Below are 57017 nucleotides of genomic sequence, written 5' to 3'. Positions count from 1 at the left end.
CGAGACGGAGATGTACGCCGTCGAACCGTTCTGGCTCACGGCCTGTGCCTCGAACGGGTCGTCGACCTTGGCGATCTGCTGGGAGCCGGACCGCAGCTCCTTGACGATGCCGGTGATCTCGCGCTTGTTCTCGGCGTCGGTCACCTTCTCGCCCTCGGGGGCTTTGAAGACGACCCGGGCGGTCGCGCCGTCGGCGCTGCTTCCGGGGTTGCGCTCTTCCAGCAGGTCGAAGGCGCGCTGCGCCTCCGTACCGGGGATCGAGAAGGAACTGGAGGTGGCGGTGGACGCGGTGGCCGCACCGAGGATGCCGACCGCCAGCAACGCCACCCAGATCAGGGCGACGAAGCCGCGGCGGCGGAAGGTGAGCCGTCCGAGCTTGTAGAGGAAAGTGGCCACGGGGGCGTACTCCCGGTCAGGTCGTATGAGTGGAACGTGGGCGTGAGGAACCAGCCCGACGACGAGAGCGGCGTGTCAGGTGGAGCTTCGGGGAGAGGGCCGTGCGGGTGGGACGTGCCGTACGCGGGGACCAAGCCGTACGGGCAGTGGTGCGGGGACGTCAGACGCCGAGAGCGGGGAGAATCACGGCATCCACGTAATCCATGAGGAACGCCTGGTCGAGCGGGCGGTCCTCGATCAGCTGCCGGGCGGCCAGCGCGCCGACCAGCATGTGCGGGATGTACTTCAGCGCCGGGTTGTCCGGACGCAGCTCGCCCCGGTCCACCGCCCGTTGCAGCAGCTGGTCGAGACCGGTCATCTCCGGTTCGATCAGCAGCTCGCGCAGGGCCTGGAGCAGCTCGGGGTTCTCGTGGACGGCATGGCTCAGACCCCGCATCAGCGCGGCGTCCTTCTCCATCTGGCAGTCGTCGGTCCGGCTCAGCGCGGCATGGAAGTCACCGCGCAGCGAACCGGTGTCGATGTCCGTGAGGCTCACCGGCTTGCCGTGCCGCAGCGCCTTCACGACCAGCTCGGGCTTGGAGCCCCACTGGCGGTAGAGAGTGGCCTTGCTCGAACGGGTGCGGGCGGCGACGGCGTCCATGGTCAGGGCGTCGTAACCGACCTCGCGGAGCAGGTCGAGGACGGCCTCGTAGAGCTCGCCCTCACGCTCGGGGGTCAGCCTGGTGCGTGCCATGTGCCGACCTCCTTCGCGTTCGCTTCACCTGCCGACGGCCTCGCTCGGCATCGAACGAAACCGTTTCGTACACCTGAACCGTACCCCCGCCCGCCAGCGAAACGAAACCGTTTCGCTTGTGTCCTGCACCACAAGTTGCCCCGGGCCCCGCGCACCGAAAACATTGGGGGGTGAGTGACGACGTCGCGTATCTCCGTTTCCCGCACCTCCACCAGGACTTGCTGTGCTTCGCGGCCGAGGACGACCTCTGGGTCGCCCCTCTCGCCGCCGCGGGGCACCGGCCCGGACGCGCCTGGCGGGTGACCGTCGACCGGACCCGGGTCAGCCATCCGCGCTTCTCGCCCGACGGCACCACCATCGCCTACACGACCTGGCGCACCCTGGACCCCGAGATCCACCTCGCCCCGGTGGACGGCGGCCCGGCGCGCCGGCTCACCTACTGGGGCTCGACGGACGCCCGGGTCTGCGGCTGGAGCCCCGATCCGGGCGAGGCCTGCCAGATCCTCGCCGTCTCCTCGCACAACCAGCCGTTCTCGTACTTCTCCTGGGCCTACAGCGTCCCCACCGACGGCAGCCCCGGCGGCAGGCTCCCCTGGGGCCCGGTCTCCGACATCGCGGTCGCCGACATCGACGGCGAGCGCCGCACCCTGCTGCTCACCGGCACGCCCCCGCACGAACCGGCCGCCTGGAAGCGTTACCGGGGCGGGGCCATGGGCCGCCTGTGGCTGCACGGCGAGCGGCTGCTCCCGGACATCGACGGGCACCTCGCCAACCCGATGTTCGTCGGCCGCCGCATCGCGTTCCTCTCCGACCACGAGGGCGTCGGCAACCTCTACTCCTGCCGGACGGACGGCACCGACCTGCGCCGCCACACCGACCACGACGCCTTCTACGCCCGCAACGCCTCCAGCGACGGGCACCGGGTGATCTACCAGTGCGCGGGCGAGCTGTGGCTGGCCGAGGACCTGGAGTCGCCCGACGCCACCCCGCGCAAGCTGGAGGTACGCCTCGGCGGCCCGCGCACCGGCCGGCGTGTCCACCAGGTGCCCGCCGCCAGCAACGTCGACTCGCTCTCCGTCGACGAGACGGGCCGGGCCAGCGCCGTCACCGTGCGCGGCAGTCTCTACTGGCTCACCCACCGCGACGGCCCCGCCCGCACCATCGCCGACACCCCGGGCGTACGCGTGCGGCTGCCGGAGATGCTCGGCAGCGGCGGGCAGGTCGCGTACGTCACCGACACGGACGGCCCGGACGCGGTCGAGATCGCCTATCTGCCGCGCGCCAGCGGCGACCGGCCGCCGCGCAGGCTGGCCACCGGGCTGCTGGGCCGGGTCCAGGAGATGATCTCCGACCCGGACGGGAAGCGCCTGGCCATCGCCTCCAACGACGGCCGGCTGCTGCTCCTGGACACGGGAGAGGCGGAGGCAGGGGCGGAGCCCCTGGAGACCGTGGAGCCCGTGGAGAAGGCCCCCAGCGGCTCGACCCGCGCCGACCTCCACGCGGCCACCGGCGCGGCGACCCCGGCCGGCGCCGTGCCGGTCGACGAGCACCCCGGGCTCACCGAGCTGATCCGCTCGGTCAACGGCCCGGTCCGCGATCTGGCCTTCTCCCCCGACGGCGACTGGCTGACCTGGTCGCACCCGGGCGTCGGCCGCTCGCTGCGGCAGATCAAGCTGGCCCGGATCTCCGGCCCCGGCGCGCCGGTCATCGTGGACGTCACCAACGGCCGCTTCGAGGACGAGAACCCGGTCTTCACGGAGGACGGCCGCTATCTGGCGTTCCTGTCCTGGCGCGGCTTCGACCCGGTGTACGACGTCCACACCGGCGACCTGTCCTTCCCGCTCGGCTGCCGCCCCTACCTGGTGCCGCTCTCCTCGGCGACCCCGTCCCCCTTCGCGCTCTCGCCCGACGGACGCCCGGCGGCGGGCGGCCTCGACCCGGTGGACGTGCCGGACGGCGGTACGTCGGAGGGGTCGACGGTGATGGTGGAGTTCGAGGGGCTGGAGAGCCGGGTGACGCCGTTCCCGGTCTCCGCCTCCAAGTACTCGGCGCTCGCCCCGGTGAGCGGCGGCGGCCTGGTCTGGCTGCGCTGGCCGATCTCGGGGGCGCTGGGCGAGACGTTCGCCAACCCGGCCGACATGTCGGGGCGGCCCACCCTGGAGCACTTCAACATCGCGAAGGCCCGCAGGACCGAACTGGTCGACCACCTCGACTGGTTCGCGGTCAGCGGCGACTCCTCACGGCTCGTCGTGATGGACGACGGCGAGCTGCGCGCGGTCCCCGCCACCGAACCCGGCGACGGCGACACCACGGTCTACCTGGACCTGCGCCGGATCCTGCACGAGGTCGATCCGGGCGCGGAGTGGCGGCAGGCGTACGGGGAAGCGGGCCGGATCATCCGGGACTACTTCTGGGAACCTGACATGTGCGGCATCGACTGGGACGGGGTGCTGGACCAGTACCGCCCGCTGGTCGAACGGGTCGCGTCGCCCGACGAGTTCGCGGATCTGCTGCGCGAGGTGCTGGGCGAGCTGGGCACCTCCCACGCGTACGTCTCCCCCGCCCGCCGCAACGAGGGCCCGCCGCACTACCAGCGGGCGATCGGCCTGCTGGGCGCCAACCTGGTCTGCCGGGACGGCGCGTGGACGATCCAGCGCATCCTGCCCGGCGACTCCTCGGACTCCAAGGCACGTTCTCCGCTGGCCGGTACGGGGATCAGGGAGGGCGCGGTCCTCACCCACGTCGACGGCCGGCCGGTGGACCCGGTGGCGGGCCCGTACCCGCTGCTGACGGCGGCGGGCGGCACCACGGTGGAGCTGACCTTCACCCCGGCGGGCGGCGGCCCCTCCCGCCGGGTGGCGATCATGCCGCTGGTCGACGAACGCCCGTTGCGCTATCAGGACTGGGTGGCCAAACGCCGTGACGTCGTACGGGAGTTGAGCGGCGGCAAGTGCGGCTATCTGCACATCCCGGATCTGGGCGGCTCCGGCTGGGCCCAGTTCAACCGGGACCTGCGCCTGGAGGTGGCGCGGCCCGCGCTCATCGTGGACGTACGGGGCAACGCGGGCGGCCACATCAGCGAGCTGGTCGTGGAGAAGCTCACCCGCACGATCCTCGGCTGGGACCTGACCCGTAACGCGCAGGCGGTCAGCTACGCCTCCAACGCGCCGCGCGGCCCGGTGGTCGCCCTGGCCGACGAGGCGACCTCCTCGGACGGCGACATGATCACCGCCGCGTTCCGGCTGCTGAAGATGGGGCCGGTGGTGGGCCAGCGCACGTGGGGCGGGGTGGTCGGCATGACCGGCCGCCACCGGCTCGGCGACGGCACGTCGATCACGGTGCCGATGAACGCGGCCTGGTTCGACACGTACGGCTGGTCGGTGGAGAACCACGGTGTGGAGCCGGACGTGGAGGCCCTGCGCACCCCGCTGGACTGGGCGGAGGGGCGGTACGCGGTCCTGGACGACGCGGTCCGCCTGGCGCTGGACCTGCTGGCGGCCCACCCGGCGGCGACGCCCCCGTCGTACGACACGGCGCCGAACCTGCGGAGGCCGCCGCTGCCGCCGAGGTGACGGGCGGTCAACCGGCTCCCGATCCCCCGTGCGTGCGTAGTGAGCACCCGTCCGGGCGTGCCGGGCGGGCGCTCGTGTGCCGGCGGCGGACACGATGGAAGGGGCTGCCCACGTACGAGGGAGAAGCATGAGGGAGAACCGCTCGGACCGGATCGCACGCGGCCGGCCCGGGGACGATCCCGGCCCCGCCCCCGCCCCGCCCGACCTGCGGCGGATCGGGGCCGGCCCGGACTTCTGGTACCCGGTCGCCCTCTCCCGGAGCGTACGGAAGGAAGGGGTGGCCGCGGCCGTCTTCGCCGGGGAGCGCATCGCGCTCTACCGCGCCCGGAGCGGTGCCGTCCACGCGCTGGAGGACCGGTGCGCCCACCGCCAGGTGCCGCTGAGCATGGGCGTCGTGGACGGCGAGACGCTCCGCTGCTGCTATCACGCCTGGGCCTACCGGGGCGACGGCCGCATCTCGCAGATCCCCTACCTCGCCAAGGGGGACGCCCGGCCGCCGCGCGGCGTGCGCGCCTATCCGGTGCGCGAGGCGTACGGCCTGGTGTTCGTCTTCCCGGGCGACCCGGAGAGGGCGACGGTCACCCCCCTGCCGGACATTCCCGCCTTCGCCTCGCCGCGGTACAGGACGATGACGTTCTCCCGGACCGTGCGCTGCCACTACTCGTTCCTGCACGAGAACCTGCTCGACATGAACCACCAGTTCCTCCACCGGGGCGTGGTCGGCAAGCTCCAGCCCAAGCTGCTGGGGTACGAGAGCGGCCCGGCCTCGGTGGAGGCCCGCTATCTGTTCACCCACACCGGCGGCAAGCGCAACCGCAGCGCGAGCCTGCTCGCCGCCGAGGGCCTGGGCGGCCGGCCCTCCAGCGACGTCATGACCATCCGGACCGAGTACCCCTACCAGACGCTGGACCTGGTCCCGGAGAAGGCCGACCACCCGGCACTGCGTCTCTGGGCGGTGTACGTCCCCGAGGACGCGGAGCAGCGCGTCTGCCACGCGTACGGGCTGCTCATGATCGAGAAGCCGAGGATTCCGGCGGCGTTGAGCGTGGCCTGGCCGTTCATCCGGCATTTCACCGAACGGGTCTTCGCGGAGGACCGCAGGGCCGTCGAGGCCGAGCAGCGGGCGTGGGACGAACAGGGCGAGGACCGCAACCACGAGGTGTTCTCGCTGATCCTGGACGTCCGCGACGTCCTGCGCGCCAACGGCGTGCCGCTGTGAGTCCGTACGGCCGCCGCACAAGGAGGAGGCGCACCCGGCAAGCCCGGGTGCGCCTCCTGACGCGACGCGTACGCACGCGCTGACCGCAGCACGTACGCGTCACACCTCAGCGACCGTCAACGGTCAAAACGCTCGCGCGCCTGGTCCGCGGCGTCCTGGGCACGGTCCTGCATGCCCGAGGAGGAGTCCGACCGCTGGTCGCGGTCCTGCCGGCCGCGCTCCTCGGCCTGGTCCTTGGCCTGACCGGCCTTCTGCTTGCCCTGGTCGGCGAGCTCCTGCGCCTTGTCCTTGAACTGGTCTGCGATACCCATGCTGTTCACTCCTGTGGGATGCGTGGGAACGGATGTGGGGGTGGCCCCAGCGGGGCCGTGCTCAGCGTTGCACGACCCGACATCCCGCGCATTTCGGACCGCTACCCACCGTGAGGAGGTGCCGGTCCGCCCCGTTACGTACGCTCCGCGCGCGCCTCCTGGTCCGCCGCTCCCCCGGCTCCCACCAAGCCCTTCGACACGGTGTGGAGACGTGGTTCGAAGCGCCGCATCTCGCGCGGTCCGCCGATCGCGATGACCGAGGGCAGATAGCCCCGGACCGACTGCATCCCGCGCAGCCACCACTGGGCGTAGACGTGCGGGGAGCGCCGCGCGATGCCGTCCACGATCCGGTCGACGGCCGGGCCGAGCGGGTAGGTGCGGTTCATCGGCCACGGCAGCCGCTGCCGCAGCTCGCGCATGACGTCGTCCTGGTCCGCGCCGCGCACCATGTCGGTGTCGGTCCAGGAGAGATAGCCGACGCCGACCTTGACGCCCTTGTGGCCGACCTCGGCGCGCAGGCTGTGCGCGAAGGCCTCGACGCCCGACTTGGACGCGCAGTACGCGGTCATCATCGGGGCCGGGGTGATCGCGGCCAGCGACGCTATCTGCAGGAAGTAGCCCCGGCTCTCCGTGAGCACCGGCAGGAAGGCGCGTCCGGTGACCGCGCCGCCGATGAGGTTGACCTCGATGACCCGCCGCCAGGCGGCCGGGTCGGAGTCGGCGAACGGACCGCCCGCGGCGACGCCCGCGTTGGCGACGACCACGTCGACCTTGCCGAAACGTTCCTTGACCTCACGCGCCACCTGGGCCATCGCCTCGTGGTCGGTGACGTCGGCGAACCAGTGGTCGCTCTCGCCGTGCAGCCGGTCGGAGACCTGCTTCAGCTCGTCCGGCTCCAGGCCGACGAGCGCGAGGGTCGCCCCGCGTGCGGACAGCTTGCGGGCGAGCAGTTCGCCCACCCCTCGGGCCGCGCCGGTGACGACGACGACCTGCCCCTCCAGATTCCGCTTGCCGCTCATGCGACATCCTCCTTCTCCGCCGTGGCGCCCGCGCCCGTGGCGGCGTACCGGGTGACCAGCTCCCTGATTTTCGCCGAAACGGCCTCCGGGGCCTCGACCGGCGTCATGTGTCCCATGCCCGTCAGCTCGGTCAGGCCGAGGCCGACCGGCAGGGCGTCCGCGATGGCCCGGGCGTGGGCCGGTGGGGTCAGCCGGTCGTCCGTGCCGGCGATCACCGCCGTCGGCACCCGCAACGCCCGTACGCCCGCGGCGAGATCGAGCTCGGCGAGCACATGGCCCCACGCCACCCGGGCGCGGCGCGGGCAGGCGTGCACGATCCGGGCGCAGGCGTCGACCCGGTCGGGGGCCGAACCTCGCCCCATCGTCGCGTACTTGAGGATCTTCCTGGAGACCGGGGTCACCGGCCCGAGGGGCGCTTTCGCGCCGAGGACGGCGGTGGTGAGCCGGGTCCGCAGCGCACCCGCGCGCAGCGGCAGGACCAGGGCCTCGGCGGTCAGCCGCGTGGCTCCGGTGGAGCAGAGCAGCACGGCGGCGGCATGTTCGCGCAGTCCGGGCCGGCCGGCCGCCGCCATCACCGTCATCCCGCCCATGGAGTGCCCGGCGAGCACCGCCTTGCGGCCCGGGGCGAGCGTCGCGGCGAGGACCGCTTCGAGGTCGTCGGCCAGGGCGTCGGTGCTGTAGCCGCCGGGGCCGGGCTCGGGGGAGAGCCCGTGGCCGCGCTGGTCGTAGGCGATGACGCGGTGGTCGGCGGCCAGGTCGCGGATCTGGGCGTCCCAGAAGCGGGTGTTGCAGGTCCAGCCGTGGGCGAGGACGACGGCGGGCGCGTCCTCGGGGCCGTGCAGTTCGACGTGGATCCGCGCACCGTCGGCGGAGCGCGCGGTCAGCTCGGCGGCGGGCACGGGCGGGACGGTGCCGCGGTGGGGGAGCCGGCTCATCGCGTGGCCTCCTCGGCGACGGGTCCGGCTTCCGCGGCGGCGGTGACGGTCTCACGGTCGGTGCGGCCGGGCTGCTCGGGGACGCGGCCGGCCCCGCCGGCTCGCCGCTCACCGCCCGCGCCGCCGGCCCGGACGACGTCGTACTCCGCGAGGTCCACCGACCGGGTCTGCCGCCGGAACTCACCCGTCGTGCCCGGCCAGACGGTGGTGTTGCGGCCCGCCTCGTCCAGGTACCAGCTGGTGCAGCCGCCGGTGTTCCACACCGTGCGCTTCATCCGCTGCTGGACCTTGTCGTTCCACGCGGTGACGGAGCCGGACCGGGCGTCGAGCGCGGCGCGTCCGCCGAGCACGTTCAACTGGCGGAGGTAGTCGGCCATGTAGTTCAGCTGGGACTCGATCATCAGGATCATCGAGGAGTTCCCGAGTCCCGTGTTGGGGCCGATGATCGTCATCCAGTTGGGGAACCCGGCGGCGGTCGCGCCGCGCAGCGAGTTCATCCCGTCCTTCCAGGTCTCGGCGAGGGTGATGCCCTCCGCTCCGACGACCCGCTCGGCGATCGGCATGTCCGTCACATGGAAGCCGGTACCGAAGATGATGGCGTCGACCTCGGCCTCGGTGCCGTCGGCGGCGATCACGGTGGAGCCGCGTATCTCGCTGAGCCCGGAGGCGACCACGTCCACATTGGGCTGGGCGAGCGCCGGGTAGTAGGTGCTGGAGAGCAGGATCCGCTTGCAGCCGATGCGGTAGTCGGGGGTCAGCTTGGCCCGCAGGGCCGGGTCCTTGATGGCCCGCGCCATGTTGGACTTGGCTATCGTCTCCACCAGGCCCAGCTGGTCGGGGTGCTTGGTGAAGGCGCTGACCTGCAACTCCCGTATGCCCCACAGCAGTCCGCGGCGCGCGGTGCCGGTGGCGGGTATCGCGCGGTGGAGGGCGCGCTCGGCCTTGCTGATGGTGCGGTCCATGCGCGGCATGACCCAGGGCGGGGTGCGCTGGAAGAGCGTGAGCTTCGCGGTCTTCGGCTGTATCGCGGGGACGATCTGGATCGCGGAGGCGCCGGTGCCGACCATCGCGACGCGCTTGCCGGCCAGGTCGTAGTCGTGGTCCCAGCGCGCGGAGTGGAAGACCTTGCCGGGGAAGGAGTCGAGCCCGGGTATGTCGGGCATCTTGGGGTCGGAGAGCGGACCGGTGGCGGAGACGACGACATCGGCGTGGAGCGTGGTGCCGTTGGCCGACTCGATCACCCAGTACAGATGCTCCCTGTCCCAGCTCATCAGCTTCACCTCGTGGTTCAGCCGGATGTGCGGGCGCAGCCCGAAGGTGTCGGCGACGCGCTCCAGGTAGGCCCGGATGTGCTCCTGGCCGGAGAAGGTGCGCGGCCAGTCCGGGTTGGGCGCGAAGGAGAAGGAGTAGAGGTGGGACGGTACGTCGCAGGCGCAGCCGGGATAGCTGTTGTCGCGCCAGGTGCCGCCCACCGATCCGGCCCGCTCCAGGACGACGAAATCGGTGATGCCTTCGCGGCGCAGCCGGACGGCGGCCCCCAGGCCCCCGAATCCGGTACCGATCACCGCCACACGTACGTGCTCCTGCTGGGCCATGCTGCCGCCTCCCGCGGTACGTCACGCGACTTTGCCAGCAATCACTGGCATGGTTCGGAGAGTAGAGCAGGTCCGTACTGATGGGTAGGGGGCGGACCAAGGAAAGTTACCGGCGGTACAACATAGGGTGCCCCTGTGGCTGAAGGACGCGAGCACCGCGAATACCGCATGGAGGAGCTGGCCAAGGAGGCCGGCATCACCGTGCGGACCCTGCGCTTCTACCGGGAGCGCGGACTGATCCCGCCGCCGCGCCGCGAGGGCCGGATCGCCTGGTACGACGACCACCACCTGGCCCGGCTGCGCACGATCGCGGGCCTGCTGGAGCGCGGCCACACGCTCAACGGCATCGCCGACCTGGCGGCGACCTTCGAGAGCGGCCGCGATGTCGCCGAGGTGCTGGGCCTGGGCGAACCGACCGAGGAGACCCCGGTCCGGCTCACCCCGGAGCAGCTCGCGGACTACTTCGAGGGCGAGGTCACGCCGGAGAACCTCGCCGCCGCGCTGGATCTCGGCTATCTCGCCACCGACGGGGACGAGATCGTGCACATCAGCCGCCGCCTCCTGGAGGTGTCGGCCGAGCTCGTACGGGAAGGGGTGCCGCTCGCCACGGTGCTCTCCTCGGGCCGCCGCGTCCGCGAGCACGCGGAGGCGCTCGCGGAAATCTTCGTACGGGTACTGCATGCCCACACGAAGGAGACCGAACCCGCCCAACTCCGACCGCTGGCGCGCGCGGTGGTGGACGCGGAGCTGTCGATGGCGCTGGACCGGAGGCTGCGCCGCGAGGACGGCACACAGCCCCCGAAGGCGTGACCGCACCCGGGGAGCCGCGGTACGGCCCCGCGCCGCAGGGGCCGCGCGACGGCCCCCGACGGCACTACCGCTCGTAGACGACCGTGACGGGCGCGTGGTCGCTCCAGCGCTCGCCGTGCGTGGCCGCCCGCTCGACCCAGGCCTTCACCGCACGCCCGGCCAGCCCCGGGGTGGCCATCTGGTAGTCGATGCGCCAGCCGGCGTCGTTGTCGAAGGCCCGGCCCCGGTAGGACCACCAGCTGTACGGCCCCTCGACATCCGGGTGCAGCGACCGCACGACGTCGACGTACGCGGCCTCCTCCAGGACCCGGGTCAGCCAGGCGCGCTCCTCGGGGAGGAAGCCGGAGCTCTTGCGGTTGGCCTTCCAGTTCTTCAGGTCGGCCTCCTGGTGCGCGATGTTCCAGTCGCCGCAGACCACGACCTCGCGTCCGTCCGCCGCCGCCCGCGCCTTCAGACCCTGGAGGTAGGGCAGGAAGGCCGCCATGAAGCGCTCCTTCTCGTCCTGGCGCTCGGTGCCGACCTCACCGGAGGGCAGATACAGGCTCGCGACCGTGACCCCGGGGAGGTCGATCTCCACGTACCGGCCGCTCGTGTCGAACTCCTCCGCCCCGGGGGCCCCGTGGCCGCCGAAGCCGATCTGGATCCGCTCAGGGGCGTGCCGCGAATAGAGCGAGACGCCCGCGCGGCCCTTGGCGGCGGCGGGCGCGTGGACGGTGTGCCACCCCTCGGGAGAGCCCACCCCTTCGGGCAGCTGAGCCGACTCGGCCCGCACTTCCTGGAGGCAGACCACATCGGCGTCGGTCGCCGCCAGCCACTCGACGAAGCCCTTCTTGGCGGCGGCCCGGAGCCCATTAACATTCACACTGGTAACGGTCAGCATCCCCGAACAGTACCTACTCCACCCCAGCGCACAGATATACGATACTCAGCATGCTTATTCAATCTCGGCCCTTCGACCACCCCGACGCCGTCAAACTCAACGACCAGGTGCAACTCGAATACGCCGAGCGCTACGGCGACGAGGGCGATGTCACACCGCTCGACCCGTCGATGTTCGTGCCGCCGCACGGTCTGTATCTGCTCGCCTACGACGAGCAGGTCCGCCCGGTGGCGACCGGCGGCTGGCGGACCCAGAACCGCAACGCCGACGGCTACGAGGACGGCGACGCCGAGATCAAGCGGATGTTCGTGATCCCCGAGGGCCGGGGCCGGGGCCTGGCCCGGCGGATGCTCGCCGCCCTGGAGGAGGACGCCCGGGCCGCGGGCCGGACCAGGATGGTCCTGGAGACCGGCGACCAGCAGCCCGAGGCCGTCGCGCTGTACACCTCGTGCGGTTACACCGTCTGCGACGTGAAGTTCGGCCACTACCGGACGTACGACAGCAGCATCTGCATGGCCAAGCCGCTGCGGCAGCCGTAGCGGCCACGGGGACCGCGCGGCCGGGCACGCGCCCCCGCCGCGTCACGGGGCCCGGCGGCCGGTCACACACCCCCGCCGAGCACCAGGACCACGTGCTCGTCCTCCCCGTGCCGCACCGTGCCGGTCACCGTGAACCCGCACTTCTCCAGCAGGCGTACGGAGCCGGTGTTGCCCGAGACGGGGTCCGCGTACAGCGGGCGGGCCGTCTCCCGCTCCAGGAACGCGGTCAACGCCTCGGTGCCGATGCCCCGGCCCCAGTACGGACGGCCGAGCCAGTAGCCGAGGAAGCGCCGGTCCTCCTCCCACCAGGCCACGATGTTCCCCGCGGTCTCCCCGTCCACGACGACCGTCTGCACGAAGTTGGCGGGGTCCCCCAGCACCCGCGTCTTCCAGTGCGCCATGAACGCGTCCCTCTCCCGGGGAGTGAAACGCGACCGCCGGACCGCCTCGGGATCGTGCTCGTACGCGAGGAACACCTCCAGGTCCTCGGGCACGACATTCCTGAGCTGCACGCTGCTCTCCACGCTCTCCATGCCGGCCGAGTCTGGCACCCGCCACTGACCATCGGCCCGGCCGCTCACCTCGGGGTGGCGAGCACCTGCGTCCAGTAGGGGCCGCGCGGGGAGTCGGCGATGCCCACGCCCACGTGGACGAAGGCGCAGTTGAAGATGTCGTCGTCGCGGCCGGGGCTGTTGCGCCACTCCTCGACGACCGCCGCCGGATCGCTCATGCCGGTCGCGATGGTCTCCCCGACGGCCGACCAGTCGTAGCCGGCGGCACCGACCCGGTCGCCCGCTCCCCGGCCCGAGGAGTCGGTGTGGTCGAAGTAGTTCCGCGCGGCCATGTCCTCGGAGTGCCGCTGGGCGACCTCGGTCAGCCGGGGGTCGGTCTCCAGCTCCGGGCAGCCGTTCGCGGCGCGCAGGGTGTTGACCCGGGTGACCACGCGGGCGTCCGGGCCGGGGCGCGGCGCGGGCGCCGGCGAGGCGGAGGGCGACGGGGGGACGGTGGGCGGCCGGGTGGTGGCGGTCCTGCCCGGGGTCGGCGTGGGCGAGACCGCGGAGGGGCTGGGGCCCGGCTCGGCGGAGGCGGAGGCGGCCGCGGGCGGGGGCGCGGGCGCGGGGCTGGAGGTGGCCCCGCCGCCCCGGGACTCGGGCCCGGCGGGGGCGGAGGGCCAGATCAGTACGGCGAGGGCGGTCACGGCGGCAGCCCCGGCCATGAGCCCGGCCGCCTTCCCGGCCGAGAAGGCGGCCGGGGCGGCGTGTGCGGCGCCGGAGGCGGACGGAGCGGCGGCGGTGGCCGATGCGGTGGCGGGGGCGGCCGACGAGGCGACGGCCACCGCCACCTGCTGCCCGCTGTCGTAGAGCGGCACCACGAGGGCGAGCCCGGAGAGCAGGCCCTCCGGCGGGACCAGCCCCGCACTGCCGTCGGAACAGGAGGCGCAGCCCCGTACATGGCGGGCGATCCGCTTGCGCCACAGCGGCGTCGGCGTACCGTCCCAGTCGCCCAGCAGGTCCTCCAGGGCCGGGCAGCGGGGATCGGAGGCCAGGGCCCGGACGACGGTGCGGCCGACGTCGAGCTGGTTCTTGACCCGCTGGACGCGTACGGCGGCGTGCTGCGGGGAGAGACCGAGCGCCTCGGCCAGCTCGGACCGGGTGAGGTCGCCGGTCGTCTCCAGCCACCACAGGGACAGCACATCGCGCTCGGCGTCGTCCAGCCAACGGGTCGCCTCGGCCGTCTCGCGCCGCTGCCCGGAGAGTTCCAGGCGCAGGATCGTCAGGTCGACGAAGTCGGCTGCGGGGTCGGCCGGGTCGCTGGTCTCCTCCAGCGGGGCGGGGCGGTGGCCGAGGTTGGACCAGCGGCTGCGGACCTGGTTCATGGCGATGGCGACGAGCCAGGAGCGGAAGCGGGCCGGATCGCGCAGGGCGGGCAGGCCGGAGAGCGCCCGGAGCATGGTCTCCTGGACCACGTCGTCCACGTCCGGATGGCCGTTGAGGGCGCGCCCGACGACGTTGTAGACCAGCGGGAGATACTGTGCGGCCAGCCGCTCCCCGGCGGCCCGGTCGCCGTTCCTCGCCGCGATGACCAGAGCGGTGCTGTCCACGCCGTTCACGCCCTTCGTTCGGGTTCGCCACCGGAATGTGGGCCAGGTCACCCCTGGGGGTTTTGTTATCCGCCCCCCGTCCAGTGGTCAACCAGTATGCGGGGGCCGGCAGGCAGTCCCGCCGGGAGAGTGCCGGGAGCGGGGAGAGACATGTCGAGCGACACGGACACCGACGAGGCGCACGCCACCGCCGCGCGGACGGGCGAGGCCATCACCACCTCGGCCCTGCACGCGGCGGCGACCGGAGCCGACACCTTCCCCGGGGTCCTGCGGGAGGCGCTGAACCGCCGCGGGCTCTCCCTGGAGCGGGTGAGCGAACGGCTCAGGGTGCGCGGCATCACCATCAGCCAGGCCACCCTGAGCAGCTGGCAGCGCGGCCGCAGCCAGCCCGAGCGGGCCCGCTCCCTCCAGGCGGTGGACGTGCTGGAGGAGATCCTGGAGCTGCCCGCCGGGTCGCTGCGCTCGCTGCTCGGCCCGCGCCGCCCGCGCGGCCGGACCACCCCGCCCGACGCGGAGGGGGCGGCGCTCCAGATCCTCGGCGAGGACTCGGTGGTGGAGAAGGCGCTCGGCGCGCGCTTCCGCCACTTCAACCGGGAGACCAGCTCGCTGATGGTCCACGACATCGTCAGGGTCGGCGAAAGCGGCACGCTGAGCGGGATCTCCACCACGAACGTGCTGCGGGCCAAGCGGGCGGGGGCGGACCGGGCGATCTTCGTCCTCAGCTTCGACGACGAGGCCGCCGAGCCGGTCGACATCAAGGTCACCTGCGGCCGCCTGGCGGAGGCCACGTACCTGAAGGGGCTCAAGTCCCTGGTGCTGGAGATCCACTTCGGTCGGCAACTGGCCAAGCTGGACACCACGGTGGTGAGTTACGCGGTCGAGGTGAGCCCGTCCGAGACCCCGGCCACGCACTACGAACGCTGGTCGCGGACGAACCTCCACGAATACCTCCAGCAGGTCTTCTTCCACCCCGGCGCCCTGCCCGCCGACTGCCACCGCTACGTCCGGGACAAGGTCGGCGACCCGCCCCGGGGCCGCCGCCGTATCCCGCTGAGCGAGGCGCACGACGTCCATGTGCTCACCTCCCGGTGCAAGCCCGGTGTCCACGGGGTGGCCTGGGAGTACGCGACGGGGCCCAATGGAACGGGAGACCGCCCAGGATGAGTGGACGGTCTCCCGCGTCTGGGGGGTGGCCTTTTCTGCCGGTCTGTTCCTGCGGTGGGACTACTTGGTGTTGAGGGTCAGCCCGTAGTACGCGAGGGCGTCGTCGAGCGGCTGGAAGTACGAGGAGCCGCGCGCGTTGACCTGGCCGTTGCAGCGCTGGTTGCTCGGGCCGCCGGACGTCATGCCCTGGGCCTGGTCACCGGAGACGTACGCGCCGCCGCTGTCCCCTCCCTGGGTGCAGACGCTGGAGCTGGCCAGGCCGGTCACGACGGTGTCGGGGCCGCCGTTCCGGTCGGTGTAGGTGACGCTGACGTTGTACGAACCGACCCTGCCGCAGGTCCACTGGGTGGTCTGGCCGGACTTGCAGAGCGCCGCACCGGAGGGGGCCCGCTTGCTGCCCCGGACCGGGACGGTGCCGGCCCGGCCGTACGTGGTGATGTCGAGGCCGATGGAGCTGCCGGCGTCGACGGCCGCGATGCCCATGTCGACGCTGCGGGTGCCGAGCGCGAACCGGGTGTGGGTGCCCTTGGCGAACCGGGTGCCGTTGTAGGCCAGTTCGGGCAGATCCTCGATGCAGTGCCCGGCGGTCACGAGCACCTGATTGCCGTTGCGGTCCTTGGCGCCGTAACCGACCGAGCAGAGGTAGCCGTTGAAGGTCATCCGGCTGCCGGGCGGCACGACGGCCTGGGTCTCCAGCTTCTCCTGGCCCTTCACGACGCGCACGGCGTCGCCGTTGCTCTTCGCGGCCTTGAGGAAGCTGCGGGTGGCGGCGTCGGTGTCGCCGTTGACCTCGACGGTCACGGTGTCCGACGCGAGGTCGACGGACCAGGCGGAGACCCCGGCCGGGGCGCTCTTGAGGGCCTTGGCGTCGAGCTGGGCCTTGATGCGGTCGAGTTCGCCCTCGCCCCGCTCGGGGACCCGGGCCTTGAGACCCGCGGCCCGGACGTCCTTCGCCGCCTCGGCGTCGGCGGCGTTGACGACGAGCGAACCGTCCTTGGCGAAGAAGGCCCCGAGCGTGTCGACCCGGTCCTTCCGCAGCTGTGCGAACCGGTCCTGCTGCTCGGCCTCGCGGTCCAGCCGCTCGATCGCGGCCTTCTCGCTGACGCCCAGGGTCACGGCGAGCGCCTTGACCATCTCCGGCTGGTAGGCCGGCGCCGCCGCGGGCGCCGAGGCCTCCTCCGCCGTACCGGCGTAGGCCCCTGTGGCGACTCCGGCCGACAGAAGGGCGCCGATCGAGGCGGCCACGATGTATCTGCGCGCGTTCTTCTTTCCGTGCTTCACGCGATTCCTTCCGCTACGCAGGCGAGCGTCCAGACAATGGGGGGGGTGGCCACACCGCGCCTGGGGAAGCGCGATGTGTTCCATGGACACTGCCTGGCGGCGATGACATGTTCCTGTCGCCGCGACTCGAACTCTGGCGCAGCCGGAACTGCCGCGACAAGAAGGGGCGGTGGAGCTCTTTTCTACAGAACTGGCCGAGAACTGTAGAGAGAACGGCGGAAAGCGCTGGTGCGGACCTTTGCGCCGGGCCGTACGCCCGCCCCGGAAGCCGCCCGGGAGTCCACCCCGATCACCCTTTCCCAGCAGTAGAGTTGCCTTCCGAATGAGGGGGGACACCGGCGTGAACAGAGGCCGAAGAACGGTACTGATGTGGACGGGCCTGGCGGTCGCCGTGCTCGCGGGAACGCTGTCCTTCCTCAGCTGGGACCGGGCCGACCAGGTGGCCGGAGTGGTCTCCGCCGTGGTGGGCGTGGCCGCCCTGGGAGTCGGCGTGTACGGGGCACTCGGCCCGGCCCGGGGCCCCGACGTGCAGGTCTCGGGCACGGGAAGGGCGGTGGCCCGTGGCGGCGGCGAGGCCAACACCGGGTTCGTCGCCCCGTCCTCCCCCACCGCACCCGGCTCGGTTTCCGTCAGCGACACCGGCGAAGCGGAGGCCGACGGAGGCAGCGCGAACACCGGATTCCGGCAGGGGTAGCGGAGCTGTGACCGGCGGCAGGATCGGGGCGAAGGAAACGGGCGACGCGTCGGCGCAAGGGGGCGCGGCCCTCTCCAACACCGGGGTCATCACCGGTCCGGTGACCCTTTCCTCCTCCTCGCGACGGCCCGCAGTATCGGGCTATCTGCTCCAGGTCGAGAGGATGGCGGCGGCCGACTTCCGGGGCCGTGGCGCCGAGCTTTCGGAACTGGCGTCCTTCAGCACGGAGGAACCTTCGCGGGCCGTGGCAGGAAAGAACTACTGGCGCTGGCTGGCCCCCGCCTGGGCCGGAAAGTCCGCTCTGCTGGCGGAGTTCGTCCTGAATCCGCCGCCCGGAATCGACGTCGTGGCGTTCTTCATCACCTCCCGCATGGCGGGCCAGAACGACGCCGCCGCCTTCTGCGAGGTCGTCCAGCGGCAGCTGTACGCCCTGCTGCGGGAGGAGGAGCCGCTGAGCACGCCGGCCACCCGGGACGAACAGCTGCGGCTCGCCATGGACCGTGCGGCGGAGCACTGCGCGGCGGAGGGCCGACGGCTCGTCCTGGTGGTGGACGGGCTGGACGAGGACCACGGCGTCACCGCCGGTCCCGACTGCCACAGCATCGCCGCGCTGCTGCCCCGTACGCCCCCGCACGGCATGCGGATCATCGTGGCCGGACGCCCGCACCCGCCCGTTCCGGACGACGTGCCCGGCGACCACCCGCTGCGGACCACGGAGATCAACCACTGGCTGGCGCCCTCCCCGCACGCCCAGGTGGTCCGCTGGGACGCGGAGCAGAACCTGCTGCGGCTGCTCGAAGGCGGCGGACTGGGGCGTGAGCTGGTCGGTCTGACGGTGGCGGCGGGCGGTGGCCTCAGCGCGAGCGACATCGCCGAACTGACGGGAAGCCGGACCCGCCTCGTGGAGCGCGAACTGTCGGCGGTGACCGGGCGCAGCTTCCGGCGGCGCTCCGTTCACTGGGCGTCCGACGGTCCCGCGGTCTACCTCCTGGCCCACGAGGAGATCCAGCGCAGCGCGGCGGACCTGATCACGGACGCGGAGCTGGCGGACTGCCGCACACGGCTGCACACGTGGGCCCGGACGTACCGGAGCGCGGGCTGGCCCGCCACGACGCCCGAGTACCTGCTGCGCGGTTACGCACGGCTCCTGCGGGAACTGGGAAGCACCGGGCAGCTGGTGGAGCTGGTGTGCGACACCGCACGGCACGAGCGGCTGTGGCAGGTCACCGGCGCGGACCTGGAAGCGCTCGGCGAGCTGTCGGCCTCACTGGACCAGTTGCTGGGACAGGGCAGGCAGAGCGGCGACCTGGACGTCTCGGCCGCTCTGCGCCTGGCCGCCGCCCGCGACGGGCTGCACGAGCGGACGGCTGTCCTGCCCGCCGACCTCATCGGCCTGTGGGCCCGGCTCGGGCACACCGGCCGGGCCATCAGCCTGGCGCAGTCGCAGCGGGATTCCTACAACCGGGTGAGCGCCCTGACCACTGTCGCCACCTGTCTCGCCGCGACCGGCCACCGGGAGCGGGCGGACGCGCTGGCGGCGGACGCGGACAACCCCGAGGACGAGGCCCTCCTCCTTGAGGCCGTCGCGAAAGGCCTGGCGGAAGCAGGCCTTTACGGCGAGGCGTTCCGGACGGTCGCGAGGATGGAGGGCACGGACCGGCCGGCGAAGGCTCTCGTCGCGACGGTCAGGCGGGCGGCCGACGACCACGCGGCGCACGGGCGGGTCGGGGCGGAGACGATCACACCGCACCTCACCGAGGCGGTGCAGGCCGTCGCGACGGTTCGCGGCGTCGAGCAGGGCGAGCTGTACGCCGATCTGGCCTGCGCGTTCTCCCTGTTCGGAGACGAGGGGCGGGCGCAGGAGACGGTCGACCTGGCCGTCCGGAACCGTTCGGACGACGAAGGGACGTTCCGGCAGGCCCAGAATCTGGGTCACATAGCCGTACGCCTCGCACCGGCACCGGGTCTGGCGCGGCGTGCCGCGAGCATCGCCCGTGACGCGGCCGGGCTGGCGGAGACGATCGACGACCCCCGAAGCGTCGAGTGGCTCTTCCCTCAGGTCGCCGCGGGCCTGGCGGCGACCGGGCAGTACGAGCGCGCGGAGCAGGTCGCCGGGATCCTGTCCGACCCGGCCGACCGTGACGAGGGGCTGTGTGCCGCCGCCAGGGCGGCGGCACACGCCGGCGACCCGTCCTGGGCGCTGGAGGTCGCGGACCGCCTCACCGACCCGATCGACGTGGCCAGGATTCTGGTCGCCGTCGGAAGGAGGACGGCGCCGCCGGCCGCCCCGGCCGAGATCTCGCGGCTGGCCCGGCGGCTTCTCACGCTGACCGACGCAGTGTCCGACCAGGCCTGGCAGGCGGGGTTCCGGACCGACGCGTCGGACTTCCTGCTCCGGGCGGGCGAGAGGGAACAGGCCGAGGCCGTGGCGGCCACAGCGACGGCTCTCGCCCGGAACGGCACGACGCCCCGGGGCGATGTGACCGCGCAGATCGCCGTCGCCCGGGCTCTGGCGGCGGCGGGTGCCGGGTGGGAAGCACACCGGCTCGTCGACCGGGCGGCAGAGTCGGCCGAAGCGGAGAGCGGATACCTCCGGCTGCTGCGCCTGGTCGACGTGGCGCGCGGGCTGCACGCGATCGGCCAGGACGACCACAAGGTGGCCGTGCTGTCCGCCCTGCTGGAAGAGACCCGGCAGCAGGCGCACCACTTGGAACACGCCGATTCCCTGCAACGCGTGGCCGAGGCGTTCGGTGAGACAGGCCGCCCCGACCTGGCGAGGGAGGTGGCTCGGGAACTCCTCGACAGGGCGGAGACCCTGGACAGCGCGTACCAGCAGGGGTGGCACAGATACTGCGCGGCCGGCGCCTGTCTGGCGGCCGGGGACTTCGACAAGGCCCTGGCTCTCGTCAGCTCCCTGCCGGACGACGTGCTGGACGACTTCCGCTCCGGTGTCGTGGAGAAGCTGGTGCGGGCGGGCGAACACGCGGAGGCGGGGCGACTCGCCGAGGAGTTGACGGGCACCGTCGAAGGCGACCGCAGCCTCATGCACATCGCGGCGGGCATGGCGGCCGGAGGTGATTTCCCCGGCGCGGTCGCCCTGCTCGACGAGATCCCCGGACCGGGGCTGCGCGACAGGGCCATGGAGAAGATCGTCAGCGCGTCGGTCCGGGCGGGCGCGACGCACGAAGCCCACGCCCTGGCCGACGCCATCACCGACCCGGGCGACCGGAGCAAGGCCCTCGCGGCCGTCGCCCGTGCCCACGGCCCCACCCCGCGGGGCCGCGTCCTGCTCGTCGAAGCACTGGCCCTGGGCCCCTGGGACCAGGTGGTCGAGGCGATCGCCGGGGTGGCCCCGGAGCATCTGCTCCTGCTGGCGGACCTGTCCCGGAACGAGCATCAGGTCCCGTCCGGCGGGTCATGCGACCTACTGACCGACGGGCCGTTGGCCTGGTCCTGAGTCGGGGGGACCTGACGCATCGTGCGTGGTCACTTCTGGAGCCGCGTCTGCCGCCGCCGGGTGGCCGGGGAGGGCGTTGGTGTGATCACCGCGTGGTGGTGAACGGGATCTACCACTGGACCTGATGGAAGTCCATCGTGCCGAAGGTCGCGATGTCCATCACGTAGCTCCACAGTGCGTACCGCTGCTGATCGGCACGGCGATAGGTCTTGCCGAAACCGTTGTCGAGAATCTCGGTCCAGCCGTCGCCCTGTCCGTAGTGCGCGAACAGTCGGTCATTGCGCCGCAACGCGTCTTCTCCGGACTCCGCCGGGGTCTGGTAGATCACCTCATGCAGCCGGCCGCGCCACAGAGTGAGAAGGAGCCGACCGCCGTCGACCGCGTATGTGTCCACTACCGCGTCGGGAGCGTTCTCGTGAGGGCGCGACGACTCCAGTTCGCCGGGGACCCGCACCGCGTCAGCAGCGCACAGCAACTCCAGCAACGGCACGTCGTCGGTGAGGGAGCCCATGAGGAGCCATCCTAGGGTCTGTCCGGAGGATCGGACCAGATCCGGTCGACGCCCCTCGTACGCCGCAGACGCGTGCCGAGCCCCGCGCCCCCGGCACGATCCGCCGGACAGGACCTGGGGCCCGCCCCGGGCGCCGCACGCGCCGCCGCGACCGAGAAGCCTGCGCGCGCATCTGTACGCCGCACCGTTACCCCCAGTAAGTTACCTCGCGGTAAGGGCTATGCCACTGTGCCCACCAGGTAGTGCCGCCTCGTCCACCCAGATTCGGATACCGGGGGAATCATGAACCGGAGCACCGTCGGCCTGCTGGCCGTCGCCGTCGTCACCGCTCTCACCGTCGGCGCGGCGCCGACGGCCTGGGCCACGCCCGCCACCGTCGCGCCAGCGGCAGCCGCAGCCGCAGCCGCGCAGACCGACAGCAGGGCGTCCGACCCGTTCTACCGTTACGACGGCAGCGAGCCGCTGTCCTCGTACGCGCCGGGCGACGTGCTGAAGAAGCGCACGCTGGACTACCACGTCCTCGGCATCCCGACGCCGGTCAAGGCCGTCCAGTTGCTCTACCGCACGACCGACGCCCAGGGCCGGCCGTCGGCCAACGTGACCACGGTGGTCCGCAGTCACCGGGGCGACGGCAGCAAGGCCGTCTCGTACCAGTCGTTCTACGACTCCCTCGACCCCGAGGACGGCCCCTCCCGCGCCATCGCCGGGAAGGTCACCCTCGGCGGAATCATCGCCAACGTCGAGTCCATCGTCATGGCGCCGCTGCTGCTCAAGGGTTACGACCTCGTCATCCCCGACACCGAGGGCCAGACCGCCGAGTTCGCGGCCGGTCCCGCGTACGGGACGAACACCCTCGACTCGATCCGGGCGAGCACCCGGACCGGGGCGACGGGGCTGCACAGCGGCACCCGGTTCGGTCTGCTCGGCTACTCCGGCGGGGCCATCGCCACCAACTGGGCGGCGGCCCTGGCCCCCACGTACGCACCCGACGTCAACCAGCGGCTGGTCGGCTTCGCCGAAGCGGGGCTGCTCGTCGCCCCCGCGCACAACCTGAAGTACGTCGACGGCTCCCTGGTGTGGAACGGCGTGATGCCGATGGCGGTCATCGGCGTGTCCCGTGCCTACGGCATCGACATCCAGCGCTATCTGAACCCGAAGGGCATCGCGGTCTTCGACGAGCTCGAACACGGCTCGATCGTCGACGCCCTGGGCCGCTACCCGGGGATGACCTGGAAGGACCTGGCGAAGCCGGAGTACAAGGACCCCAACTCCATTCCCGCCTTCGTCGACGCGGTCAACAAGGTCAACCTCGGCGAGGCGGCCACCCCGACCGTCCCCGGCTTCATCGGGCAGGGAAACGCGGGCGTGCTGGAGGGAACGTTCAACAGGCCGCCGGGCATCGGCACGGGCGACGGTGTGATGGTCGCCGGCGACGTGCGGGCGCTCGCCAACCAGTACTGCGCCACCGGCAACTCCTCGATCCGGTACGAGCAGTACAACCTGCTCAGCCATCTCGGCGCCATGCCGTACTGGACCCCGCGTGCGATGTCCTGGCTCGACGACCGGTTCGCGGGCAAGACCGCCCCCACCAGTTGCGGCCGCATCCCCGCGGGCAACTCGCTGGCGCCGGAGAAGCCCGCCGTCACGAACTGACCGGCTCGTGGGGCGACCGCCCCGCTCGTACGGCAGCGGTGCGGCCCGGCGTACATGACCGGGACCGCACCCCTGCCCGGCGCGGCACGCCGTTACGCCAGCACCTTCGCCAACGCCGTCAGTGCCGAACCGAGTTCCTCCTCGGTGATGGTGAGCGGCGGCGCCAGCCGGACCGTCGAGCCGTGGGTGTCCTTGACCAGCACCCCTTCGGCGAGGAGCCGCTCGCTGATCTCCCTGCCCGTGCCGATCGCGGGGTCGATGTCCACGCCCGCCCACAGTCCACGGGCCCGGTAGCCGGTGACGCCCGCGCCGACGAGGGCGGCCAGACCGCGGTCCAGCACCTCGCCCAGCTCGGCGGCCCGCCGCTGGAACTCGCCGGTGGCCAGCAGGTCGAGGACGGCCGAACCGATGACCGCCGCCAGCGGGTTGCCGCCGAACGTCGAGCCGTGTTCACCGGGCCCGAGCACGGAGAGCACCTCGCGGCGGGCGACCACGGCGGAGACCGGGACGATGCCACCGCCCAGGGCCTTGCCCAGGAGCAGCATGTCCGGGACCACGCCTTCGTGGTCGACGGCCAGCGTGCGGCCCGTGCGCCCCAGGCCCGACTGGATCTCGTCGGCGATGAACAGGCACCCTGTCCGCCGGGTCAGTTCACGGACCCCGGTGAGGTACCCGTCGTCGGGGATGACCACGCCGGCCTCGCCCTGGACGGGCTCGATCAGCACGGCCGCCGTCGTCTCGTCCACGGCGGACTCCAGGGCGGCGAGGTCGTTGTACGGGACGATCCGGAAGCCGGGGGTGAAGGGGCCGAAGCCGGCGCGGGCCGTCCCGTCCGTCGAGAAGCTCACGATCGTCGTGGTCCGGCCGTGGAAGTTGCCGTCGGCGACGACGATCGTCGCCCGGTCCGGTGCGACGCCCTTGACCTCGTACGCCCACTTGCGGGCGACCTTGACCGCGCTCTCCACGGCCTCGGCGCCGGTGTTCATCGGCAGCACCATGTCGAGGCCGGTCAGCGCGGTCAGGCGCTCGGCGAAACCCGCCAGCCGGTCGTGGTGGAAGGCGCGTGAGGTGAGGGTGAGTTCGTCGAGCTGGCGGTGCGCGGCCTCGATGAGGGCGGGGTGGCGGTGGCCGAAGTTGAGAGCGGAGTAGCCGGCCAGCATGTCGAGGTAGCGACGGCCCTCGACGTCCTCGACCCAGGTGCCTTCCGCGCGGGCGACGACCACGGGCAGCGGGTGGTAGTTGTGGGCGAGTACCGGGGCCTCGGCCCGGATCAGCTGCTTGGACGAGCGCGTCCCGAAGGCGGCGGGGGAAGGGGTGACGGTGTCGGTCATCAGCGGATCTCCTGGGTGCAGCACTTGATGCCCCCGCCGGCCTTGCGGAACTCCGACAGGTCGACGGGAACGGGGACATGGCCACGGCGGGCGAGCTCGTCGATCAGGCCGCGGGCCTGCGGTGCGACGAAGACGTGGAGGCCGTCGGAGACGGAGTTGAGGCCGAACGCCAGGGCGTCCTCCTCCGTGGCGATGACCGCGTCCGGGTAGAGGCGCCGCAGGACCTCACGGCTGCCCGGGGAGAACGCCGCCGGGTAGTAGGCGATGTTCCCCGCGTCCGCCCCGCCGCCGTCCGGCTCCCCGCCGAGGTGGAACAGAGCCGTGTCCAGGTGGTAGAAGCGCGGATCCACCAGGTCGAGGCCGATCACGGGCCTGCCGAAGAACTCCTGCGCCTCGCGGTGCGCGGAGCTGTGCGTACGGAAGCCCGTTCCCGCCAGTACGTACCGTCCGGCCGGGACGAGGTCCCCCTCGCCCTCGCAGACCGACCGGGAGGGGCGGACCTCGTACCCGGCTTCCTTGAACCACTGCGCGTACGCCGCCGCCTCGGGCCGCCGCTCGGGCGCGTGGAAGGACGAGCCGAAGACCTTGCCGTCCATGACCAGAGCCGCGTTCGCCGCGAACACCATGTCGGGCAGACCGGCGACCGGGGCGATCGTCTCGACGGTGTGGCCGTGGGCCCGGTACGCCTCGACCAGGGTCAGCCACTGGTCACGGGCGAGCGGGAGATCGACCGGCGTGCCGGTGTCCATCCACGGGTTGATGGCGTAACGCACCTCGAAATGGCGGGGTTCGCACATCAGATAGCGCCTGAGGCTCGGGCCACGGCCCAGCGGGCCACGTTCTACGGGCACGGCTTTCCTCCGCCTTCTCCGGGCGACGATGGGAATGTCATCACCGTAGAAAGCAGCCCGCACGCCCGACAAGAACGAAAAGCTGCACACATACGCAGGAATGCTGCGCAGATACGTCACTCAGAGCAGGTTCAGTGCGTCACCGCCACCGCCCACCCCCTCTCCGGCGTCCGGCGCGGACTCACTGACTCCCGCCTCCGGGCTGTCCGGCAGCAGGTGGGACAGCACCATGTAGCTGATCGTCTTGCGGATGAAGGGTTCGCTGCGGATCCGTTCGAGCACCTCCTCGAAGTGCTCCACATCGGTGGCCCTGATGTGGAACAGGGCGTCGGCGGCCCCGGTCACCGTCATCGCCGCCACGATCTCCGGGTACTTGCGCGCCACCTCCGACAGCCGCCTGGGCGGCGCCGCGCCGTCGCAGTACACCTCGATGTACGCCTCGGTGCGCCAGCCTAGCGAGGCCGGGCGGACGGTCGCCCGGAACCCCGTGATCACCCCCGTGGCGCGCAGCCGGTCGACCCGGCGTTTGACCGCGGTGGCCGACAGCCCGACGGTCGTGCCGATCTCGGCGAAGCTCGTCCGGGCGTTCGCGATCAGGGTCGCGACGATCTTCCGGTCGAGCTCGTCGAACGGCGTGGGCTTCGTGGTCATGGCGGGTGGCCTTCTCCTCGTGCCGCCCCGGGAAGGGGCCGTCGGTCTCCCCCATCCTGCCGGTTCGCGCGGCCCGCCCACGGCGTGCGCCGAACTCATGACCTCCACCGGCGGAGGAACGACGCTCCGGGCCTCGCCGCCATTGGGCCGACAAATGACGGAACTCCTGCCTGGTTGACGCGCGTTGACAAGGGACCCACACTCAGTCAGGTCCATGACAATATGCACCTGACCGGCTGACCAGAGACAGGGGATTGCCCGTGCTGCCGAGACCGAGTGTGTCCGCGTACATAAGGACCGCCGTCACCGCCCTCTCCGCCACCGCCCTCGCCGTCACCGGCCTGCTCGCCGCCGCCCCCGCCGCTCCGGCGAGCTCCTCGCCCGGCCCCGGGCACCCGTCCGCCGGGGTGGTCGTGAAGATGCCGGCCGCCGTCGCCGACCGTCTCGGCGCCGAACGCGAGGCGCTGCTGGACGCCGTCTCCGCGGACGTCCTCTCGCGGTCCCACGACGCCAGGGAACTCGCCCCGAGTGCCGCCGTCGGCGAACTCGCCGACGAGGGCCGCAAGGTGGTCGTCGACGTACGCGACGTCTCGGGCGACTGGGCCCGCGGCGTCGCCTACGTCGAGGCGTCCCGCACGCGGCACGGCGCACCGGAGGGCTGGCTCTACATCGCCCACCGCACGGACGGGCGGTGGGTCCCGGGCCTGGAGGGCGACCGTGAGTTCGCCGACCATGTGGCCCGATCCCCGCTGGTCGGCGCGGCGGAGCGGCGGACCATGAAGGCCTACGCCGAACGCGAGGTGACCCCGGACGCGCAGGCCGCGCCGGCCGGCGCCCTGGCCAACACCGGTGGACTGCTGTTGCCCTGGATGCCCGACTACTACATGACCCTGACCGGCGGCCCCCACGCACACGACGGTGCGACCGGCTACTGGAGCGCCCTCGACTTCGCCGGCGGCAACGCCAGTGGTCTGGTGCGCTCGTCACGGGAGGGTACGGCCACCTCGATGTGCGGCGCGGGCGGCGGGTGGACCCGGGTGATCCACCCCGGCGGCTTCTCCACGGACTACTACCACCTGCGGAACACGACCTACTACAACGGGACGTCGATCGCGCGCAGTGCCCTGCTCGGCAGCATCGGCACCGACACCTGCGCCGGCGGTTCCGCGACCGGCGCCCACGTGCACTGGTCCCTGCGCACGTACGACGCCAACTACAACGGCCGGTACACCTGGCTGAACGGCCGTACGATCGGCGGCTGGGCGTGGTGGAACGGATCCGCCCAGTACTCCGGCTGCGGCACGCGCCTCGGCTTCACGGCCTGCCCCGGTACGGCGATCTACAACCGCACCGGCTGACGCCCGGGGCACGCTCGCAGGTGGCGGACCGGGCAGGACGTCACGGGCCCGGTGGCAGCGCCTGCTCCGTCCAGATGGTCTTGCCGGAGCGCGTGTACCGGCTTCCCCACCGGTCGGTGAGCTGCGCGACCAGGAACAGACCGCGGCCGCCTTCCTCGGTGTCCCGGGCCCGGCGCATCCTCGGCTGCGTGTTGCTGACGTCGGAGACCTCGCAGATCAGGGAGGACGTGCGGATCAGGCGCAGCCCGATGGGCCCGCCCGCGTAGCGGACGGAGTTGGTGACCAGCTCGCTGGCCACCAACTCCGTGGTGAAGGCCAGGTCGTCCAGGCCCCACAGCGACAGCTGAGCCAGCACGTGCGCGCGTGCGTCGGACACCACCGACGGGTCCGCCGCGAGGGTCCAGGAGGCGTGGTCCTGCGGGGCCACCCCGCGGACCCCGGCGAGCAGCAGCGTCACGTCGTCGGCCAGCGGGCGGGGTGCCAGTTCCCCGACCACCTCGGGGCCGATCTCCTCCAGGGGCCGGCCGGATGCGAGCGCCGCCGACAGCGCGTGCCGGAGGGCGGCCATCCCCTCGTCGGGATCGGGGCGGCCGCGCGTGATGAGGCCGTCCGTGCAGAGCGCGAGGACGCTGCCGTCCGCCGCCTCGAACGCCACGGGCTCGAACGGCAGGCCACCGACCCCGAGCGGCGGACCGGGGCTGAGGTCGACGTGGGCTGCGGTGCCGTCCGGAGCCACCAGGGCGGGCGGCGGGTGCCCCGCGCTGGCCGCCAGGCACTGCCGGGTGACGGGGTCGTACGTCACGTACAGGCAGGTCGCACCGAACGACCCGAAGGAGGCCTCGGCGTCCTCGGTGCCGATCGCGAGCTCGGACACGAGGTCGTCGAGGTGCGTCAGCAGTTCGTCGGGGTCGAGGTCGAGGTCCGCCAGGGTCCGCACAGCGGTCCGCAGACGCGCCATCGTCGCCGTGGCCCGGAGACCGTGCCCCACCACGTCGCCGACGACCAGCGCTACCCGGGCGGAGGACAGCGGGATGACGTCGAACCAGTCGCCGCTGGCCCCCGTAGCCGTATCCGTCGGGAGGTAGACGCTCGCCGTGTGCGCCGCGGCCGTGTCGGTCGTCGAGGACGGCAGCAGGCTGCGCTGGAGCCCCACCGCGGCGTTCCGCTCGCGGGCGTAGCGGCGTGCGTTGTCCACGACGAGGGCGGCGCGCGAGGCTGTCTCCGCCAGCAGGTCGAGGTCGTCGCCGGTGAAGGGCGGCCGGTCGAGGCCCCGGCCGACCCGGATACGGCCGAGGAGCGATCCTCGTGCTCGCAGCCACGTACTCATCCCGTGCGGCCGGCCGAGCACGTCGGCCGGCTCGGCGCCCTCCTCCGACCGGTGCGACCACATGCGGTCGGACAGTGTCCCGCCGGTGCTCACGTCGAACACCGTGCCGGTCGCGAAGCCGCCGGGGGCGGCGCCGGCCACCGCCGTGCGGCGCAGCAGGTGGTCGCCGTGGTCCTCGGGAGCGGGTTCGTCGTAGGTGAAGACCGCCTCGGCCACATCGACGACCGCCACGTCGGCGAGTGCGGGAACGAGCACGTCCGCCAGGTCCTGGGCGCTCTCCGCGGCGGAGAGCGTCGTGCTGAGCACCGCCGTCGCGCGGTGCAGGACATCGAGCCGGAGGCGGGAGAGCTTCTGGTCCGTCACGTCGACGAACAGCCCCGTGACGCCGATGACGTGGCCGTTCGCCCCCTGGAGGCGGAACGCCGAGATGGACATGGTCCTTCCCGCTCCCGGTTCGACCTGTGTGTGGACGTCGATGTCGAACCCGACCAGGGGGGTCCCCGTCGTCAGGACGTCCCGCAGGCGGGTGTCGACCGCCCGGGCGTCCGCCTCCTGGAGGAAGTCGCCCAGGCGGGCCCCGTACAGCTCGTCCGGCACACCCAGGTAGGGAAGGAGGTGGGTGTTCGTCCGTACCAGCCGCAGCTCGTTGTCGAACACCGCGAGGCCGATGCGGTCCTGGAGGAACAGCTCGCGCAGGAAGGCGTGGCCCTGACGCCACTGTGCGGCCAGGACCTGCGGGGCGGCGAGCACGAGGAACTCCTCCGCCGGCCCTTCGCCGCTCAGGGGCAGCACGCGGAACTCCACCTCGCCCCCGAGGTGCGGGGCCAGCTCCGCCCGCCCCTCCCACACCGGCCCGTCGCGCTGTTCCAGGAGCGCCGGCCAGCTCCCGGGCACCGCGAGGAGGTCCTGGAGCCGCCCACCGCTCAGCTCCGCCGCCGAGCGCCCGAGGAGGGACTCCGCCGCCGGCGTGGACCTCAGGATCGTCCCCCTCGCGTCCACCACGAGCCCCGCCGAGTGCCCCACGTCGAGAGGGTCGTCGCTCCTGGCTGCCATCGGACCCCACACTCCGTCCCGATCCCTGGGCGGCCAGGGCCACCGTTCCCCTCCACTCTGCCCGCGTGCACGCCCCCCGGCACGCCGCACTCCCCCGAACGGCCACCGCCCGGAACGGAACGGCGCGCGAGAACCGGAGTTCCTGGGACGGTTCGCGATCCCTCCGGGGGCGGGCGCCTCCGAGGACGAGCCCGTCCCGGTCACCAGCCACGACCTGAGGCCCGCCGTGGTGGCCCGTGAACTTTGATGCCCCGGTTTCGCCACCTGCGGAAGCCGACCGCCGGGGCCACCGGCGGGAAGGTGATCGAGCGGACGGTCCCGCGCAACTACGCCGGACCCGGCGACGCCCTGCACGGGCCCGGGCCGGTCCGGACGACATCGATGGCAACCACTCGCTGGTGCTCAACACCCCTGACGGCGTGCGGTTTTCCTCGGAGAACGGGATCTCGCCGCACAACTGGCAGCCGGAGCTGTCCAGGATCCCCGGCACGCGGCGCCACCACGAGAACTTCGGCGGGGCATCTGCCCCGACGCCAACACGCTGGCGGCGGCGCCGGAGCAGTCGGGGGGCGCGACAGCGTACCCAGCCCGATAACCGCGAAATCCCGCCCAGTTGATGCAACCGGACGGGATTTCGTGACGTTCTTGAGAGCTACTCAAGAACTGTCGTTTGTGGACCTGTGGGGATTTGAACCCCAGACCCCCTCGATGCGAACGAGGTGCGCTACCAGACTGCGCCACAGGCCCTTGCGACGTGTGAAACTCTAGCACCCTCACCGGGGTGCTTGGAAATCCGTTCCTCCGCTGGTCAGCGGTGTCGGGTTTCCCGGTGCCCCCGGGCGTCCCCGGGGGCCTCACTCATTGGCCGCGCGCGGCCGGTCCTCGTCGTCGTACTGGTCGAAGAGCGGGGTCCGGCCCCGGTCGCGGTTGCGGCGGGACTGGTTCGTGCGCTGGCGCGGGGCCGGGTCGACCGCGGGGGCCGGGGCCGCCGGGTGCGACGTGCCCGTCTGGGAGGGCTCGGCGGTGCTGGAGCGGGCCGCGCTCCAGGTCTCCGGGTCGCCGACCTCCACCCCGCCCGTGGCCCGGGGGGCGACGGGCGCGGTGACATAGGTGGGCAGCGGTACGGGAACGGGCTCCCAGCTGTCGCCCTGGACGCGGCCGCGTTCGCGCTGCTGGTCCACCCACTCCGCGTGGTCCGTCTGCTCGACGAGGGCGCGGCGGCCCGCCTCCTGGGGGGAGACGGTGGGGGTGGGTTCCGGCTCCGCGTGGTGCGCTTCGGAGTCGTCGTCCGGCTCGGCGGAGTCGGGGGCGGCGGGCTGGTTGCGGCGCGGGCGGTTCTCGCGCAGCCGCTGCGCCGCGTCCTCGGCCCGGCGGCGGTCCATCGTGAAGGCGAACCGCCGGCGTTCCTGGGCACGCAGATGCACGATGTACGTGCTCAGCAGCACGGCCGGCACCGCGGGGGCCCAGAGGAAGCCGAGGCCGCCGACCGCCGCGACGATCGCGCCGAGGGTGAAGGCCAGGAAGAGAACGATCGTGGTCCGCCTGCGCCGCGCCAGGACCTGGGAGCGCCGGGCGCGCCTGGCCCGCTCGGCGTCGGCCGCACCGGGGCTCGGGCGCCGCCGGGCGGGAGGCACGTGCTCCGCGGGGCGCTCGCCGGACCGGCGTTCGTGCGCCGGGCGGTCCGGGTGCTGATGGTCCGGGGGCTGGTTGCCGGGGCGCCGGTCGTGCGCCGGGCGGTCGGATGCCCGGTGGCCCGGGGTGCGCTCGGGCGCGTGCGCCGGGTCGCTCAGCCGGGCTTCCGTGTGCGCCGGAGGCGCGGCAAAGGCCCGGACGTCCACGGACTCCATACGGTCCGTTTCCCGGTCCGGGTCGACCTCGGGCCCCGCCTCTTCGGCGGTGCGCTCCCGCAGCTCCTTGGCGTAACGGCGCTCCATCGCCGCCCGGCCGGACAGCAGCCGGATGGCGGTGCTGAAGCGTTCCGTCGGACGGGCTTCGTTGAGCTCGTCCTGCCTGCGGAGCCACATCGGCACCAAGTAGGCGGCCCAGGCCCCGACGATGACTGCGTAGATGAGGCCGCTGCTGCTCACGCTCACACCGTAGAGGGGTTTGCGCGGAAGGATCCGCCAATTGGCCCGGTGTGTCGCACGATCCGGCTGATATCACGGACTTTTTTTGTGATGGTTCGGATCAGCAGACGCCGATAGCCCTAACCATTGCGGTCATCCAGCGATCAAATTCGAACACTTATTTTATTTCCTCGGTCGGCCCGGGGCCTCCCGGCGTCATGGGCCGTGACCGGCGCCAGCGTCTGAGCATCCCCTCGGGCACTTCCTCGGCGGTGAGCGCGAAGATCAGGTGGTCGCGCCAGGCGCCGTCGATGTGGAGATAGCGCAGGCGCACGCCCTCCGAGCGGAATCCGAGTTTCTCCACCACTCTGCGGCTGGGCGCGTTCTCCGGGCGAATGCAGACTTCGATCCGGTGCAGACCCACCGTGCGGAAGCAGTGGTCCACCGCGAGCGCCACCGCCGTCGGCATGACTCCGCGCCCGGCGACGCTCCGGTCGACCCAGTAGCCGATATGCCCGGAACACATCGAGCCCCAGGTGATCCCCGCGACCGTGAGCTGGCCGACCAGCCGCCCCTCGTACTCGATGGCGAAGGGCAGCATCCGCCCCGCGTTCGCCTCGGCGCGCAGGTGGCGGACCATCTGCCGGTACGTGGGGCGCTGCGCGATCGGGCCGCCGGGAGCGGGCGGCGGGACGGTGGCCTCCCAGGGGCGCAGCCAGTCGCGGTTGCGCCGGTTGACCTCGCGCCAGACCCGCTGGTCCCGCATCTTTATCGGGCGCAGGACGATCTCGCCGTCGGTCAGCGTCACCGGCCAGGTCGCGATGTTCAGCTCGGGCTCCCCGGTCGGGGGTGGTCGCCGCCGCGGAGCTGGTCGACGGCGTGCACCAGGAGCCGGCCGAGGACGGCGAGCCCGTCCCTCACCCCGCCGGTGGAGCCGGGGAGGTTGACGATCAGGGTGCGGGACGCGACGCCCGCGAGGCCCCGGGAGAGGGCCGCGGTCGGGACCTTGGCGAGGCCCTCGGCCCGGATCGCCTCCGGGATGCCGGGGATCTCGTGGTCGAGGACGCGGCGGGTGGCCTCGGGGGTGGCGTCGGTGGGCGAGATGCCCGTACCGCCGGTGGTGACGATCACGTCGTACCCGGCGGCGACGCCCGCGCGCAGGGCCGCCTCGACCGGGTCACCGTCGGGGACGACCTGCGGGCCGTCGACCGTGAAGCCGAGGCCGGTCAGCGCCTCGGCGATCAGCGGGCCGCCCTTGTCCGCGTACACACCGGCGGAGGCGCGGTTGGAGGCGGTGACGACGAGGGCGCGGTACGAAGCGCCCGGCGCGGCTCCGGTGGGCTCCGGTCCCCGCGCCGGCTGCTCGGGGCCGGGGGCCGCGGTCTGCTCGGGCGGCGTCACGCGTCCGGTCCCGCCGGTGCCGCCGGTGCGGTGCGCCGGTAGTCGCCGGACTTGCCGCCCGACTTCGCCTCGACCCGTACGTCGGTGATGACCGCGCTCTTGTCGACCGCCTTGATCATGTCGACGACGGTCAGGGCCGCCACCGACACCGCCGTCAGGGCCTCCATCTCGACGCCCGTGCGGTCCGTCGTCTTCACGGTGGCCGTGATCTCCACCGCGTCGTCGGCCACGCTCAGGTCGACCTTCACACCGGAGACGGCCAGCGGGTGGCAGAGCGGGATCAGGTCCGGGGTGCGCTTGGCCCCCATGATCCCGGCGATCCGGGCGGTGGCGAGGGCGTCGCCCTTGGGGACCCCCTCGCCGCGCAGCAGTTCGATCACGCGCGGCGCGACGAGCACCCGGCCGGACGCGCGGGCGACGCGGGTGGTGACGTCCTTCGCCGACACGTCGACCATGCGGGCCGCGCCCGCCTCGTCGATGTGCGTCAGCCTGTTCTGCGTACTCAACTCACTCCGCCTAGCGGTAGGGGCACCGATGGGCCTCGGGCCCGGAGGGGGACCTCCGGAAGGCACGGCGGCAGATACCGTACCGCCACCGGGCGGCGGTCAGCGGAGCAGGACCACGTCCGTCTCCGTGCCGGGCTCGACCGAGGTGACGTCCTCGGGGACCACGATCAGCGCGTCGGCCTGGGCCAGCGCGGCGACCAGATGCGAACCGGAACCGCCGACCGGGGTGACCGTGCCCGCCTCCGCGTCGTAGCGGCCGCGCAGGAACTGACGGCGGCCGGCCGGCGAGGTGAGCGCCTTGTCGGAGCCGAGCTCGGCGCGGACCGTGGGGCGGTGCACATCGGTCAGGCCCATCAGGGCGCGGATCGCGGGGCGGACGAACAGCTCGAAGGAGACGTAGGCGGAGACCGGATTGCCCGGCAGGGCCAGCAGCGGGGTGTGGTCCGGGCCGATCGAGCCGAAACCCTGGGGTTTGCCCGGCTGCATGGCGAGCTTGCGGAACTCGACCCCGCTGCCCGGCTCGTCCGCGTCGCCGACGGAGGACAGCGCCTCCTTGACGACGTCGTACGCGCCGACGCTGACGCCGCCCGTGGTGACGACGATGTCCGCGCGGATCAGCTGGTCCTCGATGGTGGCGCGCAGCGTCTCGGCGTCGTCGGCGACCGCGCCGACGCGATAGGCGATGGCTCCGGCGTCCCGGGCGGCGGCGGTGAGCGCGAAGCTGTTGGAGTCGTAGATCTGGCCGCCCGTCAGCGCCTCGCCGGGCTGGACCAGTTCGCTGCCGGTGGACAGGACGACCACGCGGGGGCGGGGCCGTACGACCACGGTGGAGCAGCCGATCGCCGCGAGCAGGCCGATCTGCGGCGGGCCGACGACCGATCCGGCCGCCAGGGCCGGCTCGCCCGGCTGGACGTCGCTGCCGCGCTTGCGCACGTGCGCGCCCGCCGTGACCGGGCGGTGGACGCGGACCTCGCCGGTGGCGCCCTCCGGCGCGTCGGCGTGGGCGCGCATCCCGTCGGCCGGGCCCTCGCCCGTACCGCCGTCCGTCCACTCGACCGGGACCACGGCCTCCGCACCGGCGGGCAGCGGGGCGCCCGTCATGATGCGGGCGGCCTGTCCCGGTCCCACGACCTGGTCGTCGGCGAGCCCCGCGCTGCCCGCGGCGACGTCACCGATGACGGTGAGGACCGCGGGGAACTCCTCGCTGGCGCCCTCGACATCGGCGACGCGGACCGCGTAACCGTCCATGGAGCTGTTGTCGAAGGGCGGCAGGGCCACCTCCACGACGACGTCCTTGACGAGGACGCAGCCCTGGGCGTCGGGCAGCTGCAGCTCGATGGGCTCCAGCGGCCTCACCGAGGCGAGGATGTCGTCCAGATGCTCGTCGACCGACCAGATCGTGCTGCTCACGGGGTTACATCTCCTCAGCGACGTACTTGCGCAGCCAGGTCCGGAAGTCCGGCCCCAGGTCTTCACGTTCGCACGCCAGTCTGACAATGGCGCGCAGATAGTCGCTGCGGTCGCCGGTGTCATAGCGGCGGCCCTTGAAGACGACGCCGTGCACGGGACCGCCGATCTTCTCGTCCGCGGCGAGCAGCTGGAGCGCGTCGGTGAGCTGGATCTCGCCGCCGCGGCCCGGCTCGGTGTGTCGCAGTATGCCGAAGACCGCGGGGTCCAGGACGTACCGCCCGATGATGGCGAGGTTGCTGGGGGCGTCGGCCGCGTCGGGCTTCTCGACCAGGTCGGTGACGCGGACGACGTCGCTGTCGACGGTGGCGTCCGCGGCGGCGCAGCCGTACAGGTGGATCTGCGCGGGGTCGACCTCCATCAGCGCGATGACGCTGCCGCCCTCTCGCTCCTGGACCTCGACCATCCGGGCCAGCAGCGCGTCGCGCGGGTCGATCAGGTCGTCGCCGAGAAGCACCGCGAAGGGCTGGTCACCCACGTGCGGGGCGGCGCACAGCACGGCGTGCCCGAGACCGCGGGGGTCTCCCTGGCGCACGTAGTGCATGGTGGCCAGGTCGCTGGACTCCTGGACCTTGGCGAGGCGTTCGGCGTCGCCCTTGCGGGTGAGCGCGGACTCCAGCTCGTAGTTGCGGTCGAAGTGGTCCTCCAGGGGCCGCTTGTTGCGACCGGTGATCATCAGTACGTCGGAGAGGCCCGCTGCCACGGCTTCCTCGACGACATACTGGATGGCCGGCTTGTCGACGACAGGCAGCATCTCCTTCGGAGTGGCCTTCGTGGCGGGCAGGAACCGGGTGCCGAGACCTGCTGCCGGGATGACGGCCTTGCTGATCCTGGAGGGCGACTGAGTCATGTGCCGACCTTAACGGGTGCACACGGCCGGAAGCTGATATTCCGGTTAACTTCGTCCTTAAATATGCCCATACGAGAATCGTGCGAGTCACCAATGAACACCGACAAGTCCGGAAAGACGTCCGCGAAGGGCCCCTTGCGGCGCGAACTGCTCGCCGCCAGGGCCCTCCTGACGAAGGAGGACGCTCTCCGGGCCGCCGCGGTTCTCGCCGACGCCGCGCTGCGTCTCCCCGAACTGGCCGACGCCCGTACGGTCGCCGCGTATGTCTCCGTCGGCCGTGAACCGGGCACCCGCGCCCTCCTGGAAGCGCTGCGCGGCCGCGGCGTGCGCGTGCTGCTGCCGGTCCTCCTGACCGACAACGACCTGGACTGGGCGGCCTACGAGGGACCGGCGCACCTGCTCCCGGCCGGACGGGGGCTCCTGGAGCCGGACGGACCGCGCCTGGGCCCCGACGCCGTCCTCGCCGCCGACGCGGTACTGCTGCCCGGACTGGCGGTGGACGGGGCCGGGATGCGGCTGGGGCGGGGCGGCGGCAGCTACGACCGGGTGCTGGCCCGGCTGACGGCCGCCGGGGCGCACCCGTCGCTCCTCGTGCTCCTGTACGAGAACGAGGTGGTCGCGCGGGTCCCGTCGGAACCGCACGACCACCCCGTGGACGCCGTCGTCACACCGGCCGGAGCGCGGCGCTTCGCGGACCCTCTGTAGGGCCTACGGCTTCAGCGTCAGCGTGTCGACCGTGGACGCGTCGACCGCTTCGTTCCCGAAGGACCAGTCGAGCAGTTCACCGTCGACCCACTTGTCGGTCTGGTCGGTGTAGTGCGCGTTGAACGCGTGCCCGGAGGCCCCGCTGAGGTTGATCCAGCGGGACTTGTCCCAGTCGCCGACGTTGACGACCATCCGCATCGACGGCACCCAGACGACCTCGTAGCCGCCGGCCGCGTTCCAGCCGGTGGCGTTGACCGCTGCCTCGCCGCCGCCGAGGTTCCAGGGGCCGCGGTTGAGCGCCCGCTGGAGCAGGCCGGGGCCCTCGGTGCCGAGCGTCTGGTTCGTCAGCGTGAGCCGGTGCAGCCGGCCCCAGCTCCAGGTGGAGATGTTCTTGCCGAGCTTGGAGGTCAGCTCCCAGCGGGCGTCCTCCATCGCCCGGGCGAACAGGTCGTCCCGGCTCTCCAGGGCAGCCTCGCGGCCCCGGGCGGGCGCCTTCCACCACGCGTTGTCCTGGTCGCCCACGATCTCGCGGACCACCTGGAACCAGCGGTCGCCGCCGTCCGGCTGCGCAGTGTCGCCGTCGCGCTGGCCGCACTCGCGGACGAGCTTCCTCTGCTGGTCGGCCGGGCCGCTGTTCTTGGCGGGCGGCACATAGATGCAGTCGCCCTTGACGCGCATCTCCTTGGGCAGCTTGTTGCCGAAGGCGAGCTTCAGGATGTTGCGCCAGACACCGTTGAAGTACGCGGCGGCGGCCGAGTCGGACTCCTGGGCGTAGTCCCAGCCGTCCAGCAGCTTCTGGGCCTCGCGGACACTCGGGTCGGAGATGTTGATCTTCTTCAGCTCGGGCACCAGCAGCGCGGCGATCTCGCTGAAGTTGTCCATCTGCATCTTCTGCATGTCATCGGTCGAGACCTTCTCGCCGCCCTTGATCTTCTGGGCGAGGAGGTCGTTGATCCGCTGGCTGCGCGCGCCGTAACCCCAGTCCTTGGTCAGGAGGTGCGGGTACTTCTCCTCGTCGATGACGGCCTGGTTGGCCGTGACGATGTAGCCGCGGTCCGGGTTGTACTCGTAGGGCAGCTCGTCGAAGGGGATGTAGCCCTTCCACGCGTACTTCGGGTCCCAGCCCGGCGCCGGGGCCGTACCGTCGAAGCCCGCGGAGCGGACCGGGATCTTCCCCGGGGCCTGGTAGCCGATGTTGCCCTCGGTGTCGGCGTAGATGAGGTTCTGCGAGGGGACCTCGAAGTTCCGGGCGGCGGCCCGGAAGGTCGTGAAGTCCTTGGCCCGGTTGATCGCGAAGACGGCGTCCATGGACTTGCCGGGCTGGAGCGCGGTCCACTTCAGCGCCACCGCGTAGCCGTCGGCCCGGTCGGGGGCGGCGTTGCTGACGGGGGCCTTCTGGCCGACCTTGTCCAGTTCCTTGCTGCGGTCGGAGACCAGAGGCCCGTTGTTGGTCTCGCGGACGGTGATCGTCCGGTCCCGGCCGCCCGCGACCTTGATGGTCTCCTCGCGGGTCTTGAACGGCTTGGTCGCGCCGTCGTACAGGTAGCCGTCGTCGGAGACCTTCTCCAGGAAGAGGTCGGTGACGTCGGCGCCCAGGTTGGTCAGCCCCCAGGCGATGTCCTGGTTGTGGCCGATGATCACACCGGGCATGCCGGAGAAGGTGTAGCCGGCCGTGTCGTACTGGCAGGTCGCCGAGAGCTTCCGGCAGTGCAGGCCCATCTGGTACCAGAGCGAGGGCAGCATCGGCGCGAGGTGCGGGTCGTTCGCGAGGAGCGCCTTGCCGGACGTCGTGTGCGCGCCGCCGACGACCCAGGAGTTCGAGCCGATGCCGTTGCCGTTCGGGCCGAGCAGCGCCGGGATCTCGTCGAGGGTGTCGGAGAGCGCGGCGAGCTGGGTCGTCAGGCCCTCGCCTGCGCCCTGCGGAGTCGCCGAGCCGATGGTGTCCGCCGGGGTCGCCTCGGGGTCGAACTTCCCGGTCACCGGCGAGATCGCGCCCTGCTCGACGATCGGCTTGTGCTGCTTGTACGGGTAGCCGGGGTACAGGTCCTCGATCTGGTCCTGGTCGAGGCGGCTGGTCAGCAGCGAACGGTCGATCTCGTCCTGCATGTTGCCGCGCAGGTCCCAGGCCATCGCCTTGAGCCAGGCCACCGAGTCGACGGGGGTCCACTCACCGGGCTTGTAGTCGTTGGTCAGGCCCAGCGCCGCGTACTCGACCGAGATGTCCCGGCCTTCCTTGCCCTTCAGATACGCGTTGACGCCCTCCGCGTACGCCTGGAGGTTCTTCTTGGTGCTCTCGTCGAGCACCTCGTCGTACTCCTTCTGTGCCACCTGCCGCCAGCCGAGCGTACGGAGGAAGGAGTCGGTCTCCACCTGCCCGGAACCGAACATCTCGGAGAGCCGGCCGGACGTCATGTGGCGCCGGACGTCCATCTCCCAGAAGCGGTCCTGGGCCTGGACGAAGCCCTGGGCGCGGAAGAGGTCGGCGTCGGAGTCCGCGTAGATCTGCGGAATACCGTAGGAGTCGCGTTTGACCTCGACGTCGCCGGAAAGGCCGTCGAGCGTTATCGACCCGGTGGTCTGCGGGTACGACGCCCGCACGGTGGAGACGGACCAGTACGCCCCGTACCCGACACCCGCGACGAGCGCCAGCACCAGGACGAGCACGATCAGGCGGGCGCGTCGCCCCTTCTTCCTGCCGGGCTTCTTCGCTTCGGAAGGGCCGGAAGAGTCGGTTGTGTTGGCGGGCATCGCTGTCCTTCGAGGGGGCAGGGTGGTCCTGGGAGTGCAGGAGCAACCATAGGCGCAGCGGAGAAGCCACTCGGACGCGGTATAGGGATGCATCCATTTGCGTCTTCCTCGCACGAACACTCGAAGCCGTCAAGGAATCGTTAACGATTAGGTAAGGTAACGAAGTACTTGGCTGCCGGGGGCCGATCCGGCAGGCGCACGCAGGGAAGGAACGGACCCTGACTGTCCACGCGCTCAACGAACTCCTGCTCGTCTGCTCGCTCGTCCTGCTCGTCGCCGTGGTGGCGGTACGGATCTCCTCGCGCAGCGGGCTCCCCAGCCTGCTCCTGTATCTCGGCATCGGGATCGCCCTGGGGCAGGACGGCATTTTCGACGTCAAGTTCGACAACGCCGAGCTGACGCAGGTGATCGGCTACGCCGCCCTGGTCGTCATCCTGGCCGAGGGCGGACTCGGGGCGAAGTGGAAAGAGGTCAGACCCGTCCTGCCCGCAGCCGCGGTGGTCTCCACCATCGGTGTCGCGATCAGCGTGGGCATCACCGCCTCGGCCGCGCACTATCTCGTCGGCCTGGACTGGCGCCAGGCGCTCATCATCGGAGCGGTCGTCTCCTCGACCGACGCCGCGGCCGTCTTCTCCGTGCTGCGCAGGGTGCCCCTGCCGCCCCGGATCACGGGTCTCCTCGAGGCCGAGTCCGGCTTCAACGACGCTCCCGTCGTCATCCTGGTCGTGGCGTTCTCCGCGGTCGGCCCGGTCGAGCACTGGTACGTCCTGGTCGCGGAGATCGCGATGGAGCTGGCCATCGGCGCCACGATCGGCGTCACGGTGGGCTGGCTGGGCTCCCTGGGGCTGCGGCACGTCGCCCTGCCCGCCTCCGGTCTCTACCCGATCGCCGTGATGGCCATCGCCGTCTCGGCGTACGCGGCGGGCGCCATGGCCCACGGCTCCGGGTTCCTCGCCGTCTACCTGGCCGCGATGATCCTCGGCAACTCCAAGCTGCCCCACTGGCCCGCCACGCGCGGTTTCGCCGACGGGCTCGGCTGGCTGGCCCAGATCGGCATGTTCGTGCTGCTCGGCCTGCTGGTCACCCCGCACGACCTGGTCGACGACTTCTGGCCGGCCGTCGCGGTGGGCCTGGTGCTGACCATGGTGGCGCGGCCGGTATCGGTCTTCCTGAGCCTCGCGCCGTTCCGGCTGCCGGCCCGCGAGAAGATCCTCATGTCCTGGGCCGGGCTGCGCGGGGCGGTGCCCATCATCCTGGCGACCATTCCCATGGTGTCCGGGGTGGAGGGCAGTACGCGCATCTTCAACATCGTCTTCATCCTGGTCATCGTCTACACCCTGATCCAGGGCCCGACGCTGCCCTGGGTCGCGAACAAGCTGAACATCGCCGAGGACCCGGCCGAGGCCGACGACCTGGGCATCGAGTCGGCCCCGCTGGAGCGGCTGCGCGGCCATCTGCTGTCGGTCGCCGTCCCCACGAAGTCGAAGATGCACGGTGTCGAGGTCGGCGAGCTCCGGCTCCCGGCCGGGGCCGCCGTCACGCTGGTGGTCCGGGAGAACCAGAGCTTCGTGCCGTCCCCGGCGACGGTCCTGCGGCGCGGCGACGAGCTGCTGGTGGTGGCCACCGACCCGGTGCGCGACCGGGTGGAGGAACGCCTGCGGGCGGTCGCCGAGGGCGGCAAGCTGGCGGGCTGGCTGGGCACGGGCGGATCTCCCGCCTCCCGGAGCCCCGGCGTCAAGGGCCCGCAGGGCGGGTCGGCCATCCCCCAGGCGATGAAACTGGCCAAGAAGCTCGGAGGTGCCGGTGCCGGCACCCGTACCGGCGTCAACGGGAGCGGCGGTGCCGGCGGCGGCACGAAAACCCGCCACTGAGCCTCCTGGGTCCCGGGCCTCTTGAGTCCCGGGCCTCTTAGAGGTGACAACACAGGCGACCCGCGACGAACGCGTCGTAGATCACAGGCTGATACGGAAGCCCCGTGCGCAATCGCAGGTGCACAGGGATTCCTGCCTGTACCATGAAGGCAAACCTGATCGACCAACTCTGTCTGATGCAGAGCTGGCGCGACCGTATGGCGGTCGTGGTGCCTCTTCGCCCGGCGTTTCTTCGCCGATGGCAGCGAGTCGCCCGGCATCTACCGCAGTTCCGCGCGAAGAGGACAGCTCTCGGCCGCTTCCGTCCGGCCCGCCCCACAAAGGCGCCGGGAAGCAGTGCCACCAGGCGGCAGAAAGGCAAGGACCGTGGCGACCACGGTCTCCGACCGCCCCGGATACGGGCAACTGCTGCGCACCCCCGGTGCGTGGACCTTCCTCCTCCCCGGCTTCGCCGCACGGCAGCCCTTCGCGATGCTCACCATCGGCATCGTCCTCCTCGTGCAGCACACGACCGGCTCGTACGGCAGCGCGGGCGCCGTCGCGGCGGTCTCCGGTGTCTCCATGGCACTGTTCGCCCCGCAGAGCGGCAAACTCGCCGACCGGTTCGGCCAGCGTGCCGTCCTGGTGCCCGGGGTCCTGCTCCACGCCGTCTCGGTGAGCGCCCTGACCGTGCTGGCGCTGGCGGACGCGCCCCTGTGGGCGCTGTTCGCCGCCGCCGTGCCGACCGGTGCGTCGATCCCGCAGATCGGCCCCATGGTGCGGGCCCGCTGGGCGGCGATGCTGGGGGCGACCCCCGACCGGCCCGCCTCTCCGCTGATGTCCACCGCGGCCGCGTTCGAGTCGGTGACGGACGAGTTCACGTTCGTCCTGGGCCCGGTGATCGCCACCGCGCTGTGCACCGGCGTGCACCCGGCGGCCGGCCTGATCGCGGAGGCCGCCCTGACGCTGGTCGGCGGCCTCCTCTTCGCCGCGCAGCGCGCCACCCAGCCCGCCCCGCGCGCCAAGGCCACCGCCGCCGAACCGCACGCCTCGGCGCTCTCCGTTCCTGGCGTGCGCGTCCTGGCCGTCACCTTCCTGGGCATCGGCGCGGTCTTCGGCGGGATGCAGGTCTCGCTGACCGCGTTCTCCGAGGAGATCGGCCACCCAGGGGTCAACGGGGTCCTCTACGGGATCTTCGCGGCGGGCAACATGCTGGCGGGCATCGCCTGCGGTGCCATCGCCTGGAAGAGCAGCCCGCGCCGCCGCCTGATCGTCGGGTACGTGGCGCTGACCCTGACAGCGTCCGGCCTGTGGGCCGTGCACTCGGTGCCGCTGCTGGCCGGACTCGGCCTGCTGGTCGGCCTCTGCATCGCCCCGGCCCTGATCAGCGGCTACACCCTGGTCGAGGCGCTGGTTCCCGCCACCGCCCGGACCGAGGCCTTCACCTGGCTGACGGGTGCGGTGGCGCTCGGCCAGGCGGCGGCCGTCACCGTGGCGGGCCGACTCGCCGACGCCCACGGCGCGAGCACCGGCTTCCTGGTCCCCCTGGCCGGAACCGCACTGGCCCTGATGACCCTGCTCGCCCTGCGCTCCCGGCTGACTCCGAGGTCCCAGGGACGCACGGTCGCACGTGGGATCGGTCACCGCGAGCCGGTCACGGTGGACTGATCCGACGGAATACGTCAGTATGGAGCGTCGTTAGCACTCATTGAGTGAGAGTGCCAGGAGGAGCAAGTGCCGACCTATCAGTACCAGTGCACCGAGTGCGGCGAGGGCCTTGAGGCGGTGCAGAAGTTCACCGATGACGCCCTGACCGTATGCCCGAGCTGCGACGGACGCCTCAAGAAGGTGTTCTCCGCGGTCGGCATCGTCTTCAAGGGTTCCGGTTTCTACCGGAACGACAGCCGCGGCTCCTCGTCGAGCAGCACGCCGGCGTCGTCGTCCTCGAAGTCGTCCGACTCGGGTTCGTCCTCGTCGTCGACGGGCTCGGACACGAAGTCGAGCGCCTCGTCGTCCGCCTCCGCCTCGTCGTCGGCCCCCGCGCCGGCCTCGTCGTCGAGCGGTACGTCGGCCGCCTGAGCCCGCGTACGCCCCGTCTGCTTTCGCCCCACCTGCTTTTCACCGGACCCCGCCGAGACAGCTCGGCGGGGTCCGGGCGTTTCCCCGGGCCGGCGCCCCTGCGGATACGGTGACCGCATGGTGAACGCACATACGGAAACGAACTCCGGTACGGGTACGGGCACGGCGGGGGCCGAGGGGTCCGCGGAGATCGGTGTCATCGGCGGCTCGGGTTTCTACTCCTTCCTGGAGGACGTCACCGAGGTCGCCGTGGACACCCCTTACGGCAAGCCGAGCGACTCGGTCTTCCTCGGCGAGCTCGCCGGCCGCCGGGTGGCCTTCCTGCCCCGCCACGGACGCGGCCACCACCTGCCGCCGCACCGCATCAACTACCGGGCCAACCTCTGGGCGCTGCGCTCCGTCGGGGTCCGGCAGGTGCTCGGGCCGTGCGCGGTGGGCGGGCTGCGGCCGGAGTTCGGGCCGGGCACCCTGCTCGTCCCCGACCAGCTGGTGGACCGCACGAAGGCCCGGGTGCAGACCTATTACGACGGTGAGACCCGGGCCGACGGAACCGTGCCGAACGTCGTCCACCTGGGCTTCGCCGACCCGTACTGCCCCGAGGGCCGCAAGGCCGCGCTCGCGGCGGCCCGCGGACGGGACTGGGAGCCGGTGGACGGAGGCACCCTGGTGGTGGTCGAGGGCCCGCGGTTCTCGACCCGCGCGGAGTCGCGCTGGCACGCGGCGATGGGCTGGTCCGTCGTGGGCATGACCGGGCACCCGGAGGCGGTCCTCGCCCGGGAACTGGGGCTCTGCTACACCACGATGACCCTGGTGACCGACCTGGACGCGGGGGCCGAGGCGGGCGAGGGCGTCTCGCACGAGGAGGTGCTCCAGGTGTTCGCGGCCAATGTGGACCGGCTGCGCTCGGTGCTGTTCGACGCGGTGGCCGGGCTGCCGAAGAACGAGAGCCGCAACTGCACGTGCGCCCACGCGCTGGACGGGCTCGACACCGGGATCACGCTGCCGTAGCGGGGACGACCGCCGCTCGGGCAGAGCGGGCTCACCGGATCGGGTGACGGAGTTGTCCACAGTGCGGGAGCTGTCCACAGGGCCCAGCGGGATCTGCTGGAACGGTGGAAAGTGAGGGGAGTCCGGCCGGGTCGCACCGGTCCGGGCTCCCCTTTCCCTTGCGCCTTTCCCTGCGCTCGTCCGCACTGATCCCAGGTGGTGCCATGTCCACTTCTTCCTCTCCCCTCTCCTGTCCTGCCCCGGTGCCCGCGCCGTGCGGGGTGGGACCGTTCGGCCCCCTGCGGGTGCGGGGCGGTGGCGCGGACCGGCTGCGGCGGATGCTGCGCCGACAACGGCGTGCGGCGGCCGCGGGGCTCGCGCTGGCGGGGGCCGCGCTGGCCACCACTGGCCTGAGCAGCGCCGACGGCGGGGCCGGCCCGCCGGACGATCCGCCGGGGGCGGGCCGGGCGCCGGTGCGGCTGGTCTCCGCGCCGGTCCGGATCGCGGATCCGGAGACGGTACGGCTGCTGCGGCCGGGAGACCGGGTCGATGTGATCGCGGTGGGCGCTGCGGGCGGCGGCGACGCGCGCGTGGTGGCCCGAGGAGCACGGGTGGCGAAGGTGCCGCCCGCGTCCACGGGGGCCGGCGGCCGCCTGGCGGACGGTGCCGATACGGGGGCCGGGGCGCTGGTGGTGTTGTCCGTGGAGCGGCCGACGGCGACGGCGCTGCTCGGCGCGGGCACTTCGGGGCGGCTGGCCGTGGCGGTGTCCGATGCGCACTGACGTTCTGCCACCGACCCCGTGGGCCTCAGAGGATTGGACAGTGTCGCCTTCAACCGCCTTGGGTGGTGAAGCAGTTCGCTTCCCTCACCGTCCATGCGAAAGAAGGCTCGTCCGTGAGCGAGAAGAAGGTCAGTCTGCTGGAGGGCTTCAAGGCCTTCCTGATGCGCGGCAATGTGATCGACCTCGCGGTGGCTGTCGTCATCGGTGCCGCCTTCACCAACATCGTGAACGCGGTCGTCAAGGGCATCATCAACCCCCTGGTCGGCGCGTTCGGCACGCAGGACCTGGACAACTACAGCTCCTGCCTCCAGGGCCCGTGCACCACGGACCCGAAGACCGGGGAGATGGACGGGATCGAGATCCTGTGGGGCTCGGTGCTCAGCGCCACCCTCAGCTTCCTGATCACCGCCGCCGTCGTGTACTTCCTGATGGTGCTTCCGATGGCCAAGTATCTGGCCAGGCGGGCCGCGATGCAGGCCGCCAAGGAAGGCGTGCGGGAGACGATCGAGGTGAGCGAGCTGGAGGTGCTGAAGGAGATCCGCGACGCTTTGGTCGCGCAGCGCACCGGGGGCGCGCCGGGGCCGGGTGCGGGCGACGGCTCGGGCGGGGCCGACGGGACCGCTGCCGGTCCGCGCGAGGGCCGGTAGCCCTCCGGGCGACCGCTCAGATGTGGTGGGGCGGCTTCTCGTCCAGGAAGCGCGCGAGGTCCGCGGCGCTGTTGCCTGCCGGAGGCCGCTCACCCCACCCCTGGTCCGTATCGTCCGCGGACTGCCGGTCCAGCGGATCGTCGAAGATCAGAACCGGCTTGGGCTTCGGTTCCCGGTGCGGCTGCTCCTGTGGCTGCTGCTGCTTCGCATCACGCGGGCTGGGGGCGGGGGCGGCGCTCATGTCTCCAGGGTACGGCGGCTCACCGCGGGGGGTGAGCCGCCGAGGGGCCGGGCGGCGGGGGTCAGCGGTCCTTCGGGTCGAGGAGCCAGAGGCCGAGCACGACGAGGAACGACAGGCAGAGGAAGCCGGCCCCCCACCAGGCCGTGCCGGTGTTGCCCTCCATCCACTCGTCGATCAGGACCGTGAGCCCCCAGAGCTGGCCGATGACGACGGTCATGGCCAGGGCGAGGCGGGCGGTCAGCTTCGAGGAGCGCTCGGGGCTCTGGTCGGTGCCCGCGCCGGGTCCGGGGCCGGTGTGCCGGACGCGGGGATCCCCGTATCCGCTGGTGGGGCGGATCTGTGGGTACCGCTCGTGGACGGGCCGGTTCAGCTCGGGGTCGGCGCTGCCGGGGTGGTAGGCCGGGTAGTGGCTACCCGGGGGCGGCAGCGGCTGCTCGGGGCGCGGGGAGTCGCTCATGCCCGCCCGCCCGGGTTCTCGACGGTGGCGGACACGGCACCGGTGGTCCGGGCCGCTCCGCCGGTCCGGGGTACGCCGCCGGCCCGAGGGGTGTCGCCGGTCCGGGGAGCGTCGTCGGCCCGAGGTCCGGGCCGTTCACCGGTGGTCCGGCTCCGGGCGCGTGGCCCGGCGGCCCGGGGCGGGGACTCGGCTCCACCGTCGATGCCCGGGCAGCCGATACGGGCCGCGAGGTCGGGGCGCTCACCGCCGAGCTGGCGGCAGAGACCCTCCTCGACGCTCTCGCCGGACCGGGTGGTCCCCACGGCCCAGACGCTTCCGTCGTCCTGCTCGACGACCACGACCTTGGGCAGCCCGCGCGGCGGCGGGCCCGCGGTGACCTCGCCGGACCGGGCGTCGAAGACTCCCTCGTGGCACGGGCAGTACAGCTCGCCCTCGGTGCCCCGGTCCTTGCGCCAGAGCACGGCGCAGGCGAGGTGGGTGCAGACGGCGGAGTAGCCGACGAGGGTGCCGTCGTCGAGGCGGACGGCGACGGCCCGGTCCTCCTCGCCGGGGTAGCGGAAGGCGATCGACTCGCCGGGCAGCAGCCCGCCGGCGATGCGCTTCGGCTCGGGGGCCTTGCCCTCCTCGCCGTCGCCGTGGCGGTGGAGGATGCCCGCGGCCACTCCGATACCGCCGACGGCGAGTCCGCCGGAGACGGTGGTGACGATCCGGAGGTAGTCCCGGCGGGTGGTGAGGGAGTCGGCGGCGATCCGGTCCTGGAGCGCCTCGCGCGGGTCTCCCCCGGCGGGGTGCTCGCCGGCCGACGACCGGTCGGTGACGCTCATCGGCGGACGTCCTTCCCGTTGATCTCGACGACGGGAAGACCGCCGGGGACCGGCCACTGGACCCGTTCGGCGGGGACGACCATGGCCACGCCGGTGCGGACCTCGGTCTCGCCGAAGACGAAGGTGTCGGCGACCTGGACGCCGGGGCGCTCCGCCTGGAGCTCCTCGACGGTGCCGTAGAAGAGCGCTCCGGTCGGGCAGACGGTGGCGCACATGGGGGCGAGGCCGTAGGCGGTGCGGTCGTAGCAGAGGTTGCACTTCATCTGGAGCTTGGCCTGGAGGTCGATCTTCGGTACGCCGAAGGGGCAGGCGTTGACGCAGTTGGAGCAGCCGATGCAGCGGGTGGTGTCGGCCTGCTGCACCACACCGTCCGCTGTCACCAGGATCGCGTCGGCGGGACAGACCTCGGCGCACGGCGCGACCGGGTCCTCGCAGTGCATGCAGACGGTCGGAAGGGAGGCGACGGACCGGCCCTCGTCGGTGTAGTCGAGGTGGATCATCGATTTGCCCCGGTGCGAATCGCATTCGCGGCAGGCGGAGACACAGGCCTGGCAGCCGATGCAGCGCCCCGGGTCGATGAAGATCGTTCTGCCCATCATGGGCCTCAGCTCCTCTCCGAGGTGCCACGGCCCTGCGGGGCCGTGGGGGGCAGCGGGTCGGTCCGGGAGACCTGGGTCTCCGGGTAGGCGACATGGCCAGGGGCGACCGGCGGGGCGGGGACCTCGTCGATCCGCTCGGCGTGCTCGATACGGCAGGCGCACACCTTGTACTCGGGGATCTTGGAGCGGGGGTCGAGGGCATCGATGGTGAGGGCGTTGGCCGCGGTGGGGACGGGCCAGTGGTACGGGACGAACACGGTGTCGGGGCGGATCGCCTCGGTGACCAGAGCGGGGAAGACCTCGCTGCCGCGCCGGGTGACGACCCGGACGGGTTCGCCGTTGCGGAAGCCGTGGGAGGGGTGGATCTCGGCCCAGGGGCGCGGGGTCTGTTCGACGAGGGCGCCGAGCCTGCGGGTCTGGTTGCCGGAGAGGAAGTGGGCGACGGTGCGGCCGGTGGTGAGGGACATGGGGTGCTCGTCGTCGTACGGATCCATCGGCGGGTGCCATTCGACGACCTGGAGGTGGATCTTGCCGTCGGGGTGGTAGGTCTTCCCGTCCTCGAAGAGCCGGGGGGTGCCCGGGTGGTCGGTGGCGGGGCAGGGCCAGGCGATGCCGCCGGTCTCCTCCAGCCGTTCGTAGGTGATGCCGTAGTAGTCGTTGACGGTCCCGGCGGAGGCGATGCGCAGCTCGTCGAAGACCGACCGGGAGTCGGGGAAGTCGAATTTCTCGCCCGCTCCGAGGCGGCGGGCGAGTTCGCAGATCACCCAGGTGTCGGTCCGGACGCCCGGCGGCGGGTCCTGGGCCTTGTTGTGCTTGACCACGCGGGCTTCCGCGTTGGCCATCACTCCTTCGTCCTCGGCCCAGGTGGTGACGGGAAAGACGACATGGGCGTTGGCGGCGGTCTCGGAGAGGAAGAAGTCGAATTGGGCGTGGAACTCGGTGGCGTCGTACCCCTCCTTGACCACCCGGTAGTTGGGCAGGGAGACGAAGGGGTTGTTGCAGATGCCGATCAGGCCGCGGATCTCGCGGCGCTGCATCTGCCAGACCATCTCCATCATGGAGGTGCCGGCGGGCGGGAGTTCGGACTCCTCGATGCCCCAGATCTCGCAGATCTGACGGCGGTGCTCCTCGTTCATGATCGAGCGTCCGCCGGGGAGGAGGTCGGACTTCTGGCCGTGCTCGCGGCCGCCCTGCCCGTTGCCCTGCCCGGTGATGGTGCCGTAGCCGGCGCCGGGCTTGCCGATGTGGCCGGTGGCGGTGCAGAGGTTGATCACGGAGAGGCAGTTCTCGACGCCCTGCGAGTGGTGCTCGATGCCGCGGGCATGCCAGGCCATGGCCTTGGGTGCGCGGGCGAAGGCCCGGGCGACCTGGACGATCTGCTCGGCGGGGATGCCGCAGATCGCGGCGGCGCGGGAGGGCGGGTATTCGGCGGCCTTGGCCTTGAGCTCCTCCCACCCGGCGGCGTGGTCGGCGAGGAAGTCCTCGTCGGTGAGCCCTTCCTCGATGACGACGTTCAGGACGGAGGTGAAGAAGGCGGAGTCGGTGCCGGGTCTGAGGGCGACGTGGATGTCGGCGGTCCGGGCGATGGCGGTCTCGCGCGGGTCGACCACGATGAGGGTCGCGCCGCGGTCCCGGGCGCCCCAGACGTACTGCGTCATCACGGGGAAGCACTCGCCGACGTTGGAGCCCGCGATGAGCAGGCAGTCGGTGAGCAGGATGTCGGAGAAGGGGTTGCCGGCCCGGTCGATGCCGAAGGCCAGTTTGTTGGCGCCCGCGGCGCTGACCATGCAGAGGCGGCCGTTGTAGTCGACATGCCGGGACTTGAGCGCGACCCGGGCGAACTTGCCCACCAGATAGGTCTTCTCGGAGAACAGGCTGGCCCCGCCGAGGAGCCCGAAGGCGTCGTTGCCATAGGTCTGCTGGATGCGCTTGACCTCGGAGACGGTGAAGTCGAGGGCCTCCTCCCAGGAGACCTCCCGGAACTCCTCGTCGCGGGAGCGGCGCATCAGCGGGGCGGTCAGCCGGTCGGGATGGTTGACCTGCTGATAGGCGTTGATGCCCTTGGGGCAGAGCCGCATCCGGTTGATGTCGTGGTTGCGGGGTTCGACGCCGAAGACCTTGCCGCCGTGGTCCACGCGCAGATACATCCCGCACTGGACGCCGCAGAAGCAGCAGTGAGTGGGGACGAGCGTCTCGCCGTTCTGGTCGGCGTGCCACCGGTCGGCCGGGATGCCGCCCGCGTCACGGAAGGCGCGGGTGCCGGGCGGAGCGAGGGAGGGGTCCAGGGGGATGAACGTGCGGCGGTCGGCAGCAGCTCGCGGATCCGCGGTCAATTGAAGCCCTTCTTCACATGGGAGAGGTAGGCGCTGCCGCGCAGCACCCGCTTGCAGCGCGGGCAGTATTCGGCCCAGGCGTCGAAGTCGAGGCGGAGGTCGCGCATGGTGCCGCGGAGGTTCTCGACGTAGGGCCCGGTGTCGATGGGTTCCTCGCAGCGGCGGCAGGCGAACACCTCGTCGTCCTTGCGGCCGGTGTACTTGAACAGCTGCATGCCGACCGCGGCCGGGCGCTGGACGATGTGGAAGAACTTGCCGAACGGGATGTAGATCAGGGTGAAGACGACGGACACCATGTGCAGGATCGCCAGGAACTGGTAGCCGCCGCCGTGCAGGAAGACCGAGGAGAAGGTGAGCAGCAGGCCGGTCACGGAGATGACGATGAGCGCGATCAGCGGCACCAGGTCGTAGGCGAAGCGCTGGCCGGTGACGGCGCCGCGGTCCTTCATCCGGCGCCACAGGAAGTACGAGGCGCCGGGGATGACGAGGACGGCGGCGATGTCCAGACCGTGGAACATCAGCCAGCCGAGCAGGTTCAGGGAGTCGAAGCCGAGGATCTTGAAGCCCCAGATCCGCATCTCGTAGCCGGGTCCCGATCCGGTGCTGGAGGTGAAGGTGAACCAGCCCCAGGTGAGCGGGAAGGTGATCAGGGCGGCGAGGACGCAGCCCCAGAAGATCAGCTGGTGGGCGGCCCAGCGGGCGTGGGAGCGGGCCCCGAGGAACTTCTGGAAGCCCAGGTAGGTGGCGATCATCCTGGGCAGGGCGGTGGGGGCCCGGCGGAAGTTCTCCATCGAGAAGAGGCTGCGCCAGCCCTGTTTGAAGAGGCGTCGGGCACCGGGGGCGGAGATCCAGACGGTGTAGCGGTAGGCGACGCCGAAGGCGAGGAAGACCGTGGCCACGGCGTAGGGGAGGAGGGCCGAGTCGAAGTTGCGGAGCATGCGGCTGCCGAGCACGATCGCGAGGATCAGGAGGGCGGAGACGACCACTCCGGCGAGGGTGGCCCGGGTGGTGACGGACCGGGGGCCGGTCGGCGCGGGAGGCGTGGCCGAGGGTTCGCCGGGGGCGGGGGGCTCGGCTGCTGCGGTGGCTTCTGAGGGCTCGGTCACCCGGCCACCGTAGGGCTGTTTGGGCAGTTTGAACCCGTTTTAGGGGGTGAGAGGGTGACCGGGTCGCCCGGACAGTCGCAAGGGTCGCCTCGCCGGGACCGGACCCGGGCCTCCTGCTCGCGCGGGGCCCGGCGCAGCGGCCGTACGGGGTCTCGGACGCCGCTTCCGGGTCGCCGGTACGTTCGAGGTGCAGTGGCCCGTGTTCTTCGGCGGGCCTCGACCCCGACCGGAGGAGCCGCACGATGACGCGCGAGGGCAAGACCCCCGAACTCCCGCCCCTGCTGGACGCGCTGACCGATGTGGCCGGCATCCGTGTCGGCCACGCCGAGGTCGCCGGTGCGGGCGCGCTGAGCGGCACGACCGTCGTCCTGGCGCCCGAGGGCGGGGCGGTGGCAGCAGTGGATGTCCGGGGCGGCGGGCCGGGTACGCGGGAAACGGACGCGCTGGACCCGCGCAACCTGGTGCAGCGGGTCGACGCCGTCGTCCTCACGGGCGGCAGCGCCTTCGGCCTCGACGCGGCGTCCGGCGTGATGGCCTGGCTGGAGGAGCAGTGCCGGGGCGTCCGGGTCGGCCCCGGGCCCACCCAGGTGGTGCCGGTCGTTCCGGCCGCCGCCCTCTTCGACCTCGGCCGGGGCGGCGACTGGCGGGCCCGCCCCGACGCGTCGACCGGCCGCGCCGCGGTGGAGTCCGCGGCTGCCACGGACCCCGGGGCGCCGGTCGCCGAGGGCTCGGTGGGCGCGGGCACCGGCGCGGTGGCCGGCCCACTCAAGGGCGGCATCGGCACGGCGAGCGTCCGCCTCGCCTCCGGCGTCACGGTGGCCGCCGTCGTCGCGGTCAACGCGGCGGGCTCGGTGGTCGACCCCCGGACCGGGGTGCTGTTCGGGGAGTACGGGGCCGGGGAGCCGCCGGTCCACCCTCCGGCCGAGGTCCACGCGGCGGCGGAGCGGCGGCTCGCGCGGGAGCGGGAGGCCATGGAGGCGGCCGGGGGCGGGGTCCCGCCGTTCAACACGACGATCGCGGTCGTCGCCACGGACGCGGACCTGACCCGGGCGCAGGCCCAGAAGCTGGCGGGCACCGCGCACGACGGCCTGGCCCGCGCGGTGCGCCCGGTCCACATGCTGACCGACGGGGACACCGTGTTCACCCTGGCCACCGGGCAGGCGCCGGTGGAGCCGGGGAACCCGGTCGCCGTCAACGAGATCCTGGCGGCGGGCGCCGACGTCCTGGCGCGGGCCATCGTGAAGGCGGTGCGCGCGACCCGGAGCGCCGGAGGGCCGGGGGGCACGTTCCTCTCGTACACGGAGCTGTACGGGGACGGGCCGCGGTGAGGCCGCGGCGGGGGGCGCGCGGTGTGAGCCGGGGGCGCGCGCGGATGGCCGACTCACCGTCCGCGTAAGGGAGTTCCTCCCAAGCGCCCGAAATGCACCGGGCGCGGGCGGGGAACTTTCAGCGGGCGCCTTACGTTTTCATCCAACCCCGGTCACGATGTCAGGCCCAGGGACTACGTTAAGCACGCATCGAGTAACACGCGGCGACGGCCTGGAGACACCACCTTGAGCGATCCGTGCGAGACAACCGAGCACCACCTCGACCGACTCCTGCGACGCGCCCTGAACTCCTTCGACCTCCCCGACAGCACGGTCGACCGTCTCGGCACGGCGCTCGCCCACAGCAGTTCGCTGCACTCGTCGCACCACAGCTCGGCGCTGCACCGCGAGACCTACCGTCACACGTATCTCCTCGCCGACGGTTCCGCGCTCACTCTGTGGGAGCTGGTGCACAGCGGCGGCCGTGACGTGCACAGCCCGCGCCGGCACGAGCTGTACGACGACGAGGGCGACGCCCGTATCGCCGCGTCCCGGCTGGCGGGGAGCCTCTCCGACTCCCCGGCCTTCGGCGAAGAGGGGATGCCGGAGGCGCCGGGGGACCTGGAGATGCTGACGGTCCTGATGTCCGCCCCGCCGACCCCGCTCCCCCGGACGTACGCCCCCGACAACTCCGCGGACCACGCCCGCCGCGTGCTGCGCCGGGCGGAGAACGCCGACCGCCCCGGCGAGGAGAAGGCGCGGCTGCTGCGGGCCGCCTTCGCCCACCACATCACCCAGGTCTTCGGGCGGCAGTGCGACGTCGACGGCCGACCCGCCGGATTCACGCTCTACGAGCACGCGTTCCTGCTGCTGGACGGCAGCGAGACGAGCCTGTGGGAGGTCGAGCACACGGCGACCCCCGACGGCCGCCACATGTGCGAGGTGTACGAGGACGAGGACACCGCCCGCGCGGCGATGGAGAACCGCACCCGGATCTGCTGACCCACGTCTCCGGGGCCTGCACCTCCGGGAACCACGTCTCCGGAACCTGCGCCTCCGGGGCCTGCGCCTACGGGGCCCGGAGGTGCGAGACCCGGAGGCGTCGCACCCCGGGGACCCGCACCCCTGGGACCGAACCCCCCGGGCCCGCGGCCCCTCAAGGCCACTGCCCCCGGGGCCGGCTCCCCTGCCGCACCGGTCAGATCAGATCGGGCCGGACTCTGCGTGGGCGCGCGGCCGGGCGGGCAGCGCGAACATCACCAGGAAGATCACCGAGAGCACCCCGGCCACCCACCACAGCGCCCCCTGGAACGCGTCGACGAACGCCGGCCCGACCGCTTCCGGGGCCAGCCGGTCGCCGATCGCGCCGAAGAAGACGACGGAGACCAGACCGAGGCCGAGCGCGGTTCCCATCTGCTGCACGGTGTTGATCAGGCCGGACGCCGAACCGGCATGCTCCTGCGGCACTTCGGAAAGGACCGTGTCGGTCAGCGGAGCCACGATCAGCCCCATCCCCGCGCCCATGACGACCAGCGGGACGGCCATCTGCCAGGAGCTGATGCCCATGCCGTACTGCTCGCTCTCCCAGAGGTAGATCAGCAGCCCGGCGATCATGAGGAGCGCACCGGCCTGGAGGACCTTGCGGCCGAAGCGGGGCACGAGCTTCTGCACGGAGATCCCGGCGGCCACCGAGACGGAGACGGAGAAGGGAATGCCCGTCACACCGGCGCGCAGCACGCTCCAGCCGAGACCCATCTGCATGTAGAGGGTCCAGACCAGGAAGAAGATGCCGAGGCCGACGCCGAAGGTCAGCTGCACGGCGATACCGGCGGCGAAGCTCTTCACCCGGAACAGGGACAGTTCGATCAGCGGCGAACCGTCGGTCAGGGCCTTTCGCCGCTGGTGGGTCACCAGCGCCGCGAAGACGAACAGGCTGCCCACCATCGAGAGATGGCCCCAGAGCGGCCAGCCCAGCTCGTGCCCCCGGGTGAGCGGGTAGATGAGCATCAGCATCGCCAGGGTGATCAGGGCGACGCCGGGCAGGTCGAGGCGGACCGCCTTGGGGGCCTTGGACTCGGTGATGAACTTCGCGCCGAGGATCAGTCCGGCGATGCCGACGGGCAGGTTGATCAGGAAGATCGGCCGCCAGCCGAGCCCGAAGAGGTCCCACTCGGTGAGCAGGGCGCCCAGCAGTGGACCGGAGACCGCGCCGAGTCCGACGACCGCGCCGAAGAGCCCGAAGACCTTGCCGCGCTCGTGGGCCGGGAAGGTGGCGTGCACGATCGAGAGGACCTGGGGCACCATCAGGGCCGCCGTCGCGCCCTGGAGAATGCGGGCGGCGACCAGTATCTCGGGGTTGGGCGCCAAGCCGCACAGTGCCGAGGCGAGCGTGAATCCGCCGATGCCGATGAGGAAGAGCCGCTTGCGCCCGTAGATGTCGCCGAGCCGGCCGCCCGTGATCAACCCGGCCGCGAACGCGAGCGCGTAACCAGCGGTGATCCACTGGATCGCGGAGACGGAGGCTCCGGTCTCGCGCGTGATGCTGGGAATCGCGATGTTGACGATCGTGACGTCGACGAGGTCCATGAAGGCCGCGGTCATCACGATGGCGAGCGCGAACCAGCGACGCCGGTCGGCCGGGGCAGCCGAGGAGACGGGCGGTGCGGGCGACGTGAGCGGTGCGGGCGACGTGAGCGGTGCGGGCGACGTGAGCGGTGCGAGCTGCGGGGCCGCGGGCGGCGGCGGTGCGGAAGAAGGCATGGGAAGAACCTAGGCGTCCATTAGGTCAGATCATGACCTGATGGTCCGCCATCCTGAGGCCATGTCCGATACCCCGGCACGTCTGCTGAAACTGCTGTCCCTCCTTCAGACCCCGCGCGAATGGCCCGGCGGCGAACTGGCCGAGCGGCTCGACGTCAGCCCGCGCACGATCCGCCGCGATGTAGACCGGCTGCGCGACCTGGGCTATCCGGTCGAGGCCTCGCGCGGCTCGGTCGGCGGCTACCGCTTGGTCGCGGGGGCCGCCATGCCGCCCCTGCTGCTGGACGACGAGGAGGCGGTGGCCATCGCGGTGGGGCTGCGGGCCGGGGCGGGGCACGCGATCGAGGGCGTCGACGAGGCCTCCGTACGGGCGCTGGCGAAGCTGGAACAGGTGCTGCCTTCCCGGCTGCGGCACCGGGTCTCCGTGCTCCAGAACGCCACGGTTCCGCTGACCCGGGGCGACGGCTCCACCATCGACCCGCGGACGCTGACGACGCTGGCATCGGCGGCCACCGGGCGGGAGCGGCTGAGGTTCGCGTACCGCAGCGGCGACGGCACCCGGACGAAGCGGCAGGTCGAGCCGTACCGGCTGGTGAGCACCGGGCAGCGCTGGTACCTGGTGGCGTACGACGTCGGCCGGGAGGACTGGCGTACGTTCCGGGTGGACCGGATCGGCGAGCCGTACGCCACGGGGGCCCGCTTCGCCCCGAGGCCGCTGCCCGTCGAGGGCGCGGGGAGCGGAGCGGGCGCCGGGGGCGAGGACGCGGGGAACGGGGACGCGGCGACGTTCCTGGCCCGGTCGATGCGGCGGATGCAGCCGGAGCTGCGGCTCGACGTGCGGTTCGGCGCGCCGGCGGAGTTCGTGACGGCGCGGCTGCCCGCGCACCTCGGGGCGCCGGAGCCGGACGGGGAGGGCGGCTGCCGGCTGCGCGCCTCGTGCACCGATTCGCTGGAGTGGGTGGCGCTGCGGCTGGCGCTGGTGGACTGCGAGTTCTCCGTGCAGGGGCCGCCGCAGCTGGCGGCGTACCTGGAGGACCTGGGCGCCCGGCTGACCCGGGCCGCCGCCGGGGCCGGGACGGAACCGCGACAGGAGGCCGGCCCGGAGCAGGAGCTGGAGGCCGGCCCGGAGCAGGAGCTGGAGGCCGGCCCGGAGCAGGAGCTGGAGGCCGGCCCGTAACAAGGCCCGGAACAGGGATGAGCCCCGACGCCGGGGGGGGGTGGACGCCGGGGCTCAGCTCGTGGACCGGTGAAAAACCGGTCGGGTGACCGGAACGACCCGGTCGGTCGGCCGGTGCGAACCGGCTTGATGGGGAGATTACGGGTTAATGGCTCACGCCGCAGCGTCAAAGCCCGTGTCGTGAGCCATTCGCTTCAATTCGAGCAGTGCGTGCTTCTCTATCTGCCGGATCCGCTCCCGCGTGAGGCCGTGCTGCTTGCCCACCTCGGTCAGGGTCCGCTCGCGTCCGTCCTCGATGCCGTACCGCATCTTGATGATCGAGGCGGTCCTGTTGTCGAGCTTGCCGATGAGGTCCTCCAGCTCCTCACTGCGGAGCAGGGTCATCACCGACTGCTCGGGCGAGACGGCGGAGGTGTCCTCCAGCAGGTCGCCGAACTGGGTGTCGCCGTCGTCGTCCACGGACATGTTGAGACTGACCGGGTCGCGGGCCCAGTCCAGGACGTTGCCTACGCGCTCGGCGTTGGAGTCGAGCTCGGCGGCGATCTCCGAGTGCTCCGGGTCGCGCCCGTGCTCGCGGTTGAACTCGCGCTGGACCCGGCGGATCCGGCCGAGCTCCTCCACCAGGTGGACGGGGAGCCGGATCGTACGGGACTGGTCGGCGATGGACCGGGTGATGGCCTGCCG

The 57017-nt window shown here is 72.1% G+C and carries 49 protein-coding genes and 1 tRNA gene (2 of these 50 running past the window's edge); 19 read left to right on the top strand and 31 right to left on the bottom strand.

The window, feature by feature from the left end:
- Positions 1-396: the beginning of an MMPL family transporter gene (locus IE145_RS11745; RefSeq protein WP_189520854.1), read on the bottom strand. It extends 1854 nt beyond the left edge of the window; 396 of the gene's 2250 nt are visible here — the first part of the coding sequence; its start codon is at positions 394-396; its stop codon lies beyond the left edge, outside the window.
- Positions 397-556: 160 nt separating this feature from the next.
- The gene (locus tag IE145_RS11740; RefSeq protein WP_189520853.1) at positions 557-1129 is read right to left on the bottom strand and encodes a TetR/AcrR family transcriptional regulator; all 573 of its coding nucleotides are present in this window, start codon (positions 1127-1129) and stop codon (positions 557-559) included.
- Between the two features lie 170 nt (positions 1130-1299).
- On the opposite strand from IE145_RS11740, the gene IE145_RS11735 reads away from it, so the two are divergent.
- Together IE145_RS11735 and IE145_RS11730 are read left to right on the top strand one after the other, a co-directional pair.
- A complete protein-coding gene (locus IE145_RS11735) occupies positions 1300-4701 on the top strand; it encodes a S41 family peptidase (RefSeq protein ID WP_189520852.1) in 3402 nt (1133 codons plus the stop codon).
- A gap of 127 nt (positions 4702-4828) precedes the next feature.
- Positions 4829-5920, top strand: a complete 1092-nt coding sequence (locus IE145_RS11730; protein ID WP_189520851.1) for a Rieske 2Fe-2S domain-containing protein — start codon at positions 4829-4831, stop codon at positions 5918-5920.
- Positions 5921-6036: 116 nt separating this feature from the next.
- Here IE145_RS11730 and IE145_RS11725 read toward each other — a convergent pair whose 3' ends face one another.
- The 4 genes from IE145_RS11725 to IE145_RS11710 form a co-directional block, all read right to left on the bottom strand.
- On the bottom strand, positions 6037-6231 hold the full coding sequence (locus IE145_RS11725; protein ID WP_189520850.1) for a hypothetical protein: 195 nt from the start codon (positions 6229-6231) through the stop codon (positions 6037-6039).
- Between the two features lie 134 nt (positions 6232-6365).
- Positions 6366-7250 carry an SDR family oxidoreductase gene (locus tag IE145_RS11720; RefSeq protein WP_189520849.1) on the bottom strand — a complete coding sequence of 295 codons (885 nt, stop codon included), beginning with the start codon at positions 7248-7250 and terminating at the stop codon, positions 6366-6368.
- A complete protein-coding gene (locus IE145_RS11715; protein WP_189520848.1) occupies positions 7247-8185 on the bottom strand; it encodes an alpha/beta fold hydrolase in 939 nt (312 codons plus the stop codon). The genes IE145_RS11720 and IE145_RS11715 overlap by 4 nt, the downstream gene beginning before the upstream one ends.
- Positions 8182-9780 carry a flavin-containing monooxygenase gene (locus IE145_RS11710; protein WP_189520847.1) on the bottom strand — a complete coding sequence of 533 codons (1599 nt, stop codon included), beginning with the start codon at positions 9778-9780 and terminating at the stop codon, positions 8182-8184. Before IE145_RS11710 ends, IE145_RS11715 begins: the two co-directional genes overlap by 4 nt.
- Before the next feature lie 168 nt (positions 9781-9948).
- On the opposite strand from IE145_RS11710, the gene IE145_RS11705 reads away from it, so the two are divergent.
- Positions 9949-10590 carry a MerR family transcriptional regulator gene (locus IE145_RS11705; RefSeq protein ID WP_069740301.1) on the top strand — a complete coding sequence of 214 codons (642 nt, stop codon included), beginning with the start codon at positions 9949-9951 and terminating at the stop codon, positions 10588-10590.
- Between the two features lie 64 nt (positions 10591-10654).
- Here IE145_RS11705 and IE145_RS11700 read toward each other — a convergent pair whose 3' ends face one another.
- Positions 10655-11470, bottom strand: a complete 816-nt coding sequence (locus IE145_RS11700) for an exodeoxyribonuclease III (RefSeq protein WP_189520846.1) — start codon at positions 11468-11470, stop codon at positions 10655-10657.
- Between the two features lie 50 nt (positions 11471-11520).
- Between IE145_RS11700 and IE145_RS11695 the strand changes: the two genes are divergently transcribed.
- Positions 11521-12009 carry a GNAT family N-acetyltransferase gene (locus IE145_RS11695; RefSeq protein ID WP_189520845.1) on the top strand — a complete coding sequence of 163 codons (489 nt, stop codon included), beginning with the start codon at positions 11521-11523 and terminating at the stop codon, positions 12007-12009.
- Positions 12010-12071: 62 nt separating this feature from the next.
- Here IE145_RS11695 and IE145_RS11690 read toward each other — a convergent pair whose 3' ends face one another.
- Together IE145_RS11690 and IE145_RS11685 are read right to left on the bottom strand one after the other, a co-directional pair.
- Entirely contained in the window at positions 12072-12542 is a 471-nt protein-coding gene (locus tag IE145_RS11690; RefSeq protein WP_189520844.1) for a GNAT family N-acetyltransferase, read from the bottom strand.
- Between the two features lie 44 nt (positions 12543-12586).
- On the bottom strand, positions 12587-14119 hold the full coding sequence (locus IE145_RS11685) for a sigma-70 family RNA polymerase sigma factor (protein ID WP_189520843.1): 1533 nt from the start codon (positions 14117-14119) through the stop codon (positions 12587-12589).
- Between the two features lie 141 nt (positions 14120-14260).
- On the opposite strand from IE145_RS11685, the gene IE145_RS11680 reads away from it, so the two are divergent.
- Positions 14261-15274: a helix-turn-helix domain-containing protein gene (locus tag IE145_RS11680; RefSeq protein WP_189520842.1), complete on the top strand. Its 1014-nt coding sequence runs from the start codon at positions 14261-14263 to the stop codon at positions 15272-15274.
- A gap of 60 nt (positions 15275-15334) precedes the next feature.
- Here the strand turns inward: IE145_RS11680 and IE145_RS11675 are convergent, their stop codons facing one another.
- Positions 15335-16555, bottom strand: coding sequence for a S1 family peptidase (locus IE145_RS11675; RefSeq protein WP_189520841.1), 1221 nt, complete (start codon positions 16553-16555; stop codon positions 15335-15337).
- A gap of 367 nt (positions 16556-16922) precedes the next feature.
- Between IE145_RS11675 and IE145_RS11670 the strand changes: the two genes are divergently transcribed.
- Both IE145_RS11670 and IE145_RS11665 read left to right on the top strand, forming a co-directional pair.
- On the top strand, positions 16923-17249 hold the full coding sequence (locus IE145_RS11670; RefSeq protein WP_189520840.1) for a hypothetical protein: 327 nt from the start codon (positions 16923-16925) through the stop codon (positions 17247-17249).
- A 7-nt stretch (positions 17250-17256) separates the two neighbouring features.
- Positions 17257-20706: a hypothetical protein gene (locus IE145_RS11665; RefSeq protein WP_189520839.1), complete on the top strand. Its 3450-nt coding sequence runs from the start codon at positions 17257-17259 to the stop codon at positions 20704-20706.
- Between the two features lie 109 nt (positions 20707-20815).
- On the opposite strand, the gene IE145_RS11655 is transcribed toward IE145_RS11665, so the two are convergent.
- Positions 20816-21217: a hypothetical protein gene (locus tag IE145_RS11655; protein WP_189520838.1), complete on the bottom strand. Its 402-nt coding sequence runs from the start codon at positions 21215-21217 to the stop codon at positions 20816-20818.
- 282 nt (positions 21218-21499) lie between these two features.
- Here IE145_RS11655 and IE145_RS11650 point away from each other — a divergent pair, with 282 nt between their 5' ends.
- Positions 21500-22870: a lipase family protein gene (locus IE145_RS11650; RefSeq protein ID WP_189520837.1), complete on the top strand. Its 1371-nt coding sequence runs from the start codon at positions 21500-21502 to the stop codon at positions 22868-22870.
- A 92-nt stretch (positions 22871-22962) separates the two neighbouring features.
- Here IE145_RS11650 and rocD read toward each other — a convergent pair whose 3' ends face one another.
- From rocD to IE145_RS11635, 3 genes are all read right to left on the bottom strand, one after another.
- Positions 22963-24201, bottom strand: coding sequence for an ornithine--oxo-acid transaminase (gene rocD, locus IE145_RS11645; protein WP_189520836.1), 1239 nt, complete (start codon positions 24199-24201; stop codon positions 22963-22965).
- Positions 24201-24998 (bottom strand): dimethylargininase, encoded by a 798-nt coding sequence (gene ddaH, locus IE145_RS11640; RefSeq protein WP_189520882.1) that lies wholly within the window; start codon positions 24996-24998, stop codon positions 24201-24203. Before ddaH ends, rocD begins: the two co-directional genes overlap by 1 nt.
- 174 nt (positions 24999-25172) lie before the next feature.
- Positions 25173-25703 carry an Lrp/AsnC family transcriptional regulator gene (locus IE145_RS11635; protein ID WP_189520835.1) on the bottom strand — a complete coding sequence of 177 codons (531 nt, stop codon included), beginning with the start codon at positions 25701-25703 and terminating at the stop codon, positions 25173-25175.
- Positions 25704-25963: 260 nt separating this feature from the next.
- Here IE145_RS11635 and IE145_RS11630 point away from each other — a divergent pair, with 260 nt between their 5' ends.
- Positions 25964-27061: a M23 family metallopeptidase gene (locus IE145_RS11630; RefSeq protein ID WP_189520834.1), complete on the top strand. Its 1098-nt coding sequence runs from the start codon at positions 25964-25966 to the stop codon at positions 27059-27061.
- A gap of 40 nt (positions 27062-27101) precedes the next feature.
- On the opposite strand, the gene IE145_RS11625 is transcribed toward IE145_RS11630, so the two are convergent.
- The 8 genes from IE145_RS11625 to galU form a co-directional block, all read right to left on the bottom strand.
- Positions 27102-29441, bottom strand: a complete 2340-nt coding sequence (locus IE145_RS11625; protein WP_189520833.1) for an ATP-binding SpoIIE family protein phosphatase — start codon at positions 29439-29441, stop codon at positions 27102-27104.
- A 673-nt stretch (positions 29442-30114) separates the two neighbouring features.
- A tRNA-Ala gene (locus IE145_RS11620) sits at positions 30115-30188 on the bottom strand.
- A gap of 107 nt (positions 30189-30295) precedes the next feature.
- Positions 30296-31528: a divisome protein SepX/GlpR gene (gene sepX / locus IE145_RS11615; protein WP_189520832.1), complete on the bottom strand. Its 1233-nt coding sequence runs from the start codon at positions 31526-31528 to the stop codon at positions 30296-30298.
- Positions 31529-31685: 157 nt separating this feature from the next.
- Complete coding sequence (locus tag IE145_RS11610) at positions 31686-32315, bottom strand: GNAT family N-acetyltransferase (protein ID WP_189520831.1); 630 nt, start codon at positions 32313-32315, stop codon at positions 31686-31688.
- A gap of 17 nt (positions 32316-32332) precedes the next feature.
- Positions 32333-32908 carry a MogA/MoaB family molybdenum cofactor biosynthesis protein gene (locus IE145_RS11605; protein WP_189520830.1) on the bottom strand — a complete coding sequence of 192 codons (576 nt, stop codon included), beginning with the start codon at positions 32906-32908 and terminating at the stop codon, positions 32333-32335.
- On the bottom strand, positions 32905-33414 hold the full coding sequence (gene moaC / locus IE145_RS11600) for a cyclic pyranopterin monophosphate synthase MoaC (protein WP_189520829.1): 510 nt from the start codon (positions 33412-33414) through the stop codon (positions 32905-32907). Before moaC ends, IE145_RS11605 begins: the two co-directional genes overlap by 4 nt.
- A gap of 99 nt (positions 33415-33513) precedes the next feature.
- Positions 33514-34824 carry a molybdotransferase-like divisome protein Glp gene (gene glp, locus IE145_RS11595; protein WP_189520828.1) on the bottom strand — a complete coding sequence of 437 codons (1311 nt, stop codon included), beginning with the start codon at positions 34822-34824 and terminating at the stop codon, positions 33514-33516.
- Between the two features lie 4 nt (positions 34825-34828).
- Entirely contained in the window at positions 34829-35731 is a 903-nt protein-coding gene (gene galU / locus IE145_RS11590) for a UTP--glucose-1-phosphate uridylyltransferase GalU (RefSeq protein ID WP_189520827.1), read from the bottom strand.
- A 93-nt stretch (positions 35732-35824) separates the two neighbouring features.
- Here galU and IE145_RS11585 point away from each other — a divergent pair, with 93 nt between their 5' ends.
- Positions 35825-36436 (top strand): 5-formyltetrahydrofolate cyclo-ligase, encoded by a 612-nt coding sequence (locus IE145_RS11585; RefSeq protein ID WP_189520826.1) that lies wholly within the window; start codon positions 35825-35827, stop codon positions 36434-36436.
- 3 nt (positions 36437-36439) lie between these two features.
- On the opposite strand, the gene IE145_RS11580 is transcribed toward IE145_RS11585, so the two are convergent.
- A complete protein-coding gene (locus tag IE145_RS11580; RefSeq protein ID WP_189520825.1) occupies positions 36440-39184 on the bottom strand; it encodes a penicillin acylase family protein in 2745 nt (914 codons plus the stop codon).
- A 278-nt stretch (positions 39185-39462) separates the two neighbouring features.
- On the opposite strand from IE145_RS11580, the gene IE145_RS11575 reads away from it, so the two are divergent.
- The 6 genes from IE145_RS11575 to mscL all read left to right on the top strand — a co-directional run bounded on the left by IE145_RS11575 (position 39463) and on the right by mscL (position 45529).
- Positions 39463-41055 carry a potassium/proton antiporter gene (locus IE145_RS11575; RefSeq protein WP_229825510.1) on the top strand — a complete coding sequence of 531 codons (1593 nt, stop codon included), beginning with the start codon at positions 39463-39465 and terminating at the stop codon, positions 41053-41055.
- 366 nt (positions 41056-41421) lie between these two features.
- Positions 41422-42702 (top strand): MFS transporter, encoded by a 1281-nt coding sequence (locus tag IE145_RS11570; protein ID WP_189520824.1) that lies wholly within the window; start codon positions 41422-41424, stop codon positions 42700-42702.
- Positions 42703-42768: 66 nt separating this feature from the next.
- Positions 42769-43113, top strand: coding sequence for an FmdB family zinc ribbon protein (locus tag IE145_RS11565; RefSeq protein WP_189520823.1), 345 nt, complete (start codon positions 42769-42771; stop codon positions 43111-43113).
- Positions 43114-43230: 117 nt separating this feature from the next.
- A complete protein-coding gene (locus tag IE145_RS11560; RefSeq protein ID WP_189520822.1) occupies positions 43231-44121 on the top strand; it encodes an S-methyl-5'-thioadenosine phosphorylase in 891 nt (296 codons plus the stop codon).
- A gap of 203 nt (positions 44122-44324) precedes the next feature.
- Positions 44325-44882 carry a hypothetical protein gene (locus IE145_RS11555; protein WP_189520821.1) on the top strand — a complete coding sequence of 186 codons (558 nt, stop codon included), beginning with the start codon at positions 44325-44327 and terminating at the stop codon, positions 44880-44882.
- 113 nt (positions 44883-44995) lie between these two features.
- Entirely contained in the window at positions 44996-45529 is a 534-nt protein-coding gene (mscL, locus tag IE145_RS11550) for a large conductance mechanosensitive channel protein MscL (protein WP_189520820.1), read from the top strand.
- A 16-nt stretch (positions 45530-45545) separates the two neighbouring features.
- Here mscL and IE145_RS11545 read toward each other — a convergent pair whose 3' ends face one another.
- From IE145_RS11545 to IE145_RS11520, 6 genes are all read right to left on the bottom strand, one after another.
- Positions 45546-45770 (bottom strand): hypothetical protein, encoded by a 225-nt coding sequence (locus IE145_RS11545; RefSeq protein ID WP_006125294.1) that lies wholly within the window; start codon positions 45768-45770, stop codon positions 45546-45548.
- Between the two features lie 61 nt (positions 45771-45831).
- The gene (locus IE145_RS11540) at positions 45832-46227 is read right to left on the bottom strand and encodes a hypothetical protein (RefSeq protein WP_189520819.1); all 396 of its coding nucleotides are present in this window, start codon (positions 46225-46227) and stop codon (positions 45832-45834) included.
- Positions 46224-47051, bottom strand: coding sequence for a Rieske (2Fe-2S) protein (locus IE145_RS11535; RefSeq protein ID WP_189520818.1), 828 nt, complete (start codon positions 47049-47051; stop codon positions 46224-46226). The genes IE145_RS11540 and IE145_RS11535 overlap by 4 nt, the downstream gene beginning before the upstream one ends.
- Complete coding sequence (locus tag IE145_RS11530; protein WP_044371306.1) at positions 47048-47650, bottom strand: 4Fe-4S dicluster domain-containing protein; 603 nt, start codon at positions 47648-47650, stop codon at positions 47048-47050. The genes IE145_RS11535 and IE145_RS11530 overlap by 4 nt, the downstream gene beginning before the upstream one ends.
- A 5-nt stretch (positions 47651-47655) precedes the next feature.
- Positions 47656-49983: a molybdopterin oxidoreductase family protein gene (locus IE145_RS11525; protein WP_189520817.1), complete on the bottom strand. Its 2328-nt coding sequence runs from the start codon at positions 49981-49983 to the stop codon at positions 47656-47658.
- Entirely contained in the window at positions 49980-51089 is a 1110-nt protein-coding gene (locus tag IE145_RS11520) for an MFS transporter (protein WP_189520816.1), read from the bottom strand. The genes IE145_RS11525 and IE145_RS11520 overlap by 4 nt, the downstream gene beginning before the upstream one ends.
- A 242-nt stretch (positions 51090-51331) precedes the next feature.
- Here IE145_RS11520 and IE145_RS11515 point away from each other — a divergent pair, with 242 nt between their 5' ends.
- Positions 51332-52417 carry a P1 family peptidase gene (locus IE145_RS11515; RefSeq protein ID WP_189520815.1) on the top strand — a complete coding sequence of 362 codons (1086 nt, stop codon included), beginning with the start codon at positions 51332-51334 and terminating at the stop codon, positions 52415-52417.
- 225 nt (positions 52418-52642) lie between these two features.
- A complete protein-coding gene (locus IE145_RS11510; RefSeq protein ID WP_189520814.1) occupies positions 52643-53398 on the top strand; it encodes a DUF6227 family protein in 756 nt (251 codons plus the stop codon).
- 201 nt (positions 53399-53599) lie between these two features.
- Here IE145_RS11510 and IE145_RS11505 read toward each other — a convergent pair whose 3' ends face one another.
- Entirely contained in the window at positions 53600-55156 is a 1557-nt protein-coding gene (locus IE145_RS11505; RefSeq protein WP_189520813.1) for an MFS transporter, read from the bottom strand.
- A gap of 61 nt (positions 55157-55217) precedes the next feature.
- Between IE145_RS11505 and IE145_RS11500 the strand changes: the two genes are divergently transcribed.
- Positions 55218-56333, top strand: coding sequence for a helix-turn-helix transcriptional regulator (locus IE145_RS11500; protein ID WP_229825508.1), 1116 nt, complete (start codon positions 55218-55220; stop codon positions 56331-56333).
- 153 nt (positions 56334-56486) lie between these two features.
- Here the strand turns inward: IE145_RS11500 and IE145_RS11495 are convergent, their stop codons facing one another.
- Positions 56487-57017, bottom strand: the 3' portion of a protein-coding gene (locus IE145_RS11495; protein WP_189520811.1) for a sigma-70 family RNA polymerase sigma factor. The gene runs 471 nt beyond the window's last position; 531 of the gene's 1002 nt are visible here — the last part of the coding sequence; the start codon falls outside the window, past its right edge — the gene reads right to left on this strand; the stop codon is at positions 56487-56489.

It is taken from the genome of Streptomyces sindenensis, from assembly GCF_014649035.1.
Classification (GTDB): domain Bacteria; phylum Actinomycetota; class Actinomycetes; order Streptomycetales; family Streptomycetaceae; genus Streptomyces; species Streptomyces sindenensis.
This window is presented reverse-complemented; position numbering and strand designations above follow the sequence as displayed.

Excerpts from the sequence above, each read along its gene's own strand:
- IE145_RS11740 (WP_189520853.1), bottom strand. The coding sequence starts at position 1,129 with ATGGCACGCACCAGGCTGACCCCCGAGCGTGAGGGCGAGCTCTACGAG.
- IE145_RS11730 (WP_189520851.1), top strand. The coding sequence starts at position 4,829 with ATGAGGGAGAACCGCTCGGACCGGATCGCACGCGGCCGGCCCGGGGAC.
- IE145_RS11725 (WP_189520850.1), bottom strand. The coding sequence starts at position 6,231 with ATGGGTATCGCAGACCAGTTCAAGGACAAGGCGCAGGAGCTCGCCGAC.
- IE145_RS11720 (WP_189520849.1), bottom strand. The coding sequence starts at position 7,250 with ATGAGCGGCAAGCGGAATCTGGAGGGGCAGGTCGTCGTCGTCACCGGC.
- IE145_RS11715 (WP_189520848.1), bottom strand. The coding sequence starts at position 8,185 with ATGAGCCGGCTCCCCCACCGCGGCACCGTCCCGCCCGTGCCCGCCGCC.
- IE145_RS11710 (WP_189520847.1), bottom strand. The coding sequence starts at position 9,780 with ATGGCCCAGCAGGAGCACGTACGTGTGGCGGTGATCGGTACCGGATTC.
- IE145_RS11705 (WP_069740301.1), top strand. The coding sequence starts at position 9,949 with ATGGAGGAGCTGGCCAAGGAGGCCGGCATCACCGTGCGGACCCTGCGC.
- IE145_RS11700 (WP_189520846.1), bottom strand. The coding sequence starts at position 11,470 with ATGCTGACCGTTACCAGTGTGAATGTTAATGGGCTCCGGGCCGCCGCC.
- IE145_RS11695 (WP_189520845.1), top strand. The coding sequence starts at position 11,521 with ATGCTTATTCAATCTCGGCCCTTCGACCACCCCGACGCCGTCAAACTC.
- IE145_RS11690 (WP_189520844.1), bottom strand. The coding sequence starts at position 12,542 with ATGGAGAGCGTGGAGAGCAGCGTGCAGCTCAGGAATGTCGTGCCCGAG.
- IE145_RS11680 (WP_189520842.1), top strand. The coding sequence starts at position 14,261 with ATGTCGAGCGACACGGACACCGACGAGGCGCACGCCACCGCCGCGCGG.
- IE145_RS11670 (WP_189520840.1), top strand. The coding sequence starts at position 16,923 with ATGTGGACGGGCCTGGCGGTCGCCGTGCTCGCGGGAACGCTGTCCTTC.
- IE145_RS11655 (WP_189520838.1), bottom strand. The coding sequence starts at position 21,217 with ATGGGCTCCCTCACCGACGACGTGCCGTTGCTGGAGTTGCTGTGCGCT.
- IE145_RS11650 (WP_189520837.1), top strand. The coding sequence starts at position 21,500 with ATGAACCGGAGCACCGTCGGCCTGCTGGCCGTCGCCGTCGTCACCGCT.
- rocD (WP_189520836.1), bottom strand. The coding sequence starts at position 24,201 with ATGACCGACACCGTCACCCCTTCCCCCGCCGCCTTCGGGACGCGCTCG.
- ddaH (WP_189520882.1), bottom strand. The coding sequence starts at position 24,998 with ATGTGCGAACCCCGCCATTTCGAGGTGCGTTACGCCATCAACCCGTGG.
- IE145_RS11635 (WP_189520835.1), bottom strand. The coding sequence starts at position 25,703 with ATGACCACGAAGCCCACGCCGTTCGACGAGCTCGACCGGAAGATCGTC.
- IE145_RS11625 (WP_189520833.1), bottom strand. The coding sequence starts at position 29,441 with ATGGCAGCCAGGAGCGACGACCCTCTCGACGTGGGGCACTCGGCGGGG.
- galU (WP_189520827.1), bottom strand. The coding sequence starts at position 35,731 with ATGACTCAGTCGCCCTCCAGGATCAGCAAGGCCGTCATCCCGGCAGCA.
- IE145_RS11585 (WP_189520826.1), top strand. The coding sequence starts at position 35,825 with ATGAACACCGACAAGTCCGGAAAGACGTCCGCGAAGGGCCCCTTGCGG.
- IE145_RS11580 (WP_189520825.1), bottom strand. The coding sequence starts at position 39,184 with ATGCCCGCCAACACAACCGACTCTTCCGGCCCTTCCGAAGCGAAGAAG.
- IE145_RS11560 (WP_189520822.1), top strand. The coding sequence starts at position 43,231 with ATGGTGAACGCACATACGGAAACGAACTCCGGTACGGGTACGGGCACG.
- IE145_RS11555 (WP_189520821.1), top strand. The coding sequence starts at position 44,325 with ATGTCCACTTCTTCCTCTCCCCTCTCCTGTCCTGCCCCGGTGCCCGCG.
- IE145_RS11545 (WP_006125294.1), bottom strand. The coding sequence starts at position 45,770 with ATGAGCGCCGCCCCCGCCCCCAGCCCGCGTGATGCGAAGCAGCAGCAG.
- IE145_RS11540 (WP_189520819.1), bottom strand. The coding sequence starts at position 46,227 with ATGAGCGACTCCCCGCGCCCCGAGCAGCCGCTGCCGCCCCCGGGTAGC.
- IE145_RS11535 (WP_189520818.1), bottom strand. The coding sequence starts at position 47,051 with ATGAGCGTCACCGACCGGTCGTCGGCCGGCGAGCACCCCGCCGGGGGA.
- IE145_RS11530 (WP_044371306.1), bottom strand. The coding sequence starts at position 47,650 with ATGATGGGCAGAACGATCTTCATCGACCCGGGGCGCTGCATCGGCTGC.
- IE145_RS11515 (WP_189520815.1), top strand. The coding sequence starts at position 51,332 with ATGACGCGCGAGGGCAAGACCCCCGAACTCCCGCCCCTGCTGGACGCG.
- IE145_RS11505 (WP_189520813.1), bottom strand. The coding sequence starts at position 55,156 with ATGCCTTCTTCCGCACCGCCGCCGCCCGCGGCCCCGCAGCTCGCACCG.
- IE145_RS11500 (WP_229825508.1), top strand. The coding sequence starts at position 55,218 with ATGTCCGATACCCCGGCACGTCTGCTGAAACTGCTGTCCCTCCTTCAG.